A 47,177-nucleotide genomic window follows, 5' to 3' on the forward strand; every position below is an offset into this window, starting at 1 on the left:
TTAATATCTGTTCAAATTCCATTCTTGGAATACTTGCATTAAGTAACCTCATTAAATAACCATTTACCAATTTTAGTACATTAGCCATTTCTTTCTATTAGTATTATTTGTGCTTTCTATTTTAGAAGATACCTTACCTTTTAAATGTGTATAATCTATTTCACCCTATTTCAAGACGACTCCCTATTTTGTTTACTCTCTCTAATTTAGTTAATATTATAGATATCAGCCGCATATAGTAGTTAATAAAAAAGTTAATTTTCATTCTACGTGATGCAAACACTCAATTTTTGAAGCCTATTCATAGAATAGGAAAATCTATGAGTTTACTATGGATACAGAATCAATTCCATTTACAGTTATCGATAAATATGATAACATTTGTTTTATTATCCTGAGATTCTAAGTAGTTATTTCATTACTACTTAGAATAAATAACATTAAATATATTTTACATTATGGCTAAAAGAAGATTATAATCTTACAAAAAAAAAGAATTCTTACTGAATTAGGGAAAAATATAAAACTAGCTCGATTAAGAAGAAAACTTAGTGCCAAACAAGTAGCAAAACGTGCAAAATATAAGTAGACCTACACTAACTGCAATAAAAAAAGGAACACCTAAAGTTAGTATTGGTTCATATTTGTTAGTATTACATGTATTGGGATTAAAAAAGACTTCTTATTAGTGGCAAAAGATGATTTATTGGGAAGAAAATTACAAGATGCAAATCTTATATCAAAAGAAAGAGCACCTAAACGAAATAAAGGTAATGGCAATTGATAATACAAAGAGACCTGTTATTATATATATAGATAGGAAAGAAATGTAAAATCATACAATCATATGCATTTTATATACTGAACGATAAAAGAGATAATCTCATTTGAATTAGAGCTTTTAAAGGGAAAAGTATAGTTTATACACCACAATAAAGAAATATTGAATTCGTTAATTAATGAAATAAAAACTATATTGCATTATTAATATAACTCAATACAAAATACACTTAAGGATGAATAAATCAGAATTAGTAAGTGCAATAGCTTCTGCTAGTGGATTATCAAAAGTAGATTCGGAAAAAGCGTTAAATGCAACTACTGACGCCATCAAAAATGCTTTGGCTAAAGGTGAAAGTATTCAATTAATAGGATTTGGTACTTTTTCTATCAGCGAACGCGCAGCTCGTACAGGTAGAAATCCTCAAACTGGAAAAGAAATCCAAATTGCAGCAAAGAAAGTTGCTAAGTTTAAACCTGGTAAGGCTTTAGATGAATCAATTAATTAAGAAAAGAATTTATAAAAAGATTATGAACTCCTGGATATCAATATCTGGGAGTTTTCTTTTTTCTCAAATGTTTTACGACCTTATTACCATATTTATATCTTTTGATATATACAAAAAATATCACTAACCAAACACTAATTAGATATTGCACTTTAAACCTATCATAAATGAGAGTACTAGCCCTATATGGAGAACCCAACATTGGAAAAACAACATCATTACTTCTTCTTTATAAAAAATTATTAGCATCAGGATTTGTTCAGGTAATGGGTTATTACAAACGTTTTAGTAATGGAGATATAATTGATGTACTTGAAAAAGAAGGTGTATTAATAGGTATTGTAACTCTAGGCGATTATGTAAAAGGCATAAAATCACTAAAATACTACCTGAAAAAACTAAAAGACGCAGGATGCTTAAAAGCTGTTTGTGCTGCTTCTAAAACTACTAATAAAATACAACCATTAGATCATATTAAATATTATACATATCATTTAATAATTCCAAAAACAATCGAGATTAGGAAGAGTAAGCAACTTGTTATCAATACGAATGATGCAAATTTGATTTTTAATATGATATAAAAAATATTCTTAGGATACGCCGTTTTGATTTTAAACAGGATAATAAGATTGAGTAATAGACAAAATTTGTCATTATGACTTACATTAAAAATAAAGTTATGTAACGAAATTCAAATGTGTATACTTGCTTACATTATAAACATTTTTAGTAAAAAAAACATTAATTAAGTATAGATTCCAATAAAACGAATTGATTTCGATATTTTATTCAAAGAGCTATATCTTTGTATTTGGTATTTGGTTGATCAACTAGGCCAAATATCAATTTTCTGAAATCAGAAGTCAGGTTAGAAATTTACACCTGACTTCTCTTTTTCTAAAAACACCAATACCTTTCTATTGATTGATATTCAGGTAACATGACCATTAATATTTGAGTTAACACGGAAAAAGGAAATCGTAAATATTTCTATTGAATCCATCAACCATTAGATTTTAAAAAATCCGCAGAATCTTATATCGAAATAAACAAATCTGTGCAATTAGCTTATAAATTTCTACACCAATTACAGATAACAATAATTTAGGATAAACTCTTTGCATAAGAAATTATTTTTTACTTTTGACGTACTTACAAAACTTTTAGTACATATCTGATTCCCAGATCTTGGGAAATGCTTTAAGGCGATGATAATCATATCTTCGTTAATTTAATCATGTCATATTTTAAATGATTTTTATTAAAAACTCACAAAAAAGAGTTAATGATGAATATAGCAGATATTATACTAAAAACTAAGAAACCTAGACTTTATGAAAAAGGAAATTCATATATGTGGACGGATAAACATATTTCAAAGCAATTATTAAACATCCACCTAAATCCAGATATTGATCTTGCTAGTCGTAAGATGTCTACAATAAGAAGAACTACCAAATGGATTTTAGATTTACAAAAACATCCTCAAAAGCTCAAAATACTAGATCTTGGGTGTGGCCCAGGATTGTATTCCGAGATCTTCACATACGAAGGTCATGATGTGACCGGTGTCGATATTTCAAAATCATCTGTCAAGTATGCTCAAATGTCAGCTGAAAAAAAGGATTTAGATATCAATTATCTCAATGCTAATTATCTTGAATTAGACTTCGGAATAAACACATTCGATATAATATTACTAATCTATACTGATCTCGGTGTATTAATTCCCAAAGAAAGAGAAGTTCTATTAAGTAAAGTATTTAAAGCTTTGAAACAAGGTGGCAAATTCATTTTTGATGTATTAAAAGACAATCAACTTGAAGAAAAACAAACACCTAATAATTGGGAAGCAAATAACAATGGATTTTGGAAAGACAGCCCTTATTTATCACTATCAGAATCTTTCCTTTTTAAAAAGCAAAAGGTCATTCTCTATCAGCATTGTATCATTGAACCTGACGATAATTGTAAAATCTATCGTTTTTGGACTCATTTCTTCAATCAGGAAGAATTGGATCTCATGTTGATATCTCATGGATTCAGAAAAGTTGATCACCGAGAGGATATTTTACCAGAGGGGAATTTGTGGAATGGTAACAACGTAATCTTTACAATAGCATTAAAATAAGAATACAGGCTAGTAGGGTCCTCTACCCTTCTAGCCTTTTACTTGCTAATTAGTATCTACTAAAAACTAATACTTTAATCATTAATTATACTTTAAATTCTAAACATATGTTATGATAAAAACATTAACAATATAAGATTAATAGTTTCCAGATCCTCACCTCAAAAAATAGGAATCAAAGGCTTTATCTGTTAAGAAAAAATGCATCATTTGTCAATAACATATCGACATTTTGCATTTAATCTTTAATGTTGATATATTTGTCATGTACATATAGACATTATGCATATGGGAGTATTAAAGGAAAGCAATAAGGATAAACGTAGTGTTAAGAGATTAATGAATTCGTTTTTAGGGGAATCCCCTTCTGATTCTCCTACATCAAAGTGGGCTTTGGTTACTGCACTTGAAAATATAAGTATGGAGAAGTCCGACTTTAAACTATTAGCAGAATATGCATTAGGTGTGGGTTTAACTAAAAAGGAATATGCACACTTTCTTCATATTAATCCAAGAACCTTGGATCGGAATATGAATGATAATTATACTCTTGACTTAGATAAATCTGAGAAAATTCTTAGGATTAGTAAGATGATTCAAAGAGGTGTTGATACATTCGGAAATATTGAAAAGTTCTCAAAGTGGATTCGAGAATATAATACATCATTACAAAAAAGACCAATAGAATTATTTACAACTATTGTTGGTATTGAACTCATTGAGAATGTATTAACAAGAATCGATTATGGCGTCTACTCTTAAAGTTTTTAGAATTTGTAAAACAAAATTTTCAACAGAGTTAAAAGGCTCTGGTGCTTTTTACTGTGGTGGGCGATGGAATTCTATAGGTAATTTTGTATTGTATACTTCATCATCTGTATCATTGAGTATGCTAGAAGTATTGGTTCATGTATCTGTTGAAACTTGGCCAGATGACATGAGTCTTGTAACTATTATTATACCTGCTGGTTCTGTTGAGGAACTTGATGTTAATTCCCTATTAGATCAATGGCGTAAATTACCTAGTAGTGAGTATGCTCAGAAAATTGGTGATAAATGGATAGAGGATAATAACTCCTTAGTTTTAAAAGTTCCTAGTGTGTTGAATCCAAAAGAATATAACTACTTAATAAATCCTAATCATACACTATGTACTAAGATTAAAATTGAAAGCATTATTCCTTGGTCCTTTGATCCTCGATTTAAAAAGGAATAATTACTAGAAAAGAAAACGCGTATAGTTACTTACATTATAAATAGTAATTGCAATGCTAGAACCAGAAGACATAGCTCATTATGCTTATTACAAACAATTCGATAATATCATTGTGACAATGGATGATTACTTGGATTTCATAAATCATGTACCTAAACGACTAAAAGCAGGAATGATTCGTGAGGGATTTGAAATTGCAAAAATGATGAATAATAGTTTTAAAACCTTTGTTCTGGAACGTGAAGGCTATAATAAAAAACTATTTGTAAAGGAATTTTATAATCTACCTCTCAGAGAACAGAAATCGTTTGTATGTTGGGGACGTAAAAACAGGTAAAAAGAAGATTATACAAAGCGACTTATTAAAAAATAATACAAACAGATATAGATGTGTAACTTACCATAAATAAGTGTTCTCTCAATAAATTGAATTATTTTCCTACCTTTAATAATTTCAGTAGTCTTATTTGAATTCAAATCACAAATAAAAAAGCATAATTATAATTCAGAATTAAGCATAACAGATATGACTGAATATAGTTGGATTAGAAATAGGCGAGTAATAATTGACGGTATAGAACATATAGTTAGCCATAGAAGAGATAATGACAAATCTTTTTTTTAAACCTTCATTATAAAAGTTCATCCAACTCATCCTGAAATAATGTGTTCATATAAATCACATAATAAAAAAATAATGTACAATCAATTAGATAATATGATTCAATCAATAACAAAAAATGATTATAAGCTTGGAAAATATATTGAGTAGTATGTACTTTTTTTTAGATAGAATTTATTATTAATAAAATCAATAACACAACAACCTTATAGAGAAAGATATATGAGTATTAACACCGTATTAGTAGAAATAGAAGATCGAGATGAAATCCAACAGATAGATGCAGAAATTAAGAATATTGCCAAAAATGGACTAATGAATTTGTCTGCTCTCTATCATGGTTATGAAGAAATAATAATTAAATACAGGGATAAAATGTACCTTCCGACTTTAATTGAAGGAACTACCCTTGTAGAAGAACTTGAATTAAATGATTTTAATTTAATTAAAACCTATCTACTTAGTTCCAGTGAAATTAAAGAATTGGAGAATTCTCCAAGCGAAGATATTTAGGTAATTAATACATGGTAAAAATTTAAGATATAAATTTTAAACACTTAACAATAATATAAACGAGGGCTTTAAGAAAAGTAATACATTACCATTTAATATAAAAATTCTAAACTAATGGCCCATTCTGGTATTCGGCATAATACTTGTTATTTATTACAGTATTGAGGATAAAAGAACCTTTATAAGTTTTTTAAAATATTCTATTATTAATGGATAAACTTGGTGATGATATTATTTATAAGGCAACAGCAGGTGATTGCGAAGCAATAGCCATGATTTATAAATTTTTAAAAGAGTATACTGCTGGTTTATCTCTCTCACAAAGAGAACAACTTGAAATAGAGAAAAATAATATCATTTCAAAAGGGATGCAATATCGAATGAAAAACGAGCAATTAGAAGTTTGGAGATTACTTATAGAAAAATTGGTAAATCAAATCCAAAGTGAAAATGAAATAATGAATATTCATTGATTACTAATTATTCTGCAACTATGTCATTTTAGGAAGTTAGATCAAGTTCCTATTGGTGCTATTCTTCAACTAACTCCAACTCTTTCTCAGAAGCAGGAACAAAATGTCCTTTCTTTTGACTATCTAGTTTCACTTTGAAATCACCTTTGTATACTAGGATATTTCCTTTTTTATCAAGTATATCTTTCTTTATAACACCTATTACAGTACCTATTTCTTTAGCAATGGAATGTTTAAAACATACTCTATCATTTATCTTAATATTACTCATATTTAAATTTATATCTATAAAATAGTCGATTCTTCACCTTCTGCAAATCCGTCATTTAACAACATATTGTTGTCAATTCTTATTTAGATAATATATGTTATCTCTTTTAACTATATATTTGAGCGAGATTAATTAATAATGTTCACCTAAATTGTAATATAAGAGGATGTAAAAATAAGCGTCCTCTTATTTACTAAGACACATAAATTTTCAATAAGAATAATTGTAAAAAAGGGAAGGGCTAATAACTCCTCTGTTAAAGCAAAAAAAGCATTTCCAAACGTTCTGAAAATGCTTCTTTTATTTTTAACCAAACCTTAACCCTTATACGGATTAATAATCAAATATAATAAAATATCAAATAACTTGTATCTAATTTTACTTTGTCATATCCTTGACAATCTCTTTTAATAGTTCCTTAATTTCCTCAAGGTAGGTGCTTTCTTTTTCATTTAATGGAATATCATAGGAGTTACTATTTAAGCGTCTAGCTATTTGATTTATATTATTACCCAGTTTTCCCAAATGAAATAAAAATTCAGGAGAAATCGTATCAATTGGTTTTATAGTTCCAGTTAATGCTATCTCCCTTAAATAAGGAGCCAATTCTTTTCCTGCATCTTTGGCTTTCTTGCATACATCTTCATATTCATTGTTATTAAACTTGACAGTAATCTGTTTGGATTTAACTTCATCTACACTTTTACAAGGTCTGGCCATAATCATTATTTTTATTTCGTTTTCTTTCTTCTTCATCTTCATCCTCACGATTCTTGGTCGTAGGATTTCCTAGATTGCCAATACCTTTTTTAGTATTGGCAATATTAGAGTCTGCCAATTTTGAATTAATATAATTCAGATCGCAAATGATACCTGAAGATATTTCGGTGATATTTGATTTATAGATCAATTTCTTCCCTTCAATGGCAACATTCACTCCTTCAATATTCATTGAATGTAGGAATTCTTTAATATTATGATCTTCCATGAGAGATTGATTCACAATAGCTCTTATTCTATTTTTTTCAAGCTTCTCTTCAATTGCCTTATCCTTATTAAAGTATAAAGAGTCTCCAGATATAAACATCCCACCTAATTGATAAACAAATTTCTCATCATCAATTGCAAGCTCTATCTTCTCTTGCTTAAGTTGATAAGTTAGCTCATCTTTAGTTTTGCAATTTTGTAGAAGTTCATCCAACAAATTATCAACCTTATTGGCCTCTAAAAGATAAGTCATTCCATATTGGGATATCCGGCCTCCTAGCTTGACTTCATGAATTTTTTGTTGTCCATATTCAAAAATCCATCCTTCACTCCTCTCCTCTCCCATGATAATATTATTCTTAAGCGCAATACTAAAATCATTTTTATCATCTCCTCTATTTTTAAGAAAGTCAAATACAACCTTTTTGATTAGCTTGATATGAGATTTCAATGTATTTTTTTCCATTTGTTTAATAAGAGCAGAATAACTCATTCCTTTAAGTTCAGATCCCTTAATTTCTACGCCTCCCTTTTTTAAAGACCAACCATTCTTTGCAGAATTCATTCTTGGATCAAAGCCCTTTTTTTTTAGTTCATTAAAAAAGTCATCTATAGTCGTGACTTGAGTTCTCAAACAATTTTGGATAGCTTTATTAAAATACTCTAAGGCATTTTTTCTAAGAATAGAGGACAATCCATTATAGGAATAATTTTTACTTAATTCACTTCCTTTATAAATAAAATCATTATAGCGAAAGGATATTCCCTTTCTATTACTTGCTATTGTAAATTCTATTCCTTGCGTTTTTAATAAGCCTTCTAATTGATCAAATGAATAAGGTGATTTCTTAAGGGCAAATCTTATCTGCTCTCTTACATATTGTTTTATGGCCTTTTCATTCTGTTGCTTTTCATTATAGAAATTCTTATTTCTATCATACTCATTGAATTTACTCTCATAAGCCTTTGAGGTAACTGTCAAATCATACTTCTTTTCTAATTTATTTAATATCTCTCTGGATTTTAATCGCTCATTTGAATCTTTTGTAACTAAGCCTTGAAATGATACACGATTACAAGCTATATGTAAATGTAAGGTATCGGTATCGGTATGAGCTGCGGAAACAAACTGGTTATTGATATACCCCATGCCTTCCAGGTATTCTTCCACAATAGAACACATTAACTCATTGGTCATTATTTTTTCATCATCTTTTGAGAAACTAACGATAAAGTGTTTTACTGGCTTTTCTACTCTAGTATTTAATTGAGCAACTAACTCCATTTGCTTTGCAAAAGATTCAGCAGAATCGCCTATCATATTTGTTAGTAGGATCTCTCCTTTTTCCTCTCTTAGATCATATGAGATGATGACTTCAAAATTATTTCCTGTTGTTATTCGTCCTACCATATGTGATTGAAATATGAAAAAATGTAAAGCGTAGCTGAACATTTTTAGTCTTTTTGGGGCAAAAAAAGCAATAGAGTTAATGAATCCGGATACCTCCGGTTGAATGGTACGAATCAGAAAACAAATTGAGTTTACGAAATTTAGTTTTCGGATGTCGTTATCACATCTTGCTTATTTACATGACTTAAAGATAATTTCTTTTCAGAAATTATCCTATTATTGAGGGGATTAAATCATAGTACTTTGATAATGTGCTATTTATGTAAAGTCGTTAAAAATTAATTAAATATATACTCTATAATACCTATTTTGTCTTTTTTTGTCACTTTTAAAACTTTTATTTCACTTATAGTATGTTTATGTCACTTTTGTTAATATCTAGAGACATAAACTAACCCCTAAAGGACATAATGTGACATCAGATGACATTCATTAATACATAATTGACATCATCGCATATTAGTTGTACATAACATATATCTTTGACTGCATAAACGAAACCAAGATGAAACGAATTTCGCAGGTTCTTTGGCATCAGGCTAAAGTTTGATGAATATTATCAATGTCTAAAGACTGTGGTTTTCTTTTTTACTTCATATATATTTCATCCAATATCAAAGACTAATAAAAGGATATAGAAATTGAATAAAAATCAATTATTAATAACAAATATCTAGATACTCCATAATACCTGTTTTGTCATTTAATGTCACTTATAGGGATTTTATTTCACTTATAGTAGTTTTTTGCCAATTTTATTAATATATTTATACTTCAACTAACCTATAAAGGACATAAAGTGACATCAGATGACATGCTACGATATATAATTGACTTAACCGAACATTAATCGTACATATAATATATCTTTGACTGCATAAAATAAAAGGATATGGAAGTTGAAAAAGAATTAATTATTGAATTACTAAATAAATCAAATCAAAAAGGATTATATACTTTAATAATTTCATGCTATGAAGATCTTATTAAAAAGAAATTAGAAAGTGGTGTTGGTATTCTTCTGATCAAAAAGATTATAGAGAAAGATTTAAACATCAAAGAAGATACTATAAATTATAACTCATTTCTTAAAGCCATTCAAAGAAAATTTAAAGCTAAAAAAGAATCTAAAAATACTTTAAAGGATAAAAAGGATATTGAAAATATCGATAGTATAAATCTTAATATTTACCAAGATAATAACTCTAAAAAGAATCCATTTGATTAAATATACATTATTACGAACCTAAATTTTAAACATGATGAAAAAGATTACATTCATCCTTCAATCAAAAGGTGGTGTAGGAAAATCAACCTTAACCTATGTATTAGCGAATAAATATCTACAAAAAGAAGATACAGTTTTCGTAGATATGGATAATGAATCCAACACAAGTTCTCAACAGCTTTCTTTTGTTAAAAAGAAAATATCACAAAACTTAATTGATCAGAATACAAAAAATATTGATCGTTCTGGATTTGATCAGTTCTTTGAAAATTTTTTAAGTTCAGAAAAAACATCATCAGCTGTATGTGACCTTGGTGCAACAACATCTGAACAGTTTCTTGTGTTTATTAAAAATGATGGTGGAGCAAAAATGCTAGATGCATTACATGAGATGGGTATAGAGGTGCAAATATGCTGTGTTATTTCCGGATTAAATGCATTTGCTGCATCTTCAACTTATTGCAAAGATCTATTTAAAGCTTTAGCCGCAGTAAAAAAAATTAAGAAGATTATTATCAAAAATAATTTCTTTCCTTTTAATGCAGAACAAGATACCGCTCTTATAAAGCTTGCACATGCGTCATCCTCTGATCTAATAGACTTTAATATTGTTCCTAATAACGTTCCTGGAACCTTAAAAGAAATTCATGCTTTAATGGAACAAGGTAAACCAATCTCTGAGGCTAAAACATTTACTAAAATAAGAATCAAAGATTCTATTGAGTCATTAACAATTGATATTTAACTTGAATTTATGTTAGGGGAACATTCTCCCCTAACCAAACCAACTTCTTTATTTATGATGCGTAACAAAGAATATCACGATTTCTGTGTTTCGATAAAAGATCAGTTTGGATTAAACATTAATCCTGATGATGAATTCTTTCCGCTTGTATACTCATTAATGGATTCGAATAATAAAAATAAAGAGACTATTAATGAATTAAAAGAGCTACTAACTAATAGCCTTCTGGAATTAAAAGATACCAATCAGAATTTATATGCAAATCAATCCTTTTTACTCAGTAAAAACGAAGCTCTGATAAATAAAATACCAAAGGAGTATATCCGCTTTAATTCTGAACAATCAGCAATAGCTTATTGGAAAGGAAAATTCAAATATTACTCTTATCTGGTTTTAGCTACTGCATTTCTCATTACGTCAAGTATGATTAGTTATCTGGCATTTCAAGAAAATAGTCAGATTCATTGGTGGATTATGAATTCAAAAATAGAAACCCATCAAGGAAAACAATATCTCTTACTTAATAAAGTAAGTTCTTTGGAAAATTTAAAAAACAATGGTACTTGTATAGAATGGAATAATAATCAAATTGCTGTTCCTATTGATAATTAATGCCCCTTTTACCACCTAAACAAAATAAGATGAGAAAAACATTATTCATCATATTTATAGTATTATCCATTTCTGGCTTTTCTTTGTATGACTTTGTAGATAGAGGACAAGTGTTTTTTTCTATTGTTCCTGTATTTCAAAGTATGGGAAGACTAATCTATTTAATTGGAAGATTAATATATGAAACTATTCCAATAGGAATATTAGTTCCTATGGTACTTTTAATTCTCTTTCTTCTAATTTCGTTTCTTGTAAAGAGAATAAAAAGATTTAGAAAGAAGAAATATATTCTTCGGGATACTTCCAACCAAAACAAGTAACAGACTATTGCTAATAATTGAGCCTCTCTCAAGATTCTATTTTTACTTTTCCTACTATCCTAAGTTCAACTTCAAAGCGTAGTAGTATCCCAAAAATGCAATACCGTGAGACTCATTAATGATCCTATTTTATGACACTTAATTATTAACATTTTGGAACTAGTTTAATAGTGCTGTATAATCCCGGGTTTGGTGAGACCTGTTTCTACAAGTTAGATTAGGTTAATTAATAAAAATATTACAGTATTGTAAAACAAAAGCCGAACTTAAAAATGCGGCTTTTGTTTTATCTACAGGCCAGAGGCCTTATTTGTAACAACGTTGCCAGAGGCATACGCCGAACGATTTACTTTAATTTACTCGCTTCACTTAGGAGGGGAGATTTTTATCTAACACAATTACTTTTAATACTTATTTATTTCTAGAAATTGGCTGAACAATTCAATTGTCTCTTATCTCAGAAGATTGTTTTTTAAGATCTAAATTTTTTTCTCTATGCTTTGTTGCAATCCAAATACTTAAGGAAAAAACAAAGATTATATACATTAAAACGAATAGAGAACTTATCATACTTTTTCGTTCCATAAACTTATTGTAATAATCATCTTGTTTCTCTCTATTAAAAAGAAAATAAAATGTATTAAACATTAACACCACTCCAATAACGATCAAAACAAAATATAATCCTCCAAATGTATATGTTTGCTTTATATAATATTCATAAACTGCAACTATAGATATTATATTAAAAGATATCAGAACAGAAAAAAAACCAAGTGCAAAAATACCTATTTGAGGATCATTACTAAATTTTCTATATACAGTTAATATTGTATAATATATATATCTATAAAAAGACATTATCATTTACTATTTTTTTTATTATTTATTTTCATTGTTTCGGCTTTATTGTACTCAGGATTCTCATTATTTACCAATATCCCATTTGCAAAATAACTATTACCAAACTTCAAAAGGGTTAGATTATAAGTTTTTACGCTTCCTTCTTGCTGTACAACAGAAGTAACCTTTACCTTTTTTAATTTGCCCTTCTGATATACTAAACATTTATCTCCAATTTCAAGTTTTGTCGTAGGTAATCTATATCTCTTCTCTGATTGTAATGGATCAACGGAACACCAACCTTTATTTTTAACATAATAAGGATGATCTTGAGTATTAGTGTTTACTAATTTGTTTGAAAAAGAGATTTGAACCAAATTTTCGTGCATAGGAGAATTTTTCAATAAAACAATAGTTTTTATAGTTTTATTGTTTTCAAAATCATATGTTAAGATAGTATCTCCCGGCATTACTATTTCTTCAGGATCAACCATTGGAGGATTAACTTCTACATAATTTGCAGGTACTTTATTAGCATTCTCGTAGGATTGTTGATTTACCCAACTTTTATTAGATTGTTTAAAATAATTAGTTAGAAAAGCTTGATTATTTGCAGGATTTGTAGCTATAACCCATTGTGGATTTGTCATCCCATCAATAGCTATTTCTTCGCCATTTTGTTTTGTATCATTACCAAATGGATCAATGAATCGCATTGGATTATTAAAACAATAATGATAAGGAGTTGATTCAAAGTGTGATTCAGCCATCGCATCTTTGACATGCCACCTCCCCAAAGCAGGATCATAGAATCTAGCTCCATAATCGTAACAATCTCCTTCTCTCTACTTTCCTGAAATGATTTTTTCGTCATACAGCTTTGTAGCGTTCTACGAAAAACCTTTTCAATATAACCATAATTTTCACATCACCCATCGTAATGAATTTTCCTGTATGACCATTTATCGTTGTAATCATTTCAATAATTATTGTTTCTAATTAAACAAAACCCGGTCAATGCCAGGTTTTGTTGTTATATTTCAAAAGGTACGAGATACCATCTCTCACCAGCGAGGGGTTAAAACATAAAATAAACATGTATTACACTTATAATTATGATGATAATATTTAAAAGTAAAAATCTTTTAAATATTAGAGTAGAATTAGGTTTTGAATATTTCAATTTGAGAAAGTTAATTAATATGGCTAATAATAGGTGAACCGCCCAAAATATCATATATTCAATCAAAATTCCTAACCCAGCACCTCCTCTTGATGTGAACAATCTATATAAAAACGATATATAAATAACGATGAATACAGCCAGAGAAAATAATAGATAATAGTTGACTTTATTTTTCATCTTTTTTCTTTTCTTTTTTTATTTCCTCAAAAACCCACGCTCCATTCCTATATACATATGTACCTTCCTTAAGTAAAAAGACATTACCAAAAAAACTGGTTATATCATGCGAACCTTTACTTTCATCTTCATGATAATCTTCATCCTCAATTCCTTCTTGTCTCTCATTAGCCAGCCTAGAGTAATTACCTTCTCCTTTCTTCTTATGAGTGTGTTGCTGTGTATAAATTAAAGGATCTGCAGACAATTCCGAAGCCTGATAAGGATCAAAATCTGCTACTAAAGTTATCATAGCATTATGATACCCCTTACTTCGTAAGTATGTTTTTAGTGCATTTAAATATCCTTTTCCATAAGCACCTCCCATACTATGCGTTATAATCTTTATAGTTTCTTTTGCATTTCCATTTTCATCAATAACCTGAGAGATAATATAATCAGCATCTGCCATAGCTTGTTCATAACCATCCTTATATCTTGCCATGGCATTTAGGCTAGTTCCTCCATGTCTATATATTCGGTTTTCATCATTAAGCTTCCATGTAACTGCTTCATCAAATCCTTCCCAATATTTTGAAGTTCCTTTCTGTTCTTTATCCATAGCAAATCCATTTATAAAGATCACAATATTCCCATCTGGATCAATCGCATTTATAGGATTATTTAGTGCATAATTGTAGGGTGAATGATTCCAATATAACTCTTTTGCTGGATCTGCCACATTCCATCTAGCTAAAGCTGGATCATACATCCTTGCGCCGTAATCATAACAATCCAAACTTACCCCACCAAGATCATCATCCTGGAGTTCATTTCTATTTGTAGATTATTTAGCTGTCTAGTTTTTTTAGATTATTCATAATCTTTTTATCATAGGCTTGACCTCTTGAAACAAGATATTCAAATATTACAGTATCTCCTTCAATATGAATATGAAACAAGAAGAAGGCTCTTAAATCTCCAATTCTAACTCTATAAATATCATCAAAACCACTTAACTTTTTACAATCTGTAATATCTTCAATAGTTTCAGCTTCTTTTACTTCAATGATTGTTTTTTTAACTGATTCTAGAAGCTTTCCTGATAATTTTTTAACTGCTTTTGTAAATGCTTTAGAATATTCTACATTCATACACCTAACCAATTTTCGAAGTCATCTTTTTCTTTTTTTGAAATAACTTGCTTCCCTTCTGGTTGTGCTTTTACCAAGTAAGAATATAATTCGGTTTCCTCAATATTTTCAGCTAAACGATCCAAAGATTTCTCTATTAAATCCTTAAGATTAGTTCCTCGTTCAGCAGCTTTTATTGAAAGAATTTTAAAAGTATTCTCATCTAAATCAATTAGTTTTCTTTTTCTAACTCCCATAACAATATAAAGTTGTATTTAACAAATATACATAATATATACCATATATACAATATACATAACATGTGCTATTTATATTAAATAAATTCAATCAATACAACTTCCATAATATTACAATCAAGTTCACTTAAAATTTAAGTTATATGGCATTAAACAAATAATCAATTGTGCATTTTAGAGTCTCACTAAACAGACGTTTAATGTTGAAAGGTTGAAAAAGATATACTTATTCCCTAAGTAAATAGCTTTAACAAGATAATCGGAGTTATGCTGTACTGTATATTTACGTACAAAACTTTAGTGTTACGGATATTTTCCGTACCTTTGCATAAAAGATATAATTATGGGAGCATTAAAACAAGATAAGGCAAGATTTGATACCAGATTACCACTAGAACAAAAACAGCTTTTTGAGAAAGCAGCAATTTTAGGTGGCTATAGAAATCTAACAGACTTTGTTATAGTAACTGTTCAAAATAAAGCTAAGGAAATTATTGAGGAACGTGAGAAAATAATTGCATCACAGAAAGATAAAGAGATTTTCTTTGATTCTTTAGTGAATCCACCAAAACCAAATAAAGATTTGATTTCTGCCAAGGATGAGTATAATAAATTAATATCTAAATGAGATATTTAACTGAACCGCTTAATACTAAGCATGACAGAATAAATTTTTCGTGTGGGAAAGATTTGTTGGATAATTATTTTTGGCGCCAAGCAAAACAGGATGTTAAAAGAAAGTTATCAGCTTGTTTCGTGTTAATTGATACAGAAGTTGATAGAATTTCTGGATACTATACACTTTCAAGTAATAGCATCTCAAATGAATTAATTCCTGATTCTTATAGGAAAAATTTACCCAAATCGTATTCATCTATTCCCACAATACTATTGGGAGGATTAGCAATTGACAAAGAGTTTCAAGAAAAAGGTATAGGTAAAATTCTATTAATTGATTCATTAAAAAGGTGTTCGGATACTACAGATTCAATTGGAGCATTTGCAGTTATCGTTGACCCCATAGATGAAGATGCTGAACGATTCTATAATAAATATGGATTTACTAAATTACCTGACAGCGGAAAGATGTTTCTACCCATGAAAACAATAAAGGAACTTTTTAAGTAGAGTTACATTTCTAATTTGTAAATTCATAAAGCCTTATTTGTTCATATTTAAATGAGGATATTTTTTAAGTCTAATTTTACCTAATCCATATTACGAATTGATCCCTTTATATTCTGCTCAGATTGTTATTTCGAGTTTAAAACTCTTTACAATAATCTTTAAAATTAGGCATATCATAATACGTAATCTTTTATAACCAAAACCCTGGTTAATAAATATTTAGTATTTCATTTCATTAAACAGGAGAAATTTAAAAAATAAACTCCTGTTTATCGTTAACAATAAAAGTTTAATACAGAGAAAATGTAAGATAGGATTATTTATAACTAATGCTTATATTTGAGTAAATGAAATACGTAAATTATTTGTAATAGTATTTTAGTTCGTATTCTAAATTGTATTAGGCCACCATTCTTATACTCTTTCAAACTATTTTTGTTGAGAAATTAATATCTAATCGAATTATTTTAATGAGAATAAAATATAAGTTTTTCCATTGGAAAAGCTGTTTGTGTATCGTGTTTATGGTGAATTTTCAATAAATAAGTGGAAAAATTATTATCATACCATCATGTTAAGAAAAGAATGGGAATGTATAGAAAATGTATTAGTAGACCTAAGGGAAACCAGTAATCTAATTGATATTATAGATGACATCCCTAAAATGAGAACATTCCGGATAGATATCATAAAAAAGAATTACAATACAGTACTTTTGGCAGATAATCCGGATAGAACAGTTTTTACACATTTATACGTTAACCAGTTATTACAAGATTATCCATGTACTTATTGTTCTACTATAGAATATGCTTTAAAAGTTTTTGAAATAGACTTGATTTTACCGGAATTTGAAAAAATGATTTATAATTTGGATGAACTTTATTGTAATTAACAATAGCAATAATAAGGGTCTAGTGTATTTCTAAAAACAGTTATGAGATAATCTTAAAATCTTGAGTAAACTCTATAAAAACCAATGTTTACAATACAATAATAATTTTCCTGTCTTTAAATCCTTATCCTTCCGAATAAGACTGTTTAGAATAACAAAAAAGGAGAATCGTTACTCTCCTTTAATACTTGTGATAGTAGGGAAAACCTTTTGAATGATTTGTTCTAAAGATATACAAATTAACGTTAAGTCAAAACCTATACTTCATTAAATAAAAGAAGAAACAACAAAACTTCTGCTATTTGATTTAAATTTACGATCTTTTCATACTCATTCTTTCCATTTAGAAATATGTATCCCAGAAAATGATTCAGGTATACTTAAATACACAGGGGGATTATAAAGGAATTAAACTCTTGTATGTTAGAGATTTTCTGAATACTATTTTTTGGAAAACATGCAGATCTAAAGAGAACTCGGTAATCCTATAATTGAAAAAGAAGCCAGGTTGAAAACTCAACTCCTGACTTCTGAATTTCAGAAAATGGATATCTGGATTCGTTGTTCCCAGATATCATTACAAAGATATGATTCTTAAATCAAATGGGTTGACTGATGTACTAAAAAGAGGGACATTAAGCCCCTCTCCACCCTAACTCCATATCGGAGCAATCACTATGAACTATGAACTATGAACTACATTTTTTGATATCCTATTTAGTCAATGCTGAATACTCGGTTTTAGGTTCATTCAACACCGTCTCTACATGCAACTCGTTACTATCTAATTGATTTTGTAATGATTTAATTTCATCTTTAAGTTGATTGATCCTTTCAGAATAATCAAATGCTCCTTCTTTAATAATCCTCTCATTGGTATGGATTTTATTATCTGCTCGCTCTATACCCTTATTATTTTCAACCATCTTTTTGTTTAAGGATAGTAAGGTCCCAGGAATCACCTTTGCTAATGGCTCATGACTCTTGGTAAGTTTTCCACTTGAGTCAGGGTGCGTATATTTCATTCCTGATTGTTCTGATTTTACATACAGGTGGTACACCACGCGATTATCAAAATCTTTTTCAGACTCCAGATTAACAGAGAATTTACCAAAAGAAAGTAACTGTTGTTCTCCACATAGTGGATTGTTCTGAATCACCTGGTTGGCTTTAGTGTGTATCTCTTTTCCAACTTCCATAAAATCTTTATACGCCTTGTTATTGATTATTATTGGCTTGTCTGAAATATCATATGGATCTAAATCAGGAAATACTTTTTGAAATTCATTTCGATCAGTCTTTAATGTAGCCAGAGTCTTAAGCCGAATCTCTTTTTGTTGAGTGTGATAGTCTATTTCCCATCCGGCACTTTTGATTTGATCTTCAGCTACCTTCTGCTTGGTCTCCAGTGATTTTAATTCTTTATCCTTTTTCGTGATCTCTAGAAGTTCGGTCTTTCCTGTAATAGCTGCAGCTAATTCAGCAAAAGAAACACTCTCTCCTGCTCCTTCATCTACTGTTCGTGAACTTACTGAAGAGGTTTTAATCTGGTCAATGAAATTTTGTTTTGTGCCTAACAAAGCAAAGCGATATCCATCCAGTGAATTCTCTGTCGCATAGATAAAAGTATCAATGGTATTATTATTATGATTCTTTGCTAACCAGTTTCCTTGTCTTTCCCCTCTCCCATTTCTTTGCTCATAGTCTTTCGGGGTCCATGGGATATCCAAATGATGCATTGCACAAGCTCTTTGTTGAATATTTTTACCTGTACCAATAGTCTGCGTAGATCCAAGGGCAATACGTATCTCCCCTTCATTTACTTTATGTTCAAATTCAGCTTTTTTCTTATCTGTATTATAATCATGAACAAAAGCAATCTGCTCGGAAGGGATCCCATATTCTTCAATAAGTCGATCCTTAATATCCTGGTACAAATTCAATTTTGCTGTAGGCGTTCCTATATCACTAAAGACAATTTGTGTTCCTCTAAAATCATTGAATTTATTATAATAGTCATGAATATTCTGACAAAGTCCGGGTATCTTCGATCCTGATTCCACAGAATATTCTGAGGAATCAACCAGACGCATATCAATACTCATCTTTTTAGCCAGATCGGTAGCAATGAGCATTTTTGCTTTCTCTTCTCTTTCTGTTAGATGTGTACGTCCTATTAAATGAGGGTCCCCTGTTTTTGCAAACTGCAAAAGATTGGCAGAGAAAGCTTGCTGCTCCTCTGTGGGTTTAATATTTACCAATATCTCATTCTTTTTAGGCTTATCCACTTTCAGGTTATATTCATTGACAACATGGGCAATGTCGTTATAAAGCTTAGCCAACTCAGGGACTTTAATAAAGTGCCTGAATCTTTCCTTTAATTTGATATCATTGGATGATGTGATTTCATATTCAGTAGATTTTAAAGCAAATGTTTTGGCCCAGGCATCAAAGGTTGGCATTCTTAATTCTTTTAGCTTATTAGGTCGCATATACTTTAAAATTAAGTACATTTCTGTGATGCTGTTAGAAATATGTGTACCAGATAAAAAGGTGATTCCTTTATCGCCATTATGATGGTCCTGTATATGGCGCACTGCTGATAATAGGTTAAAAGCCCTGTTGCTTCCATCTGATGGACTTAACCCTGCAACCTGAAAATGACGTGTGGTATACTGCAGGTTTTTAAACATGTGAGACTCATCCACAAATAGATGATCCACTCCCATTTTATCAAAAGAAGGAAGGTCATCTTTTTTCATCTGGTCCTGCAGCGTTCTTAACTTCACTTCCAATGAGTTTTTTCGCTTAATAAGCCCCTTGATTTGCATCTTATTGGGCTGGTTTTCTCCATTTAATACTTCAAGGTCAATATCCAGGTTTTTGATTTCTTCCTTGATTAATTTCTCTGATGTATTTGGAGAAGGTTTAATTTTTCCAAACTGCTCATGCGTCATGATGATCACATCATAATCATTGTTCATCATACGGTGAAAAAACTCTTTTCTATACGATGGAGAAAGATTCTTTTCTGTTGGAAATAAAACTCTGGCTGTTGGATAAGCTTTTTTAATATCCCGATAAATAGCCTCTGTATTGGCTTTCAAGCCAATGATCATAGGTTTATTGACCTTACCCATTCTTTTCATTTCCACAGCGGCCATTGCTGCTATTAAGGTCTTCCCTGCGCCTACTTTATGATCTATTAGTCCTCCATTATCACGTATAATCTGCCAGGTAGCTGCCTTTTGTTGTTCTCTTGGAGTAAAGTGTTGTACCTGGTTAAAGTTTAAAGGGATGGTAGCATTTTCATTTTTTACATTCTGTAATTGAAGAAGAAAATATTTTCTTTCCAAGCCAGCATGATACCCTGTCTCCTTATTGATAAAAGCTTTAAATTTTTCTTTAATCTTATTTACGTTATTTTCCACCTCCGCCATGGCATTTGTATCCACCTTGGTTACTTCATCCACGGTATAGGTGATTTTTGTAGAGGTATCATTAAAGGCATTTTGAAATATCTGTGAGGTCCGGACTCTTCTTCCGTTGGAACATTTGACATCATAGATATCGCTGTTCCCTCCTGCATAATAAGTGTTATTTGAAATATGATAGGTATCGCTACCTTCAAGATATTTTACTTTATAATCCCACTCTAAAGTTTCTTGAATAAACTTCTCATAGATATGATCATCAATCCATCTTTCACCAAACACTGGATCAATGTCTTTAATGGTCAACCTTTGAGGTAGGACTTCTTTTAACTCATTGATCAAGGTATTGGTGATGTCTTGATCTGTAGCATAAGGATTTTGCTCAAATGCAGTGATTTTATCTTGGATCGAACCAGATAAGAACTCCTGAGGAAGAACAAATTCGTATTTAATATTTTTAAAATGATCAAGTGACTGATGCGCATTAAATGAATTCCAATCTTTAGGAAATACGGGATTCGGTTTGATGATGCCTTCTTTTAGCGCTTCAGATAGGATCTCACCTTCACTTTTATGAAGTAAAGATGCTAAAAATTCAGGTTTGATACTTCCAAATTGATTAATGCTTTGAGAAACTGCATCATTCACATTATCAATGTCCTTTTGATTCTTTAAATCCGAATGCAATAAGGAGCGATGGAAAATATCACTTTTAACAAAAACACCATGTTCTTCCCTTTCTAAAGATTTAAGTTCATAGTTATAATGATCATGGTTGATTACTGAGGCATTTGCCCTACTATTTAAATCTCCATATTTCTCAATAAATGCATCATAAACCTTATTGAGCTCTGCCCTTTGTATATCAATCTCTTGAAAATTCGGATTATCAGCATGCTCCAGGATCTGAAGTTTCTCAAATTGATAACGTATATCAATAATTCCCTCTGCCCTTTTTATTCTTACGCCACTTACCTGAACATCTTCCAGCTCCCACTTATCATTAGGTTTGATTAACTTCACAATCCTACCATTGTAGGAACTAATATTTCCCTCTTTTAAGAGATTTTTTTGAACATGATCTTGAATGAATTCTTCAGGAGTTTTAAAGCTTTCCTGAGGCTCAATTCTTTTTTGAGTTTTAGGTGTTGTAAATGAGATTTTTGTTTTGGATTTTGTTGGTTTAGGCGGCTTATTCTTTAAAGCTTGATCCTTAATTTGATTTTGGCGATAATCGGTTAATTCCTTTATTATCTGAGCTCTGGTTTCAGGTTTATCACTGGTATATAAATCAAAACCGGTTACTTTCTTAAAATAATCATGAATCGCTGGATTACTGTGAATATATCTTATCGCTCCATTATTAACTAGATCCTCTATCCTTCCTTTTCTATAGAGATTGATATATCCAATTTTCGAATGATCTTTTATATCTCGAATCTTATTCTCATCTAGTACCGGATAGGGTTGTACTACAGGAGATGGTTTTGAAAACAAATCAAGTTGTTTTTCCTTTTGAGCACATTTTTGCAGGTGTTCTTGTGCATCCAGTGATTTAAAGTGTGCATTTAAATTTACCTCAATACATTCCTTTATTGTCTCTGGTCTTTGACCTCTTTGCGGATACCCAATTGTATATTCAATACCAATAGAATTAATTATCTCGCCTTCTAATTTGACCAAACTAAAAGTCTCCTCTCTATATCCTTTTATATAATCTTCCTGATAAGAAACATTTACCAGAGTCTTGATATCATTGCTTTTAGCTCCTTGAATAAGATCTAATAATTCTTTGTCCAGATTCAAGGAAGTAAGCTCAACAGATTTAAGATTAAAACTTAAGGGGAGGGAACTATTTATAGTATATTCAGATTGAAGTTTATTATTTGATACTTCCTTTTTTTCTTTTGCCTCTGCTGTCTGTGGAAGGATTTCAGAAAGAGAACCTCTAATTTCTTCCTCTCTTGATTTTGGATACATCCATCCTTTATGTGTTCTATTCCATTTACCATTTAACTCATTACTCAATACCTCTTTTATAGGATAAGTATCTCCTTTAATCACAAAGGCTTTGGGAGAAATATCTGCAAATTCAATATTTAATGCGCTCGTCTCAGTTATATTCTCCAGAACAGTTATGCTTGTATCTCCAGACTTTTCTTCTATATTTATTTTATGAGGCTGGATAAAGTTTTCTGTAATATCTGTTATGATGGATGCCCTTAGTTTTGAGAGTCCAAATTCATCTGAATTAATCGTTAATATTTTCCTTCCAGCATAGGAACTACCAAGAGCTAGCTGTCCATGAATATGATTACTATTGGTTTTATAATAGTCATTCATAAAAAAGCTATCCTTCGATCCTTCTAGTTCTATTGGACTGCTCCCCAGAAAAGCTTTCTCAATACTGGTGAGTTGATTCAGATTTTCAATAACGCCAGATCTTTTTTGAAGTATGATGATATCAGAGATAACCTCGGTTCCTTCAAAGGTATTATTAGGAAGTCGTTGGGCAGTGATAAGCTTTGCATTTTTCATTAAATGCTCTCTTATAAAACTGTTTCCCGGGGCATCCATAACACCTGTGGAAGTAATAAAAGCTAACAGACCTCCTGATTCCAATTTATCAATGGACTTGGCAAAAAAGTAATTGTGAATATGTTTTAATGAGGATTTTAGATGTGGATTTTTACTTTGAATATACGCTTTATCATATATAGCAATATCCCCAAAGGGAATGTTAGAAACAATCAAATGGTATTTTTCCTGATTCTCAAGAGTATCAATTTTTTCAAAGGGAGAAAGGTGTACTTTGGCCTCTGTAGTCTTTTTTGCGATCCATCCAGCCACTCTTTCTTTTTCGAAGCCGGTAATTTCAAAGCTTGTGTCTTTAAAAATATCCTGAAGACTATTTATATAATTCCCAGTTCCAGTACATGGATCCAGGATCTTTAACTGGTGATTTGATCCCGTTAGAAGAACTTCCTTTAAAGGTTCTACCATATTCTTAATCAGGGCATCTGGAGTATAGAAAGAGGTTAATACAGATTCTTTAAGAGAATCAAGCATTGCATCAGAACGCTCGGCTGATAAATTTTCCTTTATCAAATTATTAAGTTTAACCACCTCTCCTTTATAAGGTTCCAAGGATTTTGTCCATTGCTCTGATTTTTCAGGATCCAGAAGGATTTCTTTTAAAGCTCCATAACCAGTATACAATTTTATTTTCTCTGAATCCCATGACTTGGGAACTCGTTTGTTTCCTTTAAATATTTCCTCAATAGCGATATAATTATCTTGGTAGGCTTGTTTTTTATTCATCTTCTAATATTTAACAAGTCCGACAATTTTTTCTTCAATAGTTTTTATCAAACTATCCATTGCTATTTCATCAGCAACAGAGGTATCTCCTCCATTGGTAATATGCTTGCTACAAGTAAAATTGTAATTCGCTACAGCATAGATGATGATTTGATCAAGTGTATTATCAAATGAAGCTGCTAAATATTCTACCGGATGGACTTCTTCAAAATAATCTCTTGCACGTTTGGCTATTGGATCGCTTAGAACATCCATTTCTTCATCCTGATTTGTTGGCAAATAATCCTGTAATTCCATTTTATTTGTTTTTATATATTGATACTTTGATTTTTTTCTGTACTTAATTTTGTTGTAATTCTTGTTTTGATCTCATCTGAAATAACGACTCCTTCTTTGGATAGTGTTTTAATCAAATCCTGATGTTCTTCAGTAGGGTTAAATCCTTTAGATAGAATTTCACCTACCCCTTGACTGTCATTATTTTTTATTCTGTCCTTTAACTTCTCACTTAAGGCTACATCTATTTTTAATTTAGTTTTTTCCGTATTTTCTGATGATCTGAGGACTTGCTCTTTATTGCTTTCCTGACTTTTCCCTTGAGTCTTCATATCTTTTGTGACACCAACGATATTCTCCAGTATTAACTCATTGGAATAGGTTTTACTGTTGATTGAATCCATCATTTGAATGGCTTCCTGGTTACTTAGAGCCACAATATTTGAATACTCCAATCCTGTTTTATCTTTGGTGATATTGACATTGGCCATAAAATAGCCATGTTTACCTTTAAACACTCTGGGTAACATCTTCTCTCCATTGGCCAATCTATTCTTATCCCCATATGATAAAGCATAACCTCCAATGGTTTTGGGTACTCCAATTTCTTTTTCAGTTTTAATAACCACCCTATTCTGTGCCTTATCTACTTGCAGATAGGCTTTAAAATCTTTATCCAGTTCCAGAGGGCCTAATACCTTTCCATTTTCCAGGTGTTGTTTCTCTTCTTTGGATAATTTGTATTTCAATATTTTGTCTTTGATAATCACCTCTGAGGGTCTGGCATAAGCTATTGATGGACTTAATACACCATCTTTATTTGGCTTTAGTTCTACAGAACCATCCATAATCCCATTATTGGTCACCATATTTTTTAATAATATGGTCTCTCCATCAGCCAGTCGTTCCTGATCTTCCTTAGATAAATTGACGCCTTGAATTTGCTTGGGAATTCTATTAGATACCTCTATAGCTTTTGGTGCTAAAACCACCTTTTCCTCTTTCTCTTTGGAGGTCAAAGCAGACTCTTCCCCCTTCATCTTTGAAGACGTTTGCTGTTTCTTCTTTTCTATACCCTTGTGATAAGCCTGTTGTTTACTGATATAATCCTTCTTATCGATAGTTTGCACATCATAGGTTTTTCTTTTGGCAGGTATCGATTTATAAGACAAATTACCGTCTTTACCTTTCTGCTTGACTTTAACTTCTACATTTTCAAATCCCTGGTAAGTAATTTTTATAAAGTCTCCTTTATGTATGTTGTTTTCCTCAATATTTCTTGAAAAATCCTTAGCCCAAAGGGTCCTTTCCTTTTGTGAATGATGGTCCTTGATTTGAAGAAAATAACTTTTTTCTCCTCCTTCTTCATGTTTATAGTTGGACCATCCAAAATGAATAAGTTCTCCGGCAATATCTTTAGGATCATACTTATAGTCATTCAATGTATTGGGAGTACTCCTTTCTATAGCATCCTCCTTTTTAGGGTCCTGTTTTTTGTTATTTTCAATAGTATTCATCTTCTTAGGATTGTTTGGATTTAAACTTTTTTTTTTCGAAGTATCAATAAGCTCATTCCAGTCTTTACCTGGTGCTTTATCAAGTATATAAATAGGCTCAAGCTGATAAGAAGCAATCAACTTATTTACAAGTGCTTTTAATTCCAAGATACTGGTGATCTCATATTTTTGTGCTGTTAATCCCTTTAATTTGATCTGCGCTTCTAAATAATCTTTTCTGGCAGTAATCAACTTTACCTTATCCTCACCTATCAAACCTCTAATCAATTTTAAATCAAAAGTGTATCCTGCAAAATCATTATCAAAAGAGGAGATGAGTCTTTTAAATGTTCCTTTCTGAATCATATCCACAATCATGTTTATCTGCTGATAACTTATGGTACCATTGGTAGAAAGCAGGAAATTATCTTTCCCCCCTTTTATTTGTTGGTAGGAAATCAAATCAATGGGACTCTCTCCCACCACTACATTCTTATGATGGGATTGATAATGTGAGGACCAAAAGGATTCAGCTTTTTTACTTCCGGCAGCAAAAAGTTTTTCTTCTGGATCCCTCATATCCAGACCAACCATCTGACCTTCCTTGGTACATGGAAAACCAGTCATCAGTGAACCATAATTGGATTTTGATTTATAACTATAGCGCTGACAATTAATGATCGTACCCTTTAAAAGTTCATCATCTAATATCTTCTTTGTGATACCTCGACTCTCTAAATACGAGGTATCATGTAAGGTTTGGGGATTATAATTTTCATATTTAAAGACAGCGGCTTTACGATGGTTGATCTTGTCCAGTATTATTTTATCTTCCTTAGGTATATTTAAAAATTCCTTTAAAACATCCGCTGCCTTAGCAAAATCGGCACTGGTTTTTCTACTGGTATTAACAAAGCCTTCAATACGATTCGCCACTAAATTGATGATATTACCATAATCATTATCATCATGGAGATTTTTATAAATTAAATCACCTGATTTACTATGTTTTAATACAAGAAGCTTATCACCATAAGGACCATTGAAAACAAATTGTCTTGAGGATGATTTCTTAGGGTCTTTCTTATAGCCGTCTCTGGATAGATAGGCTATTAAATCTACTTTATTTTTTAACTCATTAAAATCCATAGTCTTTATATGCAATCTATTATGTCAACATCATATTTTTCACTTAACTCATGTATCAATTGCTTTAAAATCCGATCTTCTATTGTAAAGCAATATTTGCAGTTAAAAGGATATTCCTTTTCCTCATAGTCCTCAAGACAATCCATCTTTTCGCCATATACGGTCAAGCTATCCTGATGCCTTGATACCAGTGTAAAAGAAGGCGTATTACCATTCAGATAATGAATATTACCATAAAACCACAATAGAACCTGATTAAACCTTATATGCTCATATCCATACCGATCCATTCTTTCTGCAATAGAAGCATAATGTTCCTGAATCAAAACACTATTATAAAGGGGGGAGCGCTCTTGGATATCTTTAATATTAGAGGTTAATAGTAGTTTTAAATCTGGTTTCATATCCTCCATTGCAGGAGACCAGCATGCCATTTGGTCCTTAGTATTAAAAACTGTTTTCCCATTAGATCCATAAGCATAGCCCTTAATACTTTTATTGTGAAACAATAGCACAGAGTCCCGATCACGATAATCCTTCCAGAGCTCTTTATCCTGGGTTGGCTTAAAATCATACAGACTTAAAAACACATCTGCATATTTTACCTCCCTTATGGAATCATCCATTTCCTTTCGCCCCTTAATATTTTTAGGTGAATCAAAATAGAAAGCCAGCGAATCTTTATCAAAGAGTTCTCTTTTCTCACGATGAATCACAATAGGCCCAAGCTCTGTTAGAAAAAGATATAAGGATTCCTGACCATCCGAATAATGAATATATTCCGATAGGATCATCTCTTTACTGTAGCCTTTAGATTCTAGTATACAATTCAATTCATTCATAAGACAAGGTATTAGGCTGTGGTACAATATTCTGATATATAGGAATCAACTTCCTCAATGATGCGTTTGTAATTCTTATTTACAATGGCTTCTACTTCTTCTTTGGAAAACTCAAGGCCATCCTTTTTTAGTAATTCTCTATTAAATGCCGGTATCTCTTTTAGCTCAAAATGCTGCTCTTTAGTCTGCACAGAGAAAAATGGTGGTTCTCCTCCTGTGACCATACCTGTAAAATGCCCTGGCTTTTGTCCTGTAATATCATTTACCCTGATGACTTTATCATATTGTTTTCTCACACTTTTCGAGGTGGAGGATTCATTATAAGAATGAGACAGATCATCCTTTTTATATTCCCCCATCATCCGAACTACTTTTTCTGCAGAATCCACGGATGTTTTACCACAAAAGATATTACTACAGTTATCCTGAATGATACGCGCCCGATCTTTTCCATAGGCTTCTTCCAATTGGGCAAATGTTTGTAGGGCCAGATAGGTTACCACTCCCTTTTTTCGAGCTTCAGCAGGAAGGGTTTCCAGCTTATCAATATAAATAGTTGGAAGCTCGTCGGCCATAAAGATGGATTTGTTTTTGCCAAGCTGATTCATTTGCATTCTACACACCTGTATAATACTTCCAATTATAGGGGTATGCACACCTCTTTGACCTGGAGAATTTCCCAGGCATAGCATAATTGGATGATCCTTATGGGTGATATCCAAGCCCATCTCTTCTCCATGTTTAGGGGCTAGCACATAATAACTTTCCTTGGTCCTAAGCTTAGCCACACTAAATTGTGTGGATCCTTCTGCCCCTGCAGCTTGTCCTCCTGCGCCTTGTTTGGTAAAAGGAGATATCACAGGCCGAATGTAAGGCGCTACCTCTTTATCCTGAAGTAAGATTCGCATAGCAGTCTCAAAGTCATTTAAAAGAAATTCTGTGACATGAGGTATGGTAGCCAATTGGGGTCTGGAATGTACAAAATGCCACACTGTACCTGCAAAGGCATAGATGGCATTGTCTGCCCAGAAATCTCTTTTAGTAGCCCATTCTTTATTCAGATTCACCATGATGGCAATACTTATCTCCAACGCATCATCAAAGGATTTGATATATTTAGGGGAGATGGGATTTACCTTGACTGTTCTGGGAAGATTCGTCAGATTGATAAATGCAAACTTGACTTTAGAGTGGCTATTTAATAATGCCGTATACACTACTTTGGTTAATAGACCTCCTTTTTCATTTAGGTTACCTTCATAATCATATACCAATCCGGCATAGCCTCTTTTTGCAAACTCAAATATATGGGGAATCACCATACTAAAAGATTTACCGGATCCTGCTGCCCCTTCTACCCAAATACCGGCAGCGGCATTGGGAATCCATAAAGTACCCTTGTCCTTGGTCTGCACAGGTAATGGATTTTCTCCTTTCTCACGATTTATGCCTAATGGTTTCTGATCCGATAAGGCAATGCTTGACAGATGTGATGCTGCAAGGGGTAATAGAACTATGGTGAAAACAAACACCATAGGATAGAGATATATGGCATAGAAGTCGGATGCTGTATATCCTTTAAAAAACGCGATCATCAAAATAGGTACTGCAATAAGGGCCACCTGTGTGGTTTTACTTTTTTCCTTGAACTTTTGAAAAAAAGTAGTGGCTATAATTAAGGCAACAACCATAAGTCTAAGTAGGGTTAAATGCTGCGAAGTATTGATTTTGGAGAGTACTTTAAACAATAAGTCCACTCCTGCACTTTGATGAAAGTGGATAAGTTCATATACCGCAATCCAATGAAAAACCAATAAGAAAACGCTAATGATAATCCCACTGATACAGATCCATATGATATTTTTCTTTTCCTGATCCATATCTTTAGTTTTTAATGATCTGCGCTTTTACAATTTGCTGGGGATTGATTTTAAGTTCAATCATCCGCTCCCCTTCCTTTTCCCATAGGTTGACGATCAGGTTCTTCTTTTTATCCAGGGTAAATTTGTCAAATACCGCAATCACCTTATCTTCCTTTGAGGATTGTATTTCATTGAAGGCTTGATAAGTATAATAAGGCTTAACCGTCTCATCTACCACCACACCTTGCTTTTTCCCTTTTCCTTTTAGTTTGATTAGATAACCCAAATAACCGATTTCATATTTTACATTAGATTGGTTTTTAATGCTGAATTTAAGGTAGAGCTTGTCCTGTTTGACGTAGATATTATCCAGTTGAAAGATGATACCTAAGGCAGCATTTGCCGATAAAAAGGAATGTTCTGTTTTTTCATATAAATCTTTACACACGTATGCAACATACTTATCCTCGGATAATTCAATCATATCCTTTTCTTCGTTTTTTTCTGAAGTATTAGCCGGAGTGGTCGCGATCTTTTTAAACTGAACAGCATCCTGTTTTTCTATGGTAATCAATTGATTTTCCGGAAAAGCATTATAGGTTAATATAAAATTATAATAAGCTTTCTCGGTCTCAACAAAAAGATTGGTATTTTGAAAATGGGCGATTCCTGCCGCCAATTTCAACCTGTTTTTACTGGGTTGCTCAGACAAGATATCTTCATATTCTCCCGTCTTACCCAGTCCAATATCATAGCTAATGATATTCGAAGGGAAAATCACATGGATTGTAGTAGTCAACCCGACTTCTATAGTTTTATATTTCTTGTTTTCAGCAAAGCATAAGGTCTGAATAAAAACAAGCATGAGGATAAAATAGCTTTGTCTCATATTGTTAGGATTTTTGCTTTAATACCATTTTAGTGCCTTTTCTTAGCTCAACCACAGGATCGGAAATCTTTTTTCGCGTGGCGGCTTGTGTCAGGGCTCCTAAATAGGGAACATTAACAGTTTGGGCCACTTCATCCACAATAGTAGCTGTGGCATCATTTTTAATCTCGTAGTTGATCTCGTTATTCAAGGATAAGCCCTGGTTACCAGTTAGGGTATAAGCGTATAAATCGCAGTAGGTGGTACTCTCTCCCACCTGAAGCGCTTCAACGATGATATCCATTCTATTTTTGGATAGTCTTACATTTCCCTCTACAATGGTATTGGATGGAATTGTTTTTCCATTTAAACTGCCGGATTCAATAGTCCGTAATAAAATGATATCCCCCGTTTTTACTTTCTGGGTTTGCAATATGGCCACTTTTAATCCTGGCTTCATCCCGGCATCATCGCTAACCTGATCGTTGTGAGCACTCACACTTCTCCCCTCCTCTTTAAAATTACTGGCAAACCCTACCCTACGAACTGTTTTTGCTTCTACCTCCTCAGATGATACTCCCTTTATTGAGGGGGATTGAAGATTGTTAGTTGTAGTGTATTTAGAATGAGTTACAATCGTTTTCTTTGAACTAATTGCAGACTCTGTATTCTCCAACTCCTTTTGATCACTACTGTTGGATAAGGTGGATTGTTTAAAATAAGACGTTTTAACAGGCTGAGGATCATCTTTATAAACGATGGCTTTAGATGTTCCATCTTTATGAATCTCCTTCTCCCCCTTAAGAAGAATGGTATCTTGCTCAGGATGATAGGTATCCTGATCTATCTGATTGTTCAAATAATCACTGAAGGAATAATCGGATACTTCTCTTTTATAGTTTCTTTGTTTTTTTCGAAGTTGCTCCAATTGAGAATCTTCATTGCTCTCAATATGCTTTATCTTTCCCGAAGGAGATACCTTTGTCAAGGATGGTTCGGGTTTATACTCTAAATAAGCAAATAAGGCCACTAATACGCCTCCAATAAGGGCAATACCTACCTTTACTTTTTTATCCTGAAAATCCATATTAATAGTCTAAAACTTTATTATTAAAACAATCCACTTCATCCAAAACAATAGCCAGTGGATTCTTGTCTGCACGCGAGTTCAAATCTTTACTCTTAAAACGGATATACATATTGCGTTTAAGATCTTTGGTCTTGGTGATGATAATTTGTTTGCCAAAGACATAGCCCGTGTAGTCATCCTCCATCAAAACCGAATCAATCTGACACTGATAGACCCATCCTTTCTCTTTGATATTTTGTTGCATCCCTTCATCATCATAGCCTATTAGTACATTTTCAGAACAGTTTCCACATAACTCCAGGGCTTCACGAATATTTGACTCCTGATTATACCGGTCTGCAGCATACCTGGATTTATAAAACATCTTGGCCGCAAGGATTCTTTCATAGATCCGATCTTTATATTGGAATCCTTGTTTGAGCTCCGCCTTATAGGCTTTTCCATCGACAGCAATCCATGTGGTATTGGTAAATTTTTGAATCAGTCGATAATTGTAATACACAGAGATACCTACTACTGCAGACATACCCATAATTCCTATTAAAAATAGTATTTTAAAGGTCTTATGTTCTTTTCTATAACTATTGATTTCGTTCAGCATAATATCTTTTATTTTACACTCATCGCATCTCTGGATGCATCACTTATATTATCTACATTATTGGATCCCGCATTTGCTCCTGCCACACTTCCCATCTTACTGAGTACTGAGGTCACTCCTTTCCCCATGGCCATAGTTGCCAATTGTCCCGTTTGGCTTAAGAACCTTCCAGCATCTGCATTTCCAACTACTTTACCTGCAATCCAAAATGGAAGGAGGTACAGGATAATCATCGTGGTGTTAATGATGTTATGTGTCATGATATTTTCAAGACCGGTTTTCTCTATCACTTCAGCAAAGTGTGCGATGTTGATTCCTTCCAAAATATTATACACTGTGGGAATAAAAAGCATGGTAATCCATGTGGAAAGCCAGGAATAAAACTTACTTTCAAATCCAGGAAGAATGGAAAACAGGATGGCAAAGGGCCCCAGGACATAAAAGACCTTAATCAACACATTGGTCAATGCGGCCACGATACCTCTTATGGTTAATAGTAATAGATCGGAGCCCATAACTCCAGTCACCTGTGTTAATAGGAAGGTTTTTATGGTGGCTTTTAAGGTAGCCCATTCAGCCTGAATCCATTCCATGGTGGATAAATCCGGTTCACCATTTTCTTCAATAACCTTCTGCTTGGCCTGGTCCCCTTGTTCTTTGATATATGCAGTCATTATTTGAGTCTTACTTAGTTTAGGCTTGGAATACTCATACATAATCCCCATTAATGAGCTGGTAGTCACAGCCAGCGGGATATACCATACCAAACAAAAAGCAAGAACCACAACTCTTGATATCTTGGAGACATCAATGGGTTTCATTCCTTTACTTTTAAATAAGGTAACCGCCATATTATAGACAAAGGCAATGGCAATAAACAATGCTTTAAAGCTTAAACAGACCAGAATGATCTCTGCGGTATATTTAGTGAGCCATCCTGTTATTCGTGGAAAATCAAATAGTTCCATAGTTTTAGTTATATAGGTCGATTATAGATTTTACATACTCCTGTTTGGACTCTGATTCCAGATTCTCTTTGGCATTGATATAATTATGCACATAGATTTCTCTTTCCAAGGACATGTTTAGGGCCTTAAAATTAAGCTGGCTTTCTGTAAAATTATCCAATGCCACAGATACAATACTCCACCTTTCGGCCTGGGTCATCTTGGTACCTTTGGTTAAAACTGAATTGAGTTGATCGACGGCCAGCTGCAATTTTCGAATATTGATCTGGTATTGGAAGTTCCCCAGGCACGAGTTCGTTATCCCTAAGTCGACAGCGACCTCCAGATTCATCTGGAGGTTTTGGATCATACAAGTCGTGGATTCAATGATTTTAATTAACTCAATAACCGAGGCCGTCTTTTTTATCCAGGATACATTCTCCTTGACTTCTTCAACGGTACTGGCTATTTTCTTTAACTTAGCTAAGGTGGTTCCCAGGTTGAGCAGTTCACCGGTAGTTTTAGCGGCTTGTACTAAATTTACCGGATCATGAACAATGGCCTGTCCTTGGATCTGATGGGTCATAAAAAGCAAAAGCAAACTGATAATAAGGGTTTTTAGTAGGTTCATAACTGAGTGATTTTGGTCTGTTGGTTTTTTAACTGGTCCATGGAAATAAGACCTTCTTCATGTAGCTGTTGCAAAAAATGCAGCTTGATGTTTTCTTCTGTATATTGATTAATGGCATATTCCAAATTGCCTGTATCCTGGAAATGTTTACTAATGCGAGCCTTCTCCTCTCCTTTGGATGAATAAGTAGCGATGGTTTTCTTGGCCGATTCCAATCGAACTAACATGGATTTATCCCCTTGTTTGAGAAAAAACTCTCGATACCCCTGTTCATCCCTTCGTTTGGCATCTTTCATCATGGTTATTTCAAAGTCCGTAAGACTCAACCAGGCTTTTAAATCATCATAGTTCTTCACGGTTCCCCTTCGCATCAGGATCATCGTATCGGCATTGGCAATCAGTGATCGCGCCATCTCTTTTCCTACATTTTGATATAGATCTGTGATCGCCTGAGTGGCCAAACACACGGATCCTTCATTTTTTCTAAAAGTCCGATATAAATATTCTACAAAGCCACTTAACTGACCTTTTAAAACCTTCCATCCTTCATCAATGATAAATCGCTTCTTCTGTCCTCGTAATTTTCTCACTTTTTCCATCACCATCTCCATGATGATCAATCCCACCACTGGAAAAGCATAAATATCCTCTGCTACTGCTTCGATATCAAAGACAATAAACCGCTCTGTGGTTAGTTCGATGGTTTCTCTGGAGTTTAACAAGGTCTTGTATTTACCAAAGACAAAAGGTTCTAAGGTAATAATGAAGGCTTCTTTATTAAATATGGATTTTCTTTGCTCCTGGATTTCATACTCCTCTTTGACAAAGGCGTAAAATTCAGTTAAATCCGGAAATTTAGAGCTTTGATTTATGTATTTGTAAAAGGAGTCAATAATGTCCATGATAATGGCATATTCCTCATTATTGGCACTATTTCCGCCTTTCCATACCGACAGCAGTATGGATTGGATGAAAAGTAATTTATCCGGATCAGGACAATACATGCCCTCGCTATCTTTTGAACAAATAAAAATCGCAAAGGATAAAGAGCTTAGATCTGAGGAATTAAAATACCTCCCATTATGAAAGATACATTGGTCCTTATAGGAATGCCCCACATCTAATATGATCACATGGTATCCTTGTTCCAGATCCTGATCAATGATATTATTGACCGTAAAGGATTTTCCTGTTCCGGATCCGCCTTCAATAATCGCATTTCTATTGGCAATATGTGGAGAGTTCCATAAATCTATCACGATCGGATTGCCAAAGCGATCTGTAAACAGATGTCCTTCATAACTTCCCCTTGTAGTGCTTTCATAGGTAAAATAGGTCAGGGCATGTTCCATCGCTGTAATAAAAGAGCGGTAATTGCCCCTGGTATAGCCAGGCGTTGTTCCGACCCAAATGGGCAGCGCTTCTTGAAAAGGTTCTACATAGGATTGACAATCGTTGATATTTCTTAAGGTTGTATTGGCAATAGTGGTCTTTTCTTCCAGCTCACTTAATGTATGACAGGGTATAATCACATTTAAAGACATATCCACAACCGTATACCCCCGGTTGGATATGGCATCCTTAAAGCCACTGATATCCTGAATACGCTTGGTAGCATCAGTCATGCCCACCACAGACATAAAGCTTTCTTTTGAACTGGCGAAAAACAATTTCAAATTGGTTCTTTCCTTATTGCGGATAATAAAAGTTCTGGTCAGTGTATGATTAAACGGAAGACCAAATCCTGCCTGATAGGTATTGCCTAATTTTAAAGAGATGCCTTTTTCAACCTTAAGATCCGAATCCTCGGTCTCAGTGCTGCCCTTATGTGATTTACAATGTTGAACGACCTCTCCATGGTTTATCATAGAAATCACACCTACATACTGATCTCCTACTTTTAATTTTCCATCGTCTTTTAATATGGGGGCTAATCTTTTACCCTTCGTATAGTCATTCTCAAAAGTCCAATGCCTATAGATGTTATTTACCAAATCCTCTGTGGATAAATGGTGTATTTCAATGCCATCAATAGAAGATAAAACAGAGCCTAATTCTTTTCTTAATCGTTCGGCTTTCTCATAGGTTTTAGGAAATCCTTTAAATGGATTTCTTAAATAATTCGAAAGCTTGACTGCGGAATTGGCATTTTCGGTTAAAGCATGAATCTTTTTATCCGGATAGGATATGTATAAATAACTGGTATGTCTTAATAAGGATCGACCTAACAGGTTTTTATGATTCTCTTTTAAAGTAAAACTTTGAAGCGCCTTTGGGTCCTTATATTCATCTACATAGTAACAATCCTGTTGCGAAACGACAGTTCCTTCAGGTAAAATAGAGAAAGCAGATAAAAACTGATTGTATAGGGATTGATAATCGGTTTCAGAAAGCGTAAAAACATCCGGAAAATGAATTTTATAACCCCAGGTTATGTCTCCTATACCTGATAGAATTTTAGAGGCCGAAATGCGTGTAATTGGAAATATATGTTGAACGTCGATATTATTCATTATCTATGATTTTTTCTATGAGATTATCCGTATCTGAATAATGGTCTTTGACATGAATTTTCTTAAGCTGCTCTGAGATATAATCCGGACACCCCTGGTTCTCGGCACTTTTCATTTTTCGGATGATCCATATGATAATGGGAAAGGTAATAAACAGACTATATACACTGGCAATCCCTGGCATCAAGGCACAACCTACCAATACAACCAGATTCATTACTGAGACTCCCATTATCCTGGTTTCTTTGTTTATTCTACATAAGGTTCTTTCTCTTGACTCCATTATTTAAATATGACTAAAAAGGCACCTTTTAATACTAGCACCACAAGAAATATGGTGTAAGACATTTTCTGATTGGTCATATTAAAAATGATATTGGCTACCATAAATACAAATGCTGCGATTAATAGTATGGTTAATATGGTACTAATGAGACTTAATAAACTGGTGGTTTGTGTTTGCAGCGCACTATCCACTTCACTAATGGATTGAGCGGCCACATAAGAAGCTAATGAAAAGCAAGCACTTAAAGTAAAGAAGGATTTTTTTAATGTGTTCATGATTTAAAATTTAGATTAAACGATTTATTTCTAGTGAATTATATTTATTTATCTCCAGCATAGCCTTAACTTCAATAGTCTCCTTGAGAGCTTCCTCATAGCTCACCTCTACGCCTTGCGTTAGATCCTTTTCTGCTGCTGTTTGGGTCATGGGATTGTCTGGTGAACCTGGCATCCAAATGAGCGGATCAGTTTGATCTTCATTCATATTTTCTTTCCTTAAAAGTGTTTTAACCAAAATGGTAAGCATAAGAAGTAGCGCTATGACAAAACAGGCTACGAGTATCCAAGTATACTGCATGCTTATTTAAGAATATATTTAATACCAACACTGACCTGATATTGCCAATTGCCTATGATGGAATTGGTCCTGTATAGTTGTTCAAATGAGCTATACAGCGCATAACGACTTAAAAAAAGTTCGGCTTCCATTTTAGCCAGTGCTCCGGGTGTAAATTTATTTTTACTTAAATGAAGAATGCTATTCTCGATTTTTTCATAGGACACAAAGGTTCCTCCTCCTATGGATGCATAAAATCTCTGCCTCTTAATAATGGGTTTACTTAAACAAAGATTTGCTGAAACAATATTGTATTGGTTCTTGGTTGCATAATTACCTTTATCGTATTCTAAATTTAAATTGGTAATACTGGCATTCTTATTAATGCGTGAATATCCCAGATCAAATCCTACGCCATCAGCCGTATAATGTGAGGATAGATTTATCATCCGTGAATCATAACAATGGGGCGTAATGGATCCGATTTCTTGTTCACTTTGCGCCTGAATATAAAGGGGGGACAATAATAGTATTAGCAGGATGTATTTTTTCATAGTTCAATCGTTTTATAGATGATTTCTGACCACTCTTGATCGTTATCTTTAACTTGTACACCTATTTCATAGGTGCCTTCTTCTTGAAATATGTAGTTGATGGAACTATGATAAGTTTTATCAATCTCTTTTCTATTGACATAAAAACGATACAATTCAATCCCCCCTTGATACTTCTCATCTTGATCATAACTATCGCTGGCATCTATAGTCACATTCAAATCAGATGCTGATACGTTCAGCTTTGCAATGGGTCCCAGATTTTCAAAGACCACTAGTGTGAAAGTGGCTTTGGATATCTTGCCCCAGGAGTCCTTATAAGATATTGTTACAGGAAAACTACCGGTCTGATCTAAAGCAAATCTTATATTGTTTTCATCCTGTATCTCATATCTGAGATCTGTTAAAACAGTTGGCAGAATACCATTCACTTCTTCATCTTCTATCAAATAGGCAGCATCATAATAGTTTTGATTGATCTTAACCGAGTCATTAACAAAGTCAATATCATTGTTTATGGTTAGTACCGGATCTTGATTATAATCACTAAAATAATCCTCTGTACGGGTACAGGAGCAGAGAACAACAAGCAGCATGGCCAGTTGCAAAATAGAATTTTTCATGGTTTAGAATTTAAGCCCTCTTTCGAGGGCATCTGGTTATTTTTTTATAATTCGTTTTTTATAAGTTTGTTTACCATCTTGAATCAATAGAATATACATTCCTTTTTGAAGTGTGGATAGATTTAACGTGAGTTCTTTAGTGTCTTCTCCCCCCTTAATAAAGGTGTTATATACAGTCTGCCCTACAATATTTATAATACTCACTACTAATTCCTCTTCTTTTGCATGGCTTACTTCTAATGTAAGATCATTAACAAAAGGAATAGGATAAACTTCTATTGTAAAAGGAGACTCGCTTCCAAAATCTTCACTCAGTTCAATCCTGCCTACTCCGGATTTAGACTCTCCATACAAAGGTGATTCTGCATTCACATAAAGGAAGTTAGTTTTCTCAAAATTAAAAACACATCCTGTTTGTGTTGTCACCTCCAATGAAAGATCATACCAGCCTTCCCAATGTAAATACTGCTCAGGGTTGGTATCATACATGGTTTCATACCATCCTTTTTCATTGTGATTGAGTAACCATTCATAGTTGAATTCACCTGGATCCAGATTGGATTCTATATTTGGATAAAAAACAACCTTATTACCGTTGGTAATACTTTCTTTATTAAAAGTACTGGTCTCAATATTGGTATTGACGTAATCAACAATAATACTGATCTCTTTTAAATCTCCTTTACAACCAATCTCATCTTCTATTTGATAGTAATAGTTTGTACTTCCTGTAGCAGTGAAATGAATTTGTCCTTCATTACTGATCAAATTCAAAGATTGATCGTACCACAACATATTATCCAGATTAGAGTTTATGGTAACCTCTTCATTAAGGCAATATTCATTCTCATAGGATATTTCTGGTGTAATCACCTCTGTTAATGGTTCAATGCCTACTATATTAGAATAAGCCACAGCTGTTCCGCTAACTACTTTTCTTCTATAGTAGGTGGTGGTAGTAATCAGATCACTCGGTGAAATCTCATAGTCGTTTTGTCCAAATAACTCTGTCCAGTTCTCTCCATCTGTTGAACGCTCCCAATAATAGGAATATATGCCAATGCCTCCTTCAGCAAGAGTGCCTGATAATTTTGAAGCAGTAGAATTATAACATATGGTTTGATTATTACCTATAGTCCCTGCAATTAATCTCGTGGCCACATACACCGTCACTATATTACTTTCTACATCACTACAATTGCCACTGGTCACCATTCTTTTGAAATAAGTTGTTTTTGTCAATGCTGAAGGTTGATAATCTTCGTTATAAGCATTGGCTATATTCACCCAGTTTGTATTATCAGTGGATTTCTGCCATTGATAGGTATATTCCCCTGTCCCACCACTAGCTGAAGTACCTAGCAGTTTATCAGGAACAGCATTGTAACCTATATTCTGATCTTCTTCAATCGTTCCAGGTTCGATGGCCTCATTGATAGATATTAGTATCTCATTTGTATAAGCTGTCCCACATGTGGATACAATCTTCTTTCTAAAAAATGTAGATTCTGTTAATATGGAAGGCTCATAATATTCCGTATGAATACTTGGAATATCTTCCCATGTCGTACCATTTAAGGATTGCTCCCAGATGATCTCATATTCTGAGGCATTAGGATAAGCATCAACAGTGATTGGTGATGGTACAACATTATTACATGTAGACTGGTCTCCGATAATGATACCGGCATCCAACATGCCATCAACGGTGATACGAACGATATTGGTGTATAACTCTCCGTTAGAGGCTGTATATGCTTTCTTTCTATAATAAATAGATGTGGTTAAAGCTCCTGGCTGATAACTACTACTTGTTGCTCCAATTATATCTGTCCAATCTGTACCATCTAACGAATACTGCCATTGCTCACTAATAATTCCACTCCCCGTTGTAATATCTTCTATGGCTGAAGGTACGGTATTATAACAGATGGTTTGGTTATTACCAATGGTTCCTATGATTTCATTTTCTGTAGTAACCGTAATAGCAACCATATTAGAATATAAAGCTCCACATTGACATTCCGAACATCTACGGAAATAGGTGGTTTGTGTTAATGAAGCAGGTGCATAACTTTCATTGTTAGCACTAACAATATTTACCCAGGTGAGTTTATCCGTAGATTTTTGCCATTGATAAGTTATATCCCCACTCCCACCGGTTGCTGCTGTAGAGGAATTTAATATTTCAGGCGTTGAATTGTATATGATAGTTTGATCATTACTTATTGTTCCTGCTGTAAATTCTTCATAAACATTGATTAAAGTAACATCTGAATAGATCGTACCGCTTTCATCAATAACCACAAGACGATAATAAGTAGACCTTTGTAAAGATCCCGGTTGGTATGAACTGTTATTGGCTCCATAAATATCTGTCCAGGTAGTACGGTTCTCTGACTGTTGCCATTGATAGGCATAATCACCACTTCCTCCTGAAATACTTTTCACGCTTATAATCTCAGGAAAGGTATTATAACAAATCGTTTGTGATTCAGTGATCTCTCCAACCTGCAATTGTCCAATAATGGAAATGGTTACACTATTACTTGCTATACTATTACAATCATCAGAAGTTATCCTACGGTATAAAGTACTTGTTGTAAGATTAGATGGTGAATAGTTTAGCGATATTGCTCCATTAATATCCGTCCAGGTTGCATTATCTGTTGAACTTTGCCATTGATAGGTGTAATCTTCTGATCCGCCACTGGCAGAGCTTCCTGTAATCATAGTTGGTATAGTACCATAATATATGGATTGGTCTCCTGTGATAATTCCTTCCTCAAGTTCACTATACACAGTAATAAGTATGCTATTGGAATATTCATCAGTACAATCATCGCTAACTTTTCGTCGGAAATAAGTGGTTTGTGTAAGTACTGGTGGTGTATAATTCTGCGAGTTTACAGAAATGATATCAACCCAATGCGTGTTGTCTGTAGATTTTTGCCATTGGTAAGCTATATCTCCACTCCCACCCTCTGCAGATTCTCCTATTATCTGACCTGGAACGGTATTGTAACATATTGTTTGTGTCCCTTCTATTTCTCCTGAATATAAAGCACTATTGACTGTTACTTGAATTGAGTTTGTAAATACAGTTCCACAAGGATCTGTTTCTTTCCGGCGAAAATAAGTGGTCTCTATCAGCGCTGTGGGAGAATAATTCTGTGCTGTTGCACCACTTATATCTGACCAGGTAGCATTATCTGTAGATCTTTGCCATTGATAGGTATACTCCCCTGAGCCTCCTGTTGGTAAACCTGAATTTGTTAATATCCCAGGAACTGTATTATAACAAATAGTTTGATCTCCTGTAATGGTGCCAGAAATAAATTCTTCTCTTACTGTTATTGTAACAGTATTACTATATAGAATATTACAATCATCAACAACTTTTCTACGGAGAAATGTTGTTTGAATTAAGGCTGTTGGGGTATAGCTAATGGATTTCGCATTATTTATATCTGTCCATGAATTTCCATCTAATGAGCTTTGCCATTGATAAATATAATTTCCTGTTCCGCCATTCGCAGAAGTTCCAACAATTTGAAAGGGAATACTATTAAAGCAAATTGTTTGATCTCCCGATATTGTTCCTTCGGATAAATTATTATAAACTGAAATTAATACGCTATTTGAATATACACTGGTGCAGTTATCAGACACCTTCCTACGGAAATAAGTTGCCTGTGTTAATGCTGATGGTGTATAATTTTGCGTATTGGCAGAAATAATGTCCGACCAAGTTACATTATCTGTAGACCTTTGCCATTGGTACGTATAGCTTCCTGTTCCACCACTTGCAGAAGCACTTTTAATTTGACTAGGTAAAGTATTATAACAGATAGTTTGCGTACCTTCAATATTCCCTGTATATAATGCACTATTTACATTTATTTTAATAGAGTTTGTATATCCTGTTGCACATTCATCGGTATCCTTTCTGCGAAAATAAGTGGATTGTGTTAATGCAGATGGTGTGTAATTTTGAGATGTAGCTCCATTTATATCAAACCACAAATTATTATCCGTAGACTTTTGCCATTGGAATGAATAGCTTCCAGATCCTCCACTTGGAAGCACAGTATTGGTTAATATTTCTGGTATTGTATTATAACATATAGTTTGATCTCGAGATATGCTTCCAACTTCTAACTCCTCAAAGACAGTTACAATAATACTATTAGAATAAAGACTAGAACATAAATCCGAATCTATTCTGCGAAAGTAGGTTGTTTGGTTTAATGATGTTGGTTTATAATTTTGTGATGTTGCTCCATTTATAGAAGACCAGCTTGAGTTATTTGTTGAACTTTGCCACTGATACGTGTAACTTCCAGATCCTCCGCTTGCTGATGTTCCAGTTATCTGTGAAGGAGCTGTTTGATAACAAATTGATTGTGTTCCAGATATAGTTCCTGAACTTAATTCCTCTCTTATAGTAATTTTAACGCTATTACTATTTCCTATCCCACAATCATCTGTGACTTTTCTACGAAAATATGTTGTTAAATTTAGTGTCGAAGGGGTATAATTTGAGATGTTTGTTCCACTTATATCAGACCATGAAATGCCATTTAATGAACTTTGCCATTGATAAATATAATTTCCATTACCTCCACTTGCAGGTATCCCTGTTATCTGAGAAGGGACAGTGTTATAACAAACTATTTGATCATTACTAATTGTTCCAGCATCGATTGCATCTCTAACTGTAATTTTAATAGACTCACTATTAACACTTATACATTCATCGATAACCTTCCTACGAAAATATGTAGTCTTAATTAATGGTAACGAAGCATAATTTTGAGATGTTGCTCCTGATATATTTGACCATGTTGCATTATCGTTTGAACTTTGCCATTGATATTTGTAATCTTCGGAACCACCGCTTGCTGATGTTCCTGTAATTTGTAACGGAGCTATATTATAACAGATGGTTTGTATTCCAGATAATGTTCCTGAACTTAGTTCGTCTCTTACAGTTACTGTTATTACATTGCTATACACCATTCCACAATCATCAGTATCTCTTCTACGAAAAAAAGTAGTTTGAATTAAGGCAGATGGTGTATAGTCTAGTAGTGTGGCACCTGATATATTAGACCATGAACTACCATTTGTTGACTTTTGCCATTGATAAGTATAGCTTTCTGAGCCTCCATTTGCCGAAGTACCAGAAAATTGTGAAGGTATACTATTATAACATATAGTTTGTGTTCCAAATATTGTTCCTGAACTTAATTCGTCTCTCACAGTTACTGTTAATACATTACTATAATCTATTCCACAATCATCAATATCTACTCTTCGGAAATATGTTGTTTGAGTTAAAGCTGAGGGTGTATAAAATTGATAAGTTGCTCCACTAATGTCAAACCACGAAACATTATCAGTTGATTTTTGCCATTGAAAATTGTAATTATCACTTCCTCCAGTTGGAAAATCTCCTGAAAGTTGATTAGGCGTTGTATTATAACAAATTGTTTGGGTTCCTGTTACTGTTCCTACATTAAATTCATCATAAACTGTTATTGTTATGACGTTAGAAGATACACCATTACCCGCAGATACAAATTTATAATAAGTAGTTTCGCTTAATTCTGAGGGTGTATAGCTTAGGCCAGAACGATCAAAATAAATACTTTTTAATATACTCCAATTACTTTGATCAGTTGATGTATATATATAAACTCCAATACTTCTTGAAAAATCTGATTCCTTTGTGGATGTAAATGTTATTGTTGCAGGTTGACTATTATTACAAATAGCTTGATCTCCAATTGCAGTCAATGAAATAAGATCACCAGCAAACGCTCCTGATAAAGAATTGAACAAAGAAGCTAATATAAATAATACTAGTTTATTTGAATAAGGCATGAGTTTGGTTTTAATTTTCAATTATTGTGATAGTAATGATATTTGATATTATAGAATTAACAATTAATCTATAGTATGTTGTTTGTGTTAATGCTCCAGGTTGGTAACCTATAACATCCTCTCCCCTATTCCAATATTCATATTTAACATTAGTCCAATTTTTTCCATCTATTGATTTCTGATAAATACCTTTGGGAGGTCTTGAATGATAATTTGTATTAACTGATAATGTTATTCTTTCAGGAATAGTATTATATGTAATTGTTTGGTCTCCAGAAAGGGTAATGGAATATACATTCTCAATTATATCTTTATTATATATTTCATTATCAATCTCGTTTTCACATGCTATTAAAATAATAAATAGAAATGCTACTAACATATTTTTTACTGTTAGAATTCTCATAGTATACTAAATGGTTATCTATAACTAATGAATATATCATTAGTTGCTTATATTATATAAAAATGAAATCTATTCTAATATTATTAAATATTAGTCAAGGAAGCAGGAACATTACATTTTTGATAATGTAGTATTAAGCAATGAGATGTAGAATGAATTTGGTTTAGGTTTAATTAATTCGGGTCTACATGATGTTTAGTTAATTTGATCTAATTTCAGATTTTGGTTTAGGTCTTCATTTTGTACAATTCAAGTTAAAGATGAAACATATTGAATTTTGATTCGTATAAACGTGTGTATATCAAAAATAATATTTTTTTCACAAAAAAAAAAATTATTTATTCAAATTAAATATTTAGAATAGAATTCATTAAGCTCTGAAATAAGAATTAAAAATATTAATCTATTTTCCTTTATTACAAAATAGTATTTTAGTAAATACTTTTTCTTACCAAATAAACTTTTAAAATAATCATATTCAAACCAAATTATAATAAGTATTAGTTCATGATACTTAGATATAAATTATTGATAAGTAACTACACCTAGTGGAAATTTTATCTTTAAAAAAAGCAAAACGGCAAAATTTGCCGTTTTGCTTTTTTTAATATTAATATAGTTGTATAAAAAAGTTAATCTCCATTTTATTTACAACCATTGTATATACTAATAATTGTAAAGTAACAAATATATAGAAGTTATAATTATCGAATTAGATAACACTAATTACATTAAAATAAATTATTAACATTTACTATAATGATTGAACATCAGATTTTGTAATCTCAATCATATATCTAAGTTTAACAAAGAAATTAAATGAATTTAAAATAATTGTACTAATAATTAAATCAAAAACACACTTAAATATAAGTAACCATACACAGTAATATTCAAATAAAATAGAAATGATACTATTTACAAGGTATTCTATAATGAACTTAATCATAGATTAATTAAATCTGTTAATTAAAATAGCAGACATTTGTAAATAATTAATGTTTAGATATTTAGTAATTCTATCTATGATGATAATTATAATGACATATCTCAAAATGTTAATTCAATTTTTGGTTCATACTATTGATTATTTAACGAATAAATCCGCAATTATACATTATTGTAAGTATCTATACACATTGACATATTAGTATCTACAAGTAGGTTAAAAGAAGAAAAGTTCACCCTCTATTAACTTTGTATTACTCAATGAAAAGTATATATTCTAAAAATAGGGTAAACTAAACCTGAGTAAAATCTTTAAATATTGTTCAAAGTCATTTACATGTTAACTATTTCCTGCACTAATCAAGATCTACCAATACCATTAATCATATAGCAAAAAATAATAAATGAAAATGTGTATTGCCACGTCGTAATAGTTTTTGCCATGAATAGAATATTTTGTTGAGCAACATTAGGTGATCCAGCATTTCAGACATGCTTTAATGTAAGTAACTATACACATTAATTTGTATCTGATAAATAAATAATAATAGGGTAATAAAATCAAAATATATGTAATCTTTCTTGTTTTTAAGATAGATTTCAGGAAAGGTTAATATTTATAAATATCTAATATACAAGCAATATCGAGAATTCAACTAGAAACAGTTGTGACGGGACAGTTGTATTGAAATATCTTAATTATTCAAATCAAGAATAGAGTATATTATTGAGCAACATTAGTAGTACTAAAATTACAAACTAACCTAAATCTAAGTAACTATACACGGTTATCTTTAAATATAACTATGGATAAATAGACTAGTTTATTACTTAGAACTGTATATTTAGATATTGCAATGATTCTGAAAGGATAAATTTTCCTTATATATTAATATATAAGGAAACTGCATTGAGATATCATAATTGTTTATGTCATTAATAGAGTATTATATTGAATAACATTAGCACTATAGCATAACAGACATACTTTAACATAAGTAACTGTACGCATTAATTATAATCTATTAAATAAGAATAATAAGGTAGTAAGATCAAAAATATGCGTAGTCATTCTTGTTATTAAGATAGAAATCAGAAAAGTTGAATGTTTATAAATATCTAATATACAAGCAATATCGAAAACAATACAACAAACAGTAATGATGATAAAGTTGTATTGAGATATCTCATTTGTTTAAATCATAAATAGAGTATTTTATTGAGTAACATTAGGAGCTCAAGTAATACAGACATACTTTAATGTAAGTAACTATACGCATTCATTTTAATCTATTAAATAAGAATAATATGGTAGTAAGATCAAAATTTAGCGTAGTCATTCTTGTTATTAAGATAGAAATCAGGAAAGTTGAATGTTTATAAATAACTAATATACAACCCATATCAATAATCATACAGCAAAAAGTAATAAATGAAATGTGCTTTGCCATGAATAGAGTATTTAAT

The 47,177-nt window shown here is 32.4% G+C and carries 40 protein-coding genes and 1 pseudogene; 14 read left to right on the forward strand and 27 right to left on the reverse strand.

The features are described from left to right. Nucleotides 1-1,016: 1,016 nt before the first annotated feature. The 8 genes from OM075_RS17845 to OM075_RS17880 all read left to right on the forward strand — a co-directional run bounded on the left by OM075_RS17845 (nucleotide 1,017) and on the right by OM075_RS17880 (nucleotide 6,247). Complete coding sequence (locus OM075_RS17845; RefSeq protein WP_301191899.1) at nucleotides 1,017-1,289, forward strand: HU family DNA-binding protein; 273 nt, start codon at nucleotides 1,017-1,019, stop codon at nucleotides 1,287-1,289. Nucleotides 1,290-1,456: 167 nt separating this feature from the next. Then, entirely contained in the window at nucleotides 1,457-1,873 is a 417-nt protein-coding gene (locus OM075_RS17850) for a hypothetical protein (RefSeq protein ID WP_301191900.1), read from the forward strand. A gap of 704 nt (nucleotides 1,874-2,577) precedes the next feature. After that, nucleotides 2,578-3,423 carry a class I SAM-dependent methyltransferase gene (locus OM075_RS17855; RefSeq protein ID WP_301191901.1) on the forward strand — a complete coding sequence of 282 codons (846 nt, stop codon included), beginning with the start codon at nucleotides 2,578-2,580 and terminating at the stop codon, nucleotides 3,421-3,423. A 288-nt stretch (nucleotides 3,424-3,711) separates the two neighbouring features. Beyond that, on the forward strand, nucleotides 3,712-4,185 hold the full coding sequence (locus tag OM075_RS17860; RefSeq protein ID WP_301191902.1) for an Xre family toxin-antitoxin system antitoxin: 474 nt from the start codon (nucleotides 3,712-3,714) through the stop codon (nucleotides 4,183-4,185). Next, nucleotides 4,169-4,639 carry an RES family NAD+ phosphorylase gene (locus OM075_RS17865; RefSeq protein ID WP_301191903.1) on the forward strand — a complete coding sequence of 157 codons (471 nt, stop codon included), beginning with the start codon at nucleotides 4,169-4,171 and terminating at the stop codon, nucleotides 4,637-4,639. Before OM075_RS17860 ends, OM075_RS17865 begins: the two co-directional genes overlap by 17 nt. A gap of 52 nt (nucleotides 4,640-4,691) precedes the next feature. Continuing rightward, on the forward strand, nucleotides 4,692-4,976 hold the full coding sequence (locus tag OM075_RS17870; protein ID WP_301191904.1) for a hypothetical protein: 285 nt from the start codon (nucleotides 4,692-4,694) through the stop codon (nucleotides 4,974-4,976). Nucleotides 4,977-5,483: 507 nt separating this feature from the next. Beyond that, the gene (locus OM075_RS17875) at nucleotides 5,484-5,774 is read left to right on the forward strand and encodes a hypothetical protein (protein WP_301191905.1); all 291 of its coding nucleotides are present in this window, start codon (nucleotides 5,484-5,486) and stop codon (nucleotides 5,772-5,774) included. 209 nt (nucleotides 5,775-5,983) lie between these two features. Continuing rightward, nucleotides 5,984-6,247: a hypothetical protein gene (locus OM075_RS17880; RefSeq protein ID WP_301191906.1), complete on the forward strand. Its 264-nt coding sequence runs from the start codon at nucleotides 5,984-5,986 to the stop codon at nucleotides 6,245-6,247. A 58-nt stretch (nucleotides 6,248-6,305) separates the two neighbouring features. On the opposite strand, the gene OM075_RS17885 is transcribed toward OM075_RS17880, so the two are convergent. From OM075_RS17885 to OM075_RS17895, 3 genes are all read right to left on the reverse strand, one after another. Then, entirely contained in the window at nucleotides 6,306-6,518 is a 213-nt protein-coding gene (locus tag OM075_RS17885; protein WP_301191907.1) for a hypothetical protein, read from the reverse strand. A gap of 378 nt (nucleotides 6,519-6,896) precedes the next feature. After that, nucleotides 6,897-7,274, reverse strand: coding sequence for a plasmid mobilization protein (locus OM075_RS17890; RefSeq protein ID WP_301191908.1), 378 nt, complete (start codon nucleotides 7,272-7,274; stop codon nucleotides 6,897-6,899). Continuing rightward, the gene (locus tag OM075_RS17895) at nucleotides 7,222-8,916 is read right to left on the reverse strand and encodes a relaxase/mobilization nuclease domain-containing protein (protein WP_301191909.1); all 1,695 of its coding nucleotides are present in this window, start codon (nucleotides 8,914-8,916) and stop codon (nucleotides 7,222-7,224) included. The genes OM075_RS17890 and OM075_RS17895 overlap by 53 nt, the downstream gene beginning before the upstream one ends. A gap of 892 nt (nucleotides 8,917-9,808) precedes the next feature. On the opposite strand from OM075_RS17895, the gene OM075_RS17900 reads away from it, so the two are divergent. Genes OM075_RS17900 through OM075_RS17910 form a run of 3 tightly spaced genes read left to right on the forward strand, consistent with a single transcriptional unit; the run spans nucleotide 9,809 to nucleotide 11,501 of the window. After that, nucleotides 9,809-10,144, forward strand: coding sequence for a hypothetical protein (locus OM075_RS17900; RefSeq protein WP_301191910.1), 336 nt, complete (start codon nucleotides 9,809-9,811; stop codon nucleotides 10,142-10,144). 34 nt (nucleotides 10,145-10,178) lie between these two features. Next, a complete protein-coding gene (locus OM075_RS17905) occupies nucleotides 10,179-10,889 on the forward strand; it encodes a nucleotide-binding protein (protein ID WP_301191911.1) in 711 nt (236 codons plus the stop codon). A gap of 9 nt (nucleotides 10,890-10,898) precedes the next feature. Continuing rightward, nucleotides 10,899-11,501 carry a hypothetical protein gene (locus OM075_RS17910; protein WP_301191912.1) on the forward strand — a complete coding sequence of 201 codons (603 nt, stop codon included), beginning with the start codon at nucleotides 10,899-10,901 and terminating at the stop codon, nucleotides 11,499-11,501. 1,183 nt (nucleotides 11,502-12,684) lie between these two features. On the opposite strand, the gene OM075_RS26110 is transcribed toward OM075_RS17910, so the two are convergent. The 5 genes and pseudogenes from OM075_RS26110 to OM075_RS17935 form a co-directional block, all read right to left on the reverse strand. Continuing rightward, nucleotides 12,685-13,380, reverse strand: a complete 696-nt coding sequence (locus OM075_RS26110) for an AXH domain-containing protein (RefSeq protein ID WP_363321636.1) — start codon at nucleotides 13,378-13,380, stop codon at nucleotides 12,685-12,687. Then, nucleotides 13,369-13,488 (reverse strand): annotated as a pseudogene (locus tag OM075_RS17920) (RHS repeat-associated core domain-containing protein); the annotation flags it as partial. The pseudogene OM075_RS17920 and the gene OM075_RS26110, both read right to left, overlap by 12 nt. A gap of 528 nt (nucleotides 13,489-14,016) precedes the next feature. Next, a complete protein-coding gene (locus OM075_RS17925; RefSeq protein WP_301191913.1) occupies nucleotides 14,017-14,805 on the reverse strand; it encodes an RHS repeat-associated core domain-containing protein in 789 nt (262 codons plus the stop codon). A gap of 52 nt (nucleotides 14,806-14,857) precedes the next feature. Further along, on the reverse strand, nucleotides 14,858-15,160 hold the full coding sequence (locus OM075_RS17930; protein ID WP_301191914.1) for a type II toxin-antitoxin system RelE family toxin: 303 nt from the start codon (nucleotides 15,158-15,160) through the stop codon (nucleotides 14,858-14,860). Further along, nucleotides 15,157-15,396 (reverse strand): hypothetical protein, encoded by a 240-nt coding sequence (locus tag OM075_RS17935; protein WP_301191915.1) that lies wholly within the window; start codon nucleotides 15,394-15,396, stop codon nucleotides 15,157-15,159. The genes OM075_RS17930 and OM075_RS17935 overlap by 4 nt, the downstream gene beginning before the upstream one ends. Nucleotides 15,397-15,739: 343 nt before the next feature. Here OM075_RS17935 and OM075_RS17940 point away from each other — a divergent pair, with 343 nt between their 5' ends. The 3 genes from OM075_RS17940 (at nucleotide 15,740) to OM075_RS17950 (ending at nucleotide 17,419) form a co-directional block, all read left to right on the forward strand. Further along, entirely contained in the window at nucleotides 15,740-16,024 is a 285-nt protein-coding gene (locus OM075_RS17940; RefSeq protein WP_301191916.1) for a type II toxin-antitoxin system TacA family antitoxin, read from the forward strand. Further along, complete coding sequence (locus tag OM075_RS17945; protein WP_301191917.1) at nucleotides 16,021-16,524, forward strand: GNAT family N-acetyltransferase; 504 nt, start codon at nucleotides 16,021-16,023, stop codon at nucleotides 16,522-16,524. Before OM075_RS17940 ends, OM075_RS17945 begins: the two co-directional genes overlap by 4 nt. A gap of 496 nt (nucleotides 16,525-17,020) precedes the next feature. Further along, nucleotides 17,021-17,419: a hypothetical protein gene (locus OM075_RS17950; protein ID WP_301191918.1), complete on the forward strand. Its 399-nt coding sequence runs from the start codon at nucleotides 17,021-17,023 to the stop codon at nucleotides 17,417-17,419. A gap of 713 nt (nucleotides 17,420-18,132) precedes the next feature. On the opposite strand, the gene OM075_RS17955 is transcribed toward OM075_RS17950, so the two are convergent. The 19 genes from OM075_RS17955 to OM075_RS18045 all read right to left on the reverse strand — a co-directional run. After that, nucleotides 18,133-24,174 carry a helicase-like domain-containing protein gene (locus OM075_RS17955; protein ID WP_301191919.1) on the reverse strand — a complete coding sequence of 2,014 codons (6,042 nt, stop codon included), beginning with the start codon at nucleotides 24,172-24,174 and terminating at the stop codon, nucleotides 18,133-18,135. Nucleotides 24,175-24,177: 3 nt separating this feature from the next. Continuing rightward, entirely contained in the window at nucleotides 24,178-24,471 is a 294-nt protein-coding gene (locus tag OM075_RS17960; protein ID WP_301191920.1) for a hypothetical protein, read from the reverse strand. 11 nt (nucleotides 24,472-24,482) lie between these two features. Further along, the gene (locus tag OM075_RS17965; RefSeq protein WP_301191921.1) at nucleotides 24,483-27,095 is read right to left on the reverse strand and encodes a DUF3945 domain-containing protein; all 2,613 of its coding nucleotides are present in this window, start codon (nucleotides 27,093-27,095) and stop codon (nucleotides 24,483-24,485) included. Between the two features lie 5 nt (nucleotides 27,096-27,100). Continuing rightward, nucleotides 27,101-27,937 (reverse strand): hypothetical protein, encoded by an 837-nt coding sequence (locus OM075_RS17970; RefSeq protein WP_301191922.1) that lies wholly within the window; start codon nucleotides 27,935-27,937, stop codon nucleotides 27,101-27,103. Nucleotides 27,938-27,948: 11 nt separating this feature from the next. Then, on the reverse strand, nucleotides 27,949-29,817 hold the full coding sequence (locus OM075_RS17975) for a type IV secretory system conjugative DNA transfer family protein (RefSeq protein WP_301191923.1): 1,869 nt from the start codon (nucleotides 29,815-29,817) through the stop codon (nucleotides 27,949-27,951). Nucleotides 29,818-29,821: 4 nt separating this feature from the next. Next, complete coding sequence (locus OM075_RS17980) at nucleotides 29,822-30,688, reverse strand: DUF4138 domain-containing protein (RefSeq protein WP_301191924.1); 867 nt, start codon at nucleotides 30,686-30,688, stop codon at nucleotides 29,822-29,824. A 4-nt stretch (nucleotides 30,689-30,692) separates the two neighbouring features. Further along, the gene (gene traM / locus OM075_RS17985; protein WP_301191925.1) at nucleotides 30,693-31,754 is read right to left on the reverse strand and encodes a conjugative transposon protein TraM; all 1,062 of its coding nucleotides are present in this window, start codon (nucleotides 31,752-31,754) and stop codon (nucleotides 30,693-30,695) included. A 1-nt stretch (nucleotide 31,755) separates the two neighbouring features. After that, entirely contained in the window at nucleotides 31,756-32,358 is a 603-nt protein-coding gene (locus OM075_RS17990) for a hypothetical protein (RefSeq protein ID WP_301191926.1), read from the reverse strand. Nucleotides 32,359-32,366: 8 nt separating this feature from the next. After that, nucleotides 32,367-33,326 (reverse strand): hypothetical protein, encoded by a 960-nt coding sequence (locus OM075_RS17995; protein WP_301191927.1) that lies wholly within the window; start codon nucleotides 33,324-33,326, stop codon nucleotides 32,367-32,369. Between the two features lie 4 nt (nucleotides 33,327-33,330). Beyond that, complete coding sequence (locus tag OM075_RS18000) at nucleotides 33,331-33,936, reverse strand: hypothetical protein (protein ID WP_301191928.1); 606 nt, start codon at nucleotides 33,934-33,936, stop codon at nucleotides 33,331-33,333. Next, entirely contained in the window at nucleotides 33,933-36,449 is a 2,517-nt protein-coding gene (locus OM075_RS18005) for a TraG family conjugative transposon ATPase (RefSeq protein WP_301191929.1), read from the reverse strand. The genes OM075_RS18000 and OM075_RS18005 overlap by 4 nt, the downstream gene beginning before the upstream one ends. Then, a complete protein-coding gene (locus tag OM075_RS18010; RefSeq protein WP_301191930.1) occupies nucleotides 36,442-36,732 on the reverse strand; it encodes a hypothetical protein in 291 nt (96 codons plus the stop codon). The genes OM075_RS18005 and OM075_RS18010 overlap by 8 nt, the downstream gene beginning before the upstream one ends. Next, nucleotides 36,732-37,010: a hypothetical protein gene (locus OM075_RS18015; RefSeq protein ID WP_301191931.1), complete on the reverse strand. Its 279-nt coding sequence runs from the start codon at nucleotides 37,008-37,010 to the stop codon at nucleotides 36,732-36,734. The genes OM075_RS18010 and OM075_RS18015 overlap by 1 nt, the downstream gene beginning before the upstream one ends. Nucleotides 37,011-37,020: 10 nt before the next feature. After that, a complete protein-coding gene (locus OM075_RS18020) occupies nucleotides 37,021-37,218 on the reverse strand; it encodes a hypothetical protein (RefSeq protein ID WP_301191932.1) in 198 nt (65 codons plus the stop codon). Nucleotides 37,219-37,313: 95 nt separating this feature from the next. Next, a complete protein-coding gene (locus OM075_RS18025) occupies nucleotides 37,314-37,844 on the reverse strand; it encodes a hypothetical protein (RefSeq protein WP_301191933.1) in 531 nt (176 codons plus the stop codon). Next, on the reverse strand, nucleotides 37,841-38,467 hold the full coding sequence (locus OM075_RS18030) for a hypothetical protein (protein WP_301191934.1): 627 nt from the start codon (nucleotides 38,465-38,467) through the stop codon (nucleotides 37,841-37,843). The genes OM075_RS18025 and OM075_RS18030 overlap by 4 nt, the downstream gene beginning before the upstream one ends. Nucleotides 38,468-38,503: 36 nt before the next feature. After that, nucleotides 38,504-44,356 (reverse strand): T9SS type A sorting domain-containing protein, encoded by a 5,853-nt coding sequence (locus OM075_RS18035; RefSeq protein WP_301191935.1) that lies wholly within the window; start codon nucleotides 44,354-44,356, stop codon nucleotides 38,504-38,506. A 10-nt stretch (nucleotides 44,357-44,366) separates the two neighbouring features. Then, a complete protein-coding gene (locus tag OM075_RS18040; RefSeq protein WP_301191936.1) occupies nucleotides 44,367-44,738 on the reverse strand; it encodes a DUF8696 domain-containing protein in 372 nt (123 codons plus the stop codon). A 2,252-nt stretch (nucleotides 44,739-46,990) separates the two neighbouring features. After that, nucleotides 46,991-47,177: hypothetical protein (locus OM075_RS18045; RefSeq protein WP_301191937.1), on the reverse strand; the 187-nt coding region annotated here is incomplete at its 5' end.

The organism is Plebeiibacterium sediminum (genome assembly GCF_026013605.1).
Lineage (GTDB): Bacteria > Bacteroidota > Bacteroidia > Bacteroidales > Marinilabiliaceae > Saccharicrinis > Saccharicrinis sediminus.

What these genes read in the sequence shown, in the direction of transcription:
- OM075_RS17845 (WP_301191899.1), top strand. Translation starts at nt 1,017, where the DNA reads ATGAATAAATCAGAATTAGTAAGTGCAATAGCTTCTGCTAGTGGATTA.
- OM075_RS17850 (WP_301191900.1), top strand. Translation starts at nt 1,457, where the DNA reads ATGAGAGTACTAGCCCTATATGGAGAACCCAACATTGGAAAAACAACA.
- OM075_RS17855 (WP_301191901.1), top strand. Translation starts at nt 2,578, where the DNA reads ATGATGAATATAGCAGATATTATACTAAAAACTAAGAAACCTAGACTT.
- OM075_RS17860 (WP_301191902.1), top strand. Translation starts at nt 3,712, where the DNA reads ATGGGAGTATTAAAGGAAAGCAATAAGGATAAACGTAGTGTTAAGAGA.
- OM075_RS17865 (WP_301191903.1), top strand. Translation starts at nt 4,169, where the DNA reads ATGGCGTCTACTCTTAAAGTTTTTAGAATTTGTAAAACAAAATTTTCA.
- OM075_RS17870 (WP_301191904.1), top strand. Translation starts at nt 4,692, where the DNA reads ATGCTAGAACCAGAAGACATAGCTCATTATGCTTATTACAAACAATTC.
- OM075_RS17875 (WP_301191905.1), top strand. Translation starts at nt 5,484, where the DNA reads ATGAGTATTAACACCGTATTAGTAGAAATAGAAGATCGAGATGAAATC.
- OM075_RS17880 (WP_301191906.1), top strand. Translation starts at nt 5,984, where the DNA reads ATGGATAAACTTGGTGATGATATTATTTATAAGGCAACAGCAGGTGAT.
- OM075_RS17885 (WP_301191907.1), bottom strand. Translation starts at nt 6,518, where the DNA reads ATGAGTAATATTAAGATAAATGATAGAGTATGTTTTAAACATTCCATT.
- OM075_RS17890 (WP_301191908.1), bottom strand. Translation starts at nt 7,274, where the DNA reads ATGAAGAAGAAAGAAAACGAAATAAAAATAATGATTATGGCCAGACCT.
- OM075_RS17895 (WP_301191909.1), bottom strand. Translation starts at nt 8,916, where the DNA reads ATGGTAGGACGAATAACAACAGGAAATAATTTTGAAGTCATCATCTCA.
- OM075_RS17900 (WP_301191910.1), top strand. Translation starts at nt 9,809, where the DNA reads ATGGAAGTTGAAAAAGAATTAATTATTGAATTACTAAATAAATCAAAT.
- OM075_RS17905 (WP_301191911.1), top strand. Translation starts at nt 10,179, where the DNA reads ATGAAAAAGATTACATTCATCCTTCAATCAAAAGGTGGTGTAGGAAAA.
- OM075_RS17910 (WP_301191912.1), top strand. Translation starts at nt 10,899, where the DNA reads ATGTTAGGGGAACATTCTCCCCTAACCAAACCAACTTCTTTATTTATG.
- OM075_RS26110 (WP_363321636.1), bottom strand. Translation starts at nt 13,380, where the DNA reads ATGCGATTCATTGATCCATTTGGTAATGATACAAAACAAAATGGCGAA.
- OM075_RS17930 (WP_301191914.1), bottom strand. Translation starts at nt 15,160, where the DNA reads ATGAATGTAGAATATTCTAAAGCATTTACAAAAGCAGTTAAAAAATTA.
- OM075_RS17935 (WP_301191915.1), bottom strand. Translation starts at nt 15,396, where the DNA reads ATGGGAGTTAGAAAAAGAAAACTAATTGATTTAGATGAGAATACTTTT.
- OM075_RS17940 (WP_301191916.1), top strand. Translation starts at nt 15,740, where the DNA reads ATGGGAGCATTAAAACAAGATAAGGCAAGATTTGATACCAGATTACCA.
- OM075_RS17945 (WP_301191917.1), top strand. Translation starts at nt 16,021, where the DNA reads ATGAGATATTTAACTGAACCGCTTAATACTAAGCATGACAGAATAAAT.
- OM075_RS17955 (WP_301191919.1), bottom strand. Translation starts at nt 24,174, where the DNA reads ATGAATAAAAAACAAGCCTACCAAGATAATTATATCGCTATTGAGGAA.
- OM075_RS17960 (WP_301191920.1), bottom strand. Translation starts at nt 24,471, where the DNA reads ATGGAATTACAGGATTATTTGCCAACAAATCAGGATGAAGAAATGGAT.
- OM075_RS17965 (WP_301191921.1), bottom strand. Translation starts at nt 27,095, where the DNA reads ATGGATTTTAATGAGTTAAAAAATAAAGTAGATTTAATAGCCTATCTA.
- OM075_RS17970 (WP_301191922.1), bottom strand. Translation starts at nt 27,937, where the DNA reads ATGAATGAATTGAATTGTATACTAGAATCTAAAGGCTACAGTAAAGAG.
- OM075_RS17975 (WP_301191923.1), bottom strand. Translation starts at nt 29,817, where the DNA reads ATGGATCAGGAAAAGAAAAATATCATATGGATCTGTATCAGTGGGATT.
- OM075_RS17980 (WP_301191924.1), bottom strand. Translation starts at nt 30,688, where the DNA reads ATGAGACAAAGCTATTTTATCCTCATGCTTGTTTTTATTCAGACCTTA.
- traM (WP_301191925.1), bottom strand. Translation starts at nt 31,754, where the DNA reads ATGGATTTTCAGGATAAAAAAGTAAAGGTAGGTATTGCCCTTATTGGA.
- OM075_RS17990 (WP_301191926.1), bottom strand. Translation starts at nt 32,358, where the DNA reads ATGCTGAACGAAATCAATAGTTATAGAAAAGAACATAAGACCTTTAAA.
- OM075_RS17995 (WP_301191927.1), bottom strand. Translation starts at nt 33,326, where the DNA reads ATGGAACTATTTGATTTTCCACGAATAACAGGATGGCTCACTAAATAT.
- OM075_RS18000 (WP_301191928.1), bottom strand. Translation starts at nt 33,936, where the DNA reads ATGAACCTACTAAAAACCCTTATTATCAGTTTGCTTTTGCTTTTTATG.
- OM075_RS18005 (WP_301191929.1), bottom strand. Translation starts at nt 36,449, where the DNA reads ATGAATAATATCGACGTTCAACATATATTTCCAATTACACGCATTTCG.
- OM075_RS18010 (WP_301191930.1), bottom strand. Translation starts at nt 36,732, where the DNA reads ATGGAGTCAAGAGAAAGAACCTTATGTAGAATAAACAAAGAAACCAGG.
- OM075_RS18015 (WP_301191931.1), bottom strand. Translation starts at nt 37,010, where the DNA reads ATGAACACATTAAAAAAATCCTTCTTTACTTTAAGTGCTTGCTTTTCA.
- OM075_RS18020 (WP_301191932.1), bottom strand. Translation starts at nt 37,218, where the DNA reads ATGAATGAAGATCAAACTGATCCGCTCATTTGGATGCCAGGTTCACCA.
- OM075_RS18025 (WP_301191933.1), bottom strand. Translation starts at nt 37,844, where the DNA reads ATGAAAAAATACATCCTGCTAATACTATTATTGTCCCCCCTTTATATT.
- OM075_RS18030 (WP_301191934.1), bottom strand. Translation starts at nt 38,467, where the DNA reads ATGAAAAATTCTATTTTGCAACTGGCCATGCTGCTTGTTGTTCTCTGC.
- OM075_RS18035 (WP_301191935.1), bottom strand. Translation starts at nt 44,356, where the DNA reads ATGCCTTATTCAAATAAACTAGTATTATTTATATTAGCTTCTTTGTTC.
- OM075_RS18040 (WP_301191936.1), bottom strand. Translation starts at nt 44,738, where the DNA reads ATGTTAGTAGCATTTCTATTTATTATTTTAATAGCATGTGAAAACGAG.